The sequence below is a fragment of the Pseudoalteromonas sp. SCSIO 43088 genome, from assembly GCF_023650795.1.
Taxonomy (GTDB): Bacteria; Pseudomonadota; Gammaproteobacteria; order Enterobacterales; family Alteromonadaceae; genus Pseudoalteromonas; species Pseudoalteromonas shioyasakiensis.
This window is the reverse complement of the sequence record NZ_CP072675.1, coordinates 3,416,918-3,474,588: the sequence shown is the minus strand read 5'-3', so window position 1 is coordinate 3,474,588 and position 57,671 is coordinate 3,416,918. Positions and strand designations below refer to the sequence as shown.

At 42.7% G+C, this 57,671-nt stretch carries 39 protein-coding genes, 1 tRNA gene and 1 pseudogene (1 of these 41 cut by a window edge); 33 read left to right on the top strand and 8 right to left on the bottom strand.

Annotated features, from left to right (window positions below; genetic code table 11):
- Window positions 1–31: 31 nt before the first annotated feature.
- The 18 genes and pseudogenes from J8Z28_RS15985 to J8Z28_RS15900 all read left to right on the top strand — a co-directional run bounded on the left by J8Z28_RS15985 (window position 32) and on the right by J8Z28_RS15900 (window position 26,397).
- Window positions 32–108 (top strand) — tRNA-Trp (locus tag J8Z28_RS15985).
- A 132-nt stretch (window positions 109–240) separates the two neighbouring features.
- Window positions 241–618 (top strand): preprotein translocase subunit SecE, encoded by a 378-nt coding sequence (gene secE, locus J8Z28_RS15980; protein WP_036971579.1) that lies wholly within the window; start codon window positions 241–243, stop codon window positions 616–618.
- Between the two features lie 4 nt (window positions 619–622).
- Window positions 623–1,180 (top strand): transcription termination/antitermination protein NusG, encoded by a 558-nt coding sequence (nusG, locus tag J8Z28_RS15975; protein ID WP_054554826.1) that lies wholly within the window; start codon window positions 623–625, stop codon window positions 1,178–1,180.
- A gap of 214 nt (window positions 1,181–1,394) precedes the next feature.
- Window positions 1,395–1,823, top strand: a complete 429-nt coding sequence (gene rplK, locus J8Z28_RS15970) for a 50S ribosomal protein L11 (protein ID WP_054554827.1) — start codon at window positions 1,395–1,397, stop codon at window positions 1,821–1,823.
- A 4-nt stretch (window positions 1,824–1,827) separates the two neighbouring features.
- Window positions 1,828–2,532 carry a 50S ribosomal protein L1 gene (gene rplA, locus J8Z28_RS15965; RefSeq protein ID WP_054564002.1) on the top strand — a complete coding sequence of 235 codons (705 nt, stop codon included), beginning with the start codon at window positions 1,828–1,830 and terminating at the stop codon, window positions 2,530–2,532.
- Window positions 2,533–2,851: 319 nt separating this feature from the next.
- Window positions 2,852–3,346 (top strand): 50S ribosomal protein L10, encoded by a 495-nt coding sequence (rplJ, locus tag J8Z28_RS15960; RefSeq protein ID WP_054554829.1) that lies wholly within the window; start codon window positions 2,852–2,854, stop codon window positions 3,344–3,346.
- 81 nt (window positions 3,347–3,427) lie between these two features.
- The gene (gene rplL, locus J8Z28_RS15955) at window positions 3,428–3,790 is read left to right on the top strand and encodes a 50S ribosomal protein L7/L12 (protein ID WP_054554830.1); all 363 of its coding nucleotides are present in this window, start codon (window positions 3,428–3,430) and stop codon (window positions 3,788–3,790) included.
- Between the two features lie 272 nt (window positions 3,791–4,062).
- Window positions 4,063–8,088, top strand: a complete 4,026-nt coding sequence (gene rpoB, locus J8Z28_RS15950) for a DNA-directed RNA polymerase subunit beta (RefSeq protein ID WP_055022150.1) — start codon at window positions 4,063–4,065, stop codon at window positions 8,086–8,088.
- A 97-nt stretch (window positions 8,089–8,185) separates the two neighbouring features.
- The gene (rpoC, locus tag J8Z28_RS15945; protein ID WP_062564380.1) at window positions 8,186–12,358 is read left to right on the top strand and encodes a DNA-directed RNA polymerase subunit beta'; all 4,173 of its coding nucleotides are present in this window, start codon (window positions 8,186–8,188) and stop codon (window positions 12,356–12,358) included.
- Between the two features lie 192 nt (window positions 12,359–12,550).
- Window positions 12,551–12,925: a 30S ribosomal protein S12 gene (gene rpsL, locus J8Z28_RS15940; RefSeq protein WP_002958885.1), complete on the top strand. Its 375-nt coding sequence runs from the start codon at window positions 12,551–12,553 to the stop codon at window positions 12,923–12,925.
- A gap of 97 nt (window positions 12,926–13,022) precedes the next feature.
- Window positions 13,023–13,493, top strand: coding sequence for a 30S ribosomal protein S7 (gene rpsG / locus J8Z28_RS15935; RefSeq protein ID WP_054554834.1), 471 nt, complete (start codon window positions 13,023–13,025; stop codon window positions 13,491–13,493).
- Between the two features lie 27 nt (window positions 13,494–13,520).
- The gene (gene fusA, locus J8Z28_RS15930) at window positions 13,521–15,635 is read left to right on the top strand and encodes an elongation factor G (RefSeq protein ID WP_054563999.1); all 2,115 of its coding nucleotides are present in this window, start codon (window positions 13,521–13,523) and stop codon (window positions 15,633–15,635) included.
- Between the two features lie 60 nt (window positions 15,636–15,695).
- A complete protein-coding gene (gene tuf, locus J8Z28_RS15925) occupies window positions 15,696–16,880 on the top strand; it encodes an elongation factor Tu (protein WP_054564107.1) in 1,185 nt (394 codons plus the stop codon).
- A 121-nt stretch (window positions 16,881–17,001) separates the two neighbouring features.
- A pseudogene (locus J8Z28_RS15920) lies at window positions 17,002–17,088 on the top strand (EF-Tu C-terminal domain-related protein); the annotation flags it as partial.
- Window positions 17,089–18,265: 1,177 nt separating this feature from the next.
- Window positions 18,266–21,910 carry a cadherin-like domain-containing protein gene (locus J8Z28_RS15915; protein WP_062566593.1) on the top strand — a complete coding sequence of 1,215 codons (3,645 nt, stop codon included), beginning with the start codon at window positions 18,266–18,268 and terminating at the stop codon, window positions 21,908–21,910.
- 301 nt (window positions 21,911–22,211) lie between these two features.
- Window positions 22,212–23,801 (top strand): alkaline phosphatase, encoded by a 1,590-nt coding sequence (locus J8Z28_RS15910; protein WP_062566592.1) that lies wholly within the window; start codon window positions 22,212–22,214, stop codon window positions 23,799–23,801.
- Window positions 23,802–23,812: 11 nt separating this feature from the next.
- On the top strand, window positions 23,813–25,609 hold the full coding sequence (locus J8Z28_RS15905) for an alkaline phosphatase family protein (RefSeq protein WP_062566591.1): 1,797 nt from the start codon (window positions 23,813–23,815) through the stop codon (window positions 25,607–25,609).
- Window positions 25,610–25,680: 71 nt separating this feature from the next.
- Window positions 25,681–26,397: a hypothetical protein gene (locus J8Z28_RS15900; RefSeq protein WP_062566590.1), complete on the top strand. Its 717-nt coding sequence runs from the start codon at window positions 25,681–25,683 to the stop codon at window positions 26,395–26,397.
- Between the two features lie 65 nt (window positions 26,398–26,462).
- Here J8Z28_RS15900 and J8Z28_RS15895 read toward each other — a convergent pair whose 3' ends face one another.
- Window positions 26,463–28,535, bottom strand: a complete 2,073-nt coding sequence (locus tag J8Z28_RS15895; protein ID WP_244269413.1) for a TonB-dependent receptor — start codon at window positions 28,533–28,535, stop codon at window positions 26,463–26,465.
- Window positions 28,536–28,760: 225 nt separating this feature from the next.
- Between J8Z28_RS15895 and J8Z28_RS15890 the strand changes: the two genes are divergently transcribed.
- The 5 genes from J8Z28_RS15890 to J8Z28_RS15870 all read left to right on the top strand — a co-directional run bounded on the left by J8Z28_RS15890 (window position 28,761) and on the right by J8Z28_RS15870 (window position 35,030).
- Entirely contained in the window at window positions 28,761–29,555 is a 795-nt protein-coding gene (locus tag J8Z28_RS15890) for a VOC family protein (RefSeq protein ID WP_062566589.1), read from the top strand.
- Between the two features lie 113 nt (window positions 29,556–29,668).
- Window positions 29,669–30,334 (top strand): SDR family oxidoreductase, encoded by a 666-nt coding sequence (locus tag J8Z28_RS15885; protein WP_062566588.1) that lies wholly within the window; start codon window positions 29,669–29,671, stop codon window positions 30,332–30,334.
- 138 nt (window positions 30,335–30,472) lie between these two features.
- A complete protein-coding gene (locus tag J8Z28_RS15880; RefSeq protein ID WP_062566587.1) occupies window positions 30,473–30,853 on the top strand; it encodes a hypothetical protein in 381 nt (126 codons plus the stop codon).
- Complete coding sequence (locus J8Z28_RS15875) at window positions 30,850–33,186, top strand: fatty acid cis/trans isomerase (protein WP_062566586.1); 2,337 nt, start codon at window positions 30,850–30,852, stop codon at window positions 33,184–33,186. Before J8Z28_RS15880 ends, J8Z28_RS15875 begins: the two co-directional genes overlap by 4 nt.
- A 92-nt stretch (window positions 33,187–33,278) precedes the next feature.
- Window positions 33,279–35,030: a response regulator gene (locus tag J8Z28_RS15870; RefSeq protein ID WP_082710976.1), complete on the top strand. Its 1,752-nt coding sequence runs from the start codon at window positions 33,279–33,281 to the stop codon at window positions 35,028–35,030.
- A 13-nt stretch (window positions 35,031–35,043) separates the two neighbouring features.
- Here J8Z28_RS15870 and J8Z28_RS15865 read toward each other — a convergent pair whose 3' ends face one another.
- Window positions 35,044–35,667: a toast rack family protein gene (locus J8Z28_RS15865; RefSeq protein WP_062566584.1), complete on the bottom strand. Its 624-nt coding sequence runs from the start codon at window positions 35,665–35,667 to the stop codon at window positions 35,044–35,046.
- A gap of 129 nt (window positions 35,668–35,796) precedes the next feature.
- On the opposite strand from J8Z28_RS15865, the gene modF reads away from it, so the two are divergent.
- Window positions 35,797–37,254 carry a molybdate ABC transporter ATP-binding protein ModF gene (modF, locus tag J8Z28_RS15860; RefSeq protein ID WP_062566583.1) on the top strand — a complete coding sequence of 486 codons (1,458 nt, stop codon included), beginning with the start codon at window positions 35,797–35,799 and terminating at the stop codon, window positions 37,252–37,254.
- Between the two features lie 25 nt (window positions 37,255–37,279).
- On the opposite strand, the gene J8Z28_RS15855 is transcribed toward modF, so the two are convergent.
- Window positions 37,280–38,158, bottom strand: coding sequence for a TraB/GumN family protein (locus J8Z28_RS15855; protein ID WP_062566582.1), 879 nt, complete (start codon window positions 38,156–38,158; stop codon window positions 37,280–37,282).
- A 535-nt stretch (window positions 38,159–38,693) separates the two neighbouring features.
- On the opposite strand from J8Z28_RS15855, the gene ilvG reads away from it, so the two are divergent.
- The 7 genes from ilvG to can all read left to right on the top strand — a co-directional run bounded on the left by ilvG (window position 38,694) and on the right by can (window position 47,143).
- The gene (ilvG, locus tag J8Z28_RS15850) at window positions 38,694–40,343 is read left to right on the top strand and encodes an acetolactate synthase 2 catalytic subunit (RefSeq protein ID WP_062566581.1); all 1,650 of its coding nucleotides are present in this window, start codon (window positions 38,694–38,696) and stop codon (window positions 40,341–40,343) included.
- Complete coding sequence (gene ilvM, locus J8Z28_RS15845) at window positions 40,340–40,585, top strand: acetolactate synthase 2 small subunit (RefSeq protein ID WP_054554110.1); 246 nt, start codon at window positions 40,340–40,342, stop codon at window positions 40,583–40,585. The genes ilvG and ilvM overlap by 4 nt, the downstream gene beginning before the upstream one ends.
- 103 nt (window positions 40,586–40,688) lie before the next feature.
- Entirely contained in the window at window positions 40,689–42,545 is a 1,857-nt protein-coding gene (ilvD, locus tag J8Z28_RS15840; protein WP_062566580.1) for a dihydroxy-acid dehydratase, read from the top strand.
- A gap of 2 nt (window positions 42,546–42,547) precedes the next feature.
- Window positions 42,548–44,098, top strand: coding sequence for a threonine ammonia-lyase, biosynthetic (ilvA, locus tag J8Z28_RS15835; protein ID WP_062566579.1), 1,551 nt, complete (start codon window positions 42,548–42,550; stop codon window positions 44,096–44,098).
- Window positions 44,099–44,229: 131 nt separating this feature from the next.
- Window positions 44,230–45,234, top strand: a complete 1,005-nt coding sequence (locus tag J8Z28_RS15830; RefSeq protein WP_208855499.1) for an ABC transporter substrate-binding protein — start codon at window positions 44,230–44,232, stop codon at window positions 45,232–45,234.
- A 49-nt stretch (window positions 45,235–45,283) separates the two neighbouring features.
- Window positions 45,284–46,462 carry a methyltransferase gene (locus tag J8Z28_RS15825; RefSeq protein ID WP_062566578.1) on the top strand — a complete coding sequence of 393 codons (1,179 nt, stop codon included), beginning with the start codon at window positions 45,284–45,286 and terminating at the stop codon, window positions 46,460–46,462.
- 18 nt (window positions 46,463–46,480) lie between these two features.
- A complete protein-coding gene (gene can, locus J8Z28_RS15820) occupies window positions 46,481–47,143 on the top strand; it encodes a carbonate dehydratase (protein WP_054561164.1) in 663 nt (220 codons plus the stop codon).
- A 44-nt stretch (window positions 47,144–47,187) separates the two neighbouring features.
- On the opposite strand, the gene ubiK is transcribed toward can, so the two are convergent.
- Window positions 47,188–47,451: a ubiquinone biosynthesis accessory factor UbiK gene (gene ubiK, locus J8Z28_RS15815; protein WP_054561163.1), complete on the bottom strand. Its 264-nt coding sequence runs from the start codon at window positions 47,449–47,451 to the stop codon at window positions 47,188–47,190.
- Window positions 47,452–47,562: 111 nt separating this feature from the next.
- Between ubiK and rep the strand changes: the two genes are divergently transcribed.
- On the top strand, window positions 47,563–49,575 hold the full coding sequence (rep, locus tag J8Z28_RS15810) for a DNA helicase Rep (protein WP_054561162.1): 2,013 nt from the start codon (window positions 47,563–47,565) through the stop codon (window positions 49,573–49,575).
- On the opposite strand, the gene J8Z28_RS15805 is transcribed toward rep, so the two are convergent.
- The 3 genes from J8Z28_RS15805 to elbB form a co-directional block, all read right to left on the bottom strand.
- Entirely contained in the window at window positions 49,565–52,129 is a 2,565-nt protein-coding gene (locus J8Z28_RS15805; protein ID WP_250659676.1) for a bifunctional diguanylate cyclase/phosphodiesterase, read from the bottom strand. The genes rep and J8Z28_RS15805 overlap by 11 nt on opposite strands.
- Before the next feature lie 200 nt (window positions 52,130–52,329).
- Complete coding sequence (locus tag J8Z28_RS15800; RefSeq protein WP_054554118.1) at window positions 52,330–52,722, bottom strand: c-type cytochrome; 393 nt, start codon at window positions 52,720–52,722, stop codon at window positions 52,330–52,332.
- Window positions 52,723–52,904: 182 nt separating this feature from the next.
- Window positions 52,905–53,555 carry an isoprenoid biosynthesis glyoxalase ElbB gene (gene elbB / locus J8Z28_RS15795; protein WP_063527902.1) on the bottom strand — a complete coding sequence of 217 codons (651 nt, stop codon included), beginning with the start codon at window positions 53,553–53,555 and terminating at the stop codon, window positions 52,905–52,907.
- A 511-nt stretch (window positions 53,556–54,066) separates the two neighbouring features.
- Between elbB and polA the strand changes: the two genes are divergently transcribed.
- Complete coding sequence (gene polA, locus J8Z28_RS15790; protein WP_250659675.1) at window positions 54,067–56,802, top strand: DNA polymerase I; 2,736 nt, start codon at window positions 54,067–54,069, stop codon at window positions 56,800–56,802.
- A 370-nt stretch (window positions 56,803–57,172) separates the two neighbouring features.
- Here the strand turns inward: polA and J8Z28_RS15785 are convergent, their stop codons facing one another.
- Window positions 57,173–57,671: the 3' portion of a lipase family alpha/beta hydrolase gene (locus J8Z28_RS15785; RefSeq protein WP_062566573.1), read on the bottom strand. 422 nt of this gene lie beyond the right edge of the window; only the last 499 of its 921 coding nucleotides appear in the window; the start codon falls outside the window, past its right edge — the gene reads right to left on this strand; it ends in the stop codon at window positions 57,173–57,175.

Genomic DNA, 57,671 nt, shown 5'->3' with positions numbered 1-57,671 from the left:
ATTGCGTAAGTATAATAGGCATCCACTTTGCAGGGGCGTAGTTCCAATTGGTAGAACAGCGGTCTCCAAAACCGACGGTTGGGAGTTCGAATCTCTCCGCCCCTGCCACTTTTTACACAATGTGTGCTAAGTCTGAAATTAAAAATCGGTTTAAACAAGTCAGTTTTTAAGTTTAGATTTTAATGGATTAACCCTGCCAGAGCGCAGGGTTGTTGTGTCTGTAGTTAAGGTAAAAATATTATGAGCACGAATGTAGAAACACCATCAAGTGCGATGGATTCAGTAAAGTGGATTGTAGCAATTGCGCTACTAGCAGGCGCAGTCGTTGGTAACCACATGTATGCAGACCAATCTGTATTATTACGTGCTATTGGTGTAGTGGTTGCTGTTGCAGCTGGTTTAGGCATTGCCTCACTAACTGAAAAAGGTCGTACTTTTCTTGCGTTTGCAAAAGAAGCACGTATCGAAGTACGTAAAGTTGTGTGGCCAACTCGCCAAGAAACAACACATACGACATTAATTGTAATGGTTGCAACTGTGATTATGGCGCTTATCCTTTGGGGATTAGATGGCATTTTATTCCGCGCAGTAGGCTTTTTAACTGGATTGGAGATCTAATCCCATGTCGGATGAGAAGAACGAAAAGAAACTACGTTGGTACGTAGTACAAGCTTTCTCTGGTTACGAGAAGCGTGTAGCACAAACTATTCTTGAGCACATCAAGATCGAAGGTTTGGAAGATAGTTTTGGTGAAGTATTAGTACCAACTGAAGAAGTTGTTGAGATGCGCGCTGGCCAAAAGCGTAAATCTGAGCGTAAATTCTTCCCAGGTTACGTACTAGTTCAAATGGACATGAACGATGCAAGCTGGCACTTAGTGAACAGCACTGCACGTGTTATGGGCTTCATTGGTGGTACGTCTGATCGTCCAGCACCAATTAGCCAAAAAGAAGCTGATCGCATCTTAAACCGTCTTCAAGAGAACTCTGAAGCACCTAAGCCAGCTACATTATTCGAGCCAGGCGAAGTTGTTCGTGTTATCGATGGTCCATTTGCTGACTTCAGCGGTGTTGTTGAAGAAGTTGATTACGAGAAGAGCCGCGTGAAAGTGTCTGTTCTTATCTTCGGTCGTTCGACACCTGTTGACCTTGAATTTGGTCAAGTTGAGCAAGACAAGTAAGTAAAAAATTAAAGCTGCCAAAATCGTTTAATATTTTGGCAATACGCTTGAAAAAGGCCGCTGATTAACTTATAATCAGCGGCCTTTTTGTGTTAGGGCAAGTTACAACTTGTTTTATCACTAAAAAGTGAGAACCAATTTTTAAACTGGGAAGCCGTTAGAGTACGCGTCCTCGCGCGCACAAGGCTATGACCCACCAAATGAGGTATTTATTATGGCTAAAAAAGTTGAAGCTATTATCAAGCTACAAGTTGCCGCTGGTATGGCTAACCCTAGTCCTCCAGTAGGTCCAGCACTAGGTCAACACGGTGTAAACATCATGGAATTCTGTAAAGCGTTCAACGCACGTACAGAATCTATCGAAAAAGGCGCTCCAGTTCCTGTAGTGATCTCTGTTTACGGTGACCGTTCTTTCACGTTCGACATGAAAACTCCACCGGCTGCTTACTTACTTAAGAAAGCTGCAGGCATCAAATCAGGTTCTGGCCGTCCTAACACTGAAAAAGTGGGTACAGTAACTCGTGCTCAACTTGAAGAAATCGTTGAGACAAAACGACCTGACCTTACAGCGGCTGATATGGACGCTGCAGTTCGCACTATCGCAGGTTCTGCGCGTGCGATGGGCTTGAACGTAGAGGACTAAGATAATGGCAAAATTAACTAAACGTATGCGTACTATCCGCGAAAAAGTGGATGTAACTAAAGATTACGAAATCAACGAAGCAGTTGCTCTTTTAAAAGAGTTAGCGACAGCTAAATTCGTAGAAAGTGTTGACGTTGCTGTTAACCTTGGTATCGATGCTCGTAAATCTGACCAAAACGTTCGTGGTGCAACTGTACTACCTAACGGTACTGGTCGTGAAGTTCGTGTTGCTGTATTCACACAAGGCGCTAACGCAGATGCTGCGAAAGAAGCTGGTGCTGAATTAGTGGGCATGGAAGATCTTGCTGAACAAGTTAAGAAAGGCGAGATGAACTTTGACGTTGTTGTTGCATCTCCAGACGCTATGCGTGTTGTTGGTCAACTAGGTCAAATCTTAGGTCCACGTGGTCTAATGCCAAACCCTAAAACTGGTACTGTAACTCCTAACGTTGCAGAAGCAGTTAAAAACGCGAAAGCAGGTCAAGTTCGTTACCGTAACGACAAGAACGGTATCATCCATACTACTATCGGTAAGGTTGATTTCACTGCTGAGCAACTTCAACAAAACCTTGAAGCTCTTATTGTTGCGCTTAAGAAGGCTAAACCTTCTCAAGCAAAAGGTACTTACGTGAAGAAAGTAACTATCTCTACAACAATGGGCGCAGGTGTTGCTGTTGACCAAAACTCTCTAAGCACAGTTGTTGCTTAATTAAGAGTTTACATGGCGCGAAATTTGAACTATAATTTTGCGCCATTTTGTTGAGAAAGTTAATTTCGAAACAAGTAAAGAATTCGGGTTGAAGTCCATAATTTCGTAATGCCTTCGGGTAAAAACGATAAATTGGACTTCCGTCCAAGACCGTAGGCGGCTTCGGCCTTAATATTTTACCTACGTAGACGGTGTGAATCCCCAGATAGATTTTTCCTAATCTTCTGGCTCTCGCCGTAAAAAGCATCTCCATCTTTGATGGGGAAGAGTAGAACAGGGAAGCCAATTTCGGCAACCCATTAAACCAGGAGTAACACCCATGGCTTTAAATCTTCAAGGCAAAAAAGCAATTGTTGCTGAAGTCAACGAAGCAGCCACTGGTGCTCTTTCTGCAGTTGTTGCAGATTCTCGTGGTGTAACAGTTGGTGCTATCACTGCCCTTCGTAAAGAAGCTCGTGAAGCTGGTGTATGGATGAAAGTTGTTCGTAACACTTTAGCTAAACGTGCTGTTGAAGGTACAGATTTTGAGTGCCTTTCTGACTCACTTGTAGGTCCAAGCTTAATCGCTTTCTCTTCAGAGCACCCAGGTGCTGCTGCGCGTATCTTCAAAGATTTCGCGAAGAAGAACGAGAAATTCGAAGTTAAGACGGCTGCATTTGAAGGTAACGTAGTAGACGCAGCTATGCTAGCAACTCTACCTACTTACGACGAAGCTGTTGCACGCTTAATGAGCGCTATGAAAGAAGCGTCTGCAGGTAAATTGTGTAAAACAATTGAAGCAGTACGTGTACAGAAAGAAGAGCAAGCTGCTTAATTTTAAGCTGTTTTTTTGTTCACTTTCGGTGTAATATTTTTTTTGGGCTATATTTAGTCCGTAATAATTAGGAAATTTGTAATGTCTGTAACTAAAGACCAAATCCTTGATGCTATTGCTGAAATGTCAGTAATGGACGTTGTTGCTCTAGTTGAAGCAATGGAAGAAAAATTCGGCGTAACTGCAGCTGCTGCTGTTGTTGCTGGTCCTGCTGCTGAAGCAGCTGAAGAAAAGACTGAGTTCGACGTAATCCTTACTGGCGCTGGTGCTAACAAGGTTGCAGCTATCAAAGCTGTACGTGGTGCTACTGGTCTTGGCCTTAAAGAAGCTAAAGCACTTGTTGAAGCTGCTCCTGCACCTATCAAAGAAGGTGTATCTAAAGAAGAAGCTGAAGCACTTGCAAAAGACCTTACTGAAGCTGGTGCTGAAGTTGAGGTTAAGTAATCTAGCTTACGCTAGGTTCGCTGCCTGAGTAATCAGGCAAGGGCTGGTGATTATTTAATCACCGGCCTTTTTGCGCTATAGAGCGATGCAATCCTGTAACGCAAATAAAATCTAATTTTCTCTTTACTTTCAAGTTGTTACCTAGTTTGGTGTTGAAAGTGTCAGAGCAAAATAGAACAACAATTTAATGTTGTACATCTTGGCTTAGATGCCAGTTAAGTCTGTTCTTACAAGAACAGGTCGGGTCAAAGATCAGCAAGCTGAGGAACCCCATGGCTTACTCTTATTCTGAAAAGAAACGTATCCGTAAGGATTTTGGTAAACGTCCACAAGTTTTGGATATACCTTTCTTACTGTCGACGCAGTTAGAATCGTTTAAAAAATTCTTAGTCCCTGACGCTGATGGCGATCACGGTTTGGAAGCTGCTTTCCGTTCTGTGTTTCCTATCAAAAGCTACTCGGGAAATTCTGAGCTTCAATACGTAAGTTATCGTATTGGTGAGCCAGTATTCGATGTAAAAGAATGTCAAATTCGCGGTGTGACTTATTCTGCTCCACTTCGCGTAAAATTGCGTCTTGTGGTGATGGACAAAGAAGCACCAGGCACAGTTAAAGACATTAAAGAGCAAGAAGTTTACATGGGCGAAATTCCGCTCATGACTGATACCGGTACCTTTGTTATCAATGGTACAGAGCGTGTTATCGTTTCTCAGCTACACCGTAGCCCTGGTGTATTCTTTGATAACGACCGCGGTAAAACTCACTCGTCAGGTAAAGTACTTTATAACGCGCGTGTAATTCCTTACCGTGGTTCATGGTTAGACTTCGAGTTTGATGCAAAAGATAACCTTTATGTACGTATTGACCGTCGTCGTAAATTACCGGCGTCAATCATCTTACGTGCACTTGAGTACTCAACGGATGAAATCCTAGAGATATTCTTCGATACAACTGCGTTTGAAGTTGCTGACGGTAAAGTTCTTATGGAACTTGTTCCTTCACGCTTACGTGGTGAAACTGCCGCTTTTGATATCAAAGGCGAAGACGGTGAAGTCCTTGTTGAAGCGGGTCGTCGTATTACTGCGCGTCACATCAAGAACATCGAGAAAAAAGGTATTAACCAATTAGAAGTACCGCATGAGTACATCATTGGTCGTGTTGTAGCTAGAAACTATGTTGATGAGTCAACTGGTGAGATCATCGCAAACGCGAATGACGAGCTATCACTTGAGCTAATGGCTGAATTGGTTAAAGCAGGTCACACTAAGATTGATACACTATATATCAACGAAGTGGACAGCGGCGCCTACATGTCAGATACATTACGTATCGACACAACAAGCAACCGTTTAGAAGCATTAGTAGAAATTTATCGCATGATGCGCCCAGGCGAGCCACCGACGAAAGACGCGGCTGAAGCCTTATTTGATAACTTGTTCTTCTCTGACGAGCGTTACGATTTATCAACAGTTGGTCGTATGAAGTTCAATAGCCGTGTAGGTTATGACTCAGATACTGGCCCTGGCACATTATCGAAAGAAGACATCGTAGCTGTTATGAAAGTGCTTATCGCTATTCGTAACGGTGTTGGCGATGTTGATGATATCGACCACTTAGGCAACCGTCGTATCCGTAGTGTTGGCGAAATGGCTGAGAACCAATTCCGCGTTGGTCTAGTACGTGTTGAGCGTGCTGTACGTGAGCGTTTAAGCTTAGGTGACCTTGACGCTGTAATGCCACAAGATCTTATTAATGCTAAGCCTATTTCGGCTGCGGTTAAAGAGTTCTTTGGTTCATCTCAGTTATCACAGTTCATGGACCAAAATAACCCGCTTTCAGAAGTAACGCACAAGCGTCGTATTTCTGCATTAGGCCCGGGTGGTTTAACACGTGAACGCGCTGGCTTCGAGGTTCGAGACGTTCACGTAACTCACTATGGTCGTGTATGTCCAATCGAAACGCCTGAGGGTCCAAACATCGGTCTAATTAACTCATTGTCTACGTACGCACGTACGAATGACTATGGTTTCTTAGAAACACCTTACCGTAAAGTGGTAAACGGTGTAGTTACTGATGAAGTAGATTACTTATCAGCCATTGAAGAAGGTCAGTTTGTTATCGCTCAGGCGAACTCAAACTTGAACGAAAACAATGAGTTTGTTGATGAACTAATTCCATGTCGTCACAAAGGTGAATCAACCTTTATGGGCAAAATGGATCAGCAATATATGGACGTATCACCACAACAGGTGATCTCTGTAGCGGCAGCACTTATCCCGTTCCTAGAACACGATGATGCTAACCGTGCATTGATGGGTTCAAACATGCAACGTCAAGCTGTACCAACACTTATCGCGGACAAACCGCTGGTAGGTACAGGTATCGAGCTTACACTAGCGAAAGATTCTGGTGTAACTATCGTTGCTAAGCGTGGTGGTGAAGTAATGTATGCGGATGCAAGCCGCATCGTTGTAAATGTACATGAAGATGAGCGTATTCCAGGTGAAGCGGGCATCGATATTTACAACCTTACTAAATACACTCGCTCAAACCAAAATACATGTATTAACCAAAAACCAACTTGTATGGTTGGTGAGCCGGTAACACGTGGTGACGTATTAGCAGATGGTCCTTCGACTGACTTAGGTGACTTAGCACTTGGTCAAAACCTTCGCGTGGCATTCATGCCATGGAACGGTTATAACTTCGAGGATTCAATCCTACTATCTGAGCGTGTAGTTCAAGAAGATCGTCTAACGACTATCCACATTCAAGAACTACAATGTATCGCACGTGATACTAAATTAGGTCCTGAAGAGATCACAGCAGATATCCCTAACGTAGGTGAGTCTGCACTAGGCAAGCTTGATGAATCAGGCGTTGTTTATATCGGTGCTGAAGTTAAAGGCGGCGATATCCTAGTAGGTAAAGTGACTCCGAAAGGCGAAACGCAATTAACACCAGAAGAAAAGCTACTACGTGCTATCTTCGGTGAGAAAGCGTCAGACGTTAAAGACAGCTCTTTACGCGTACCAAACTCTGTAACTGGTACCGTAATCGACGTACAAGTTTTCACCCGTGACGGTGTTGAAAAAGATAAGCGTGCGTTAGAAGTTGAAGACATGCAGCTTCGCGAAGCGAAGAAAGACTTCAACGAAGAGTTCCGTATCTTAGAAGCCGGTGTATTAGACCGTGCTCGTAAGCTACTTGTTGACGCAGGTCTGAACGCAGATTCAATTGCATCACTAAATGCTGAAAAGCTGCTTACTCAAAGCCTTGCTGAAGAAGACAAGCAAGCTGAACTTGAGCAACTAGCTGCCCAGTACGATGAGCTTAAAGCTGAATACGATAAGAAGTTTGAAAACAAACGTCGTAAGATCACTCAAGGTGATGACCTAGCACCAGGCGTACTTAAGATTGTTAAAGTATACCTAGCTGTTAAACGTCGTATCCAACCGGGTGATAAGATGGCGGGTCGTCACGGTAACAAAGGTGTTATCTCGACTATCGTACCAGTAGAAGATATGCCATACGATGACAAAGGTCGTACGGTAGACATCGTTCTGAACCCGCTAGGTGTACCATCACGTATGAACATCGGTCAGATCCTAGAAACACACATGGGTCTTGCTGCACGTGGTGTGGGTGAGCGCTTAGAAGAAATGATGAAAGAGCAGCGTGAACTGCACGAAATCCGTAGCTTCGTTAAGAAAGTTTACGAATTAGGTGATTGTCGTCAGAAAGTTGATATCGACTCGTTCTCTGATGATGAAGTTCGTCGCTTAGCTGATAACTTGAAAGGTGGTTTACCGATCGCAACTCCAGCCTTTGATGGTGCTCGTGAAAGCGAAATCAAAGACTTACTAGAGCTTGGTGGTTATCCAAGAAGCGGTCAAGTTACACTTTATGATGGCCGTACTGGCGATCAGTTCGAACGTCAAGTAACTGTTGGTTACATGTACATGCTGAAACTTAACCACTTGGTTGATGACAAGATGCACGCACGTTCAACTGGTTCTTACAGCCTTGTTACTCAGCAGCCGCTGGGTGGTAAAGCTCAGTTCGGTGGCCAGCGTTTCGGTGAGATGGAGGTGTGGGCACTAGAAGCTTACGGTGCTGCATATACTCTACAAGAAATGCTAACAGTGAAATCGGATGACGTGAACGGTCGTACTAAGATGTATAAGAACATCGTAGATGGTAACCATAAGATGGAACCAGGTATGCCAGAATCGTTCAACGTATTGTTGAAAGAAATCCGCTCACTGGGTATCAACATCGAGCTGGAAGAAAATTAAGCCATTTAGGTGCGGCGTAAGCCGCACCTGTTAGGCCGAATAGAATGTAGGGGCGATTGGTTCGCCCTCAAGATTAACCTCCGACAGGAGAGCTAAGGTGAAAGACTTACTTAAGTTTCTGAAGCAACAAAATAAGACCGAAGAATTCGATGCAATTCGCATTGGTCTTGCTTCGCCAGATATGGTTCGTTCATGGTCATACGGTGAAGTAAAGAAACCTGAGACAATCAACTACCGTACTTTCAAGCCTGAGCGCGACGGCTTATTCTGTGCCCGTATTTTCGGCCCAGTGAAAGATTATGAGTGTTTATGTGGTAAATATAAGCGCCTTAAGCACCGTGGTGTTATTTGTGAAAAGTGTGGCGTTGAAGTAACGCTTACTAAAGTGCGTCGTGACCGTATGGGTCACATTGAGCTTGCGAGCCCAGTTGCGCACATTTGGTTCTTAAAATCATTACCGTCACGTATCGGCTTAATGCTAGACATGACACTTCGTGACATCGAGCGCGTACTTTACTTCGAATCATTCGTAGTAACTGAGCCGGGTATGACAACGCTTGAGCGTGGTCAGCTTTTAGGTGAAGAAGAGTACCTAGATGCACTTGAAGAGCACGGTGATGAGTTTGAAGCGAAGATGGGTGCAGAAGCAGTATTAGACTTGCTTCGTGAACTTGATCTTGGCCAATTAATTGCTGAAATGCGTGAAGAGTTACCAACAATTAACTCTGAAACTAAGCGTAAGAAGATCACTAAACGTCTTAAATTAATGGAATCTTTCCACCAATCAGGTAACAACCCTGAGTGGATGATCATGACAGTACTTCCAGTACTTCCGCCTGATCTACGTCCATTAGTACCACTAGACGGTGGTCGTTTTGCGACTTCTGATCTGAATGACCTTTACCGTCGTGTTATTAACCGTAATAACCGTCTTAAGCGTCTATTAGATCTAGCGGCACCAGACATTATCGTACGCAACGAAAAACGTATGTTACAAGAAGCGGTAGATGCGCTACTTGATAACGGTCGTCGCGGTCGTGCGATTACAGGTTCTAACAAACGTCCTCTTAAATCGCTTGCTGATATGATCAAAGGTAAGCAAGGTCGTTTCCGTCAGAACTTACTTGGTAAACGTGTAGATTACTCTGGCCGTTCTGTAATCACAGTAGGTCCTACGCTTAAACTACACCAGTGTGGTCTTCCTAAGAAGATGGCACTTGAGCTATTCAAACCATTTATCTACGGCAAACTAGAGCGTCGCGGCATGGCTACGACTATCAAAGCTGCTAAGAAGATGGTTGAGCGTGAAGTGGCAGAAGTATGGGATGTATTAGACGAAGTAATTCGTGAACATCCAGTATTACTTAACCGTGCACCAACACTTCACCGTTTGGGTATCCAAGCGTTCGAACCTGTGCTTATCGAAGGTAAAGCGATCCATTTACACCCATTAGTTTGTGCGGCGTACAACGCTGACTTCGATGGTGACCAAATGGCGGTACACGTACCGTTAACGCTTGAAGCACAGTTAGAAGCACGTGCTCTAATGATGTCTACAAACAACATCCTATCTCCAGCGAATGGTGAGCCAATCATCGTTCCTTCACAGGACGTTGTATTAGGTCTTTACTACATGACTCGTGATCGCATCAATGCGAAAGGCGAAGGTACTGTATTTAAAGATCCTAAAGAAGCTGAAAAAGCATACCGCAGTGGTAATGCTGAGCTACATGCGCGCGTAAAAGTACGTATTAGCGAAACAGTTAACAATGAAGAAGGTGAAGCAGTTGAGCAAGTATCTATTGTTGAAACAACAGTAGGTCGTGCAATTCTTTCACTTATCCTACCTAAAGGCATGCCGTTTGAGTTAATCAACCAAGCCCTAGGTAAGAAACAAATTTCTGGCTTATTAAACGAGTGTTACCGTCGTCTAGGTCTTAAAGATACAGTTATCTTTGCTGACCAAGTAATGTACACAGGTTTCCACTACGCGATGAAGTCAGGTGTTTCAATCGGTATCGATGACTTAGTTATCCCACCGGTTAAAGCAGAAATCATTGAATCAGCGGAAGCTGAAGTAACTGAAATCAACCAACAATTCCAATCAGGTCTTGTAACGGCTGGTGAAAAGTACAACAAAGTTATCGATATCTGGTCACGTGTAAATGAAAACTTATCACGTGAGATGATGGCGAACTTATCAAAAGACACTGTAATCAACGCTAAAGGCGAAGAAGAAGAGCAATCTTCATTTAACTCAGTGTTTATGATGGCAGACTCAGGTGCACGTGGTAGCGCCGCTCAGATCCGTCAGTTAGCGGGTATGCGTGGTCTAATGGCACGTCCAGATGGTTCAATCATCGAGACACCAATCACGGCGAACTTCCGTGAAGGTCTAAACGTACTACAGTACTTCATCTCAACGCACGGTGCGCGTAAAGGTCTTGCCGATACAGCACTTAAAACAGCAAACTCGGGTTACTTAACGCGTCGTCTAGTAGACGTTGCACAAGACTTAGTAATCAATGAAGACGACTGTGGCACAGAAGATGGCTTAACAATGAAACCGCTTATCGAAGGTGGTGACGTTGTAGAAGCACTTCGTGAACGTGTACTAGGTCGTGTTGTTGCTGAAGATGTATTAATTCCAAATACTAACGAAGTACTTGTTGAGCGTAACGTTATGCTTGACGAAAAACTGTGTGACCTTTTAGAAGAGCACTCAGTGGATGAAGTACGCGTTCGTTCAGTAATCACGTGTGATAATGACTTTGGTGTATGTGCTAAGTGTTACGGTCGTGACCTTGCGCGTGGCCACATCATCAATCCAGGTGAGTCAGTAGGTGTTATCGCGGCACAATCAATCGGTGAGCCGGGTACACAGCTTACGATGCGTACCTTCCACATCGGTGGTGCGGCATCTCGAGCGTCTGCTGAAAACAGTGTACAAGTTAAAACTAACGGTACATTGAAGTTACACAATGCGAAGTACGTATTAAACACAGACGGTAAGATTGTTATCACGTCTCGTTCAACAGAGATCACTATCATCGATAGCTTTGGTCGTGAGAAAGAGCGTTATAAAGTTCCTTACGGTGCGGTGTTAGCAGTACAAGATAATGCAGAAGTTCAAGGTAACGATATCGTTGCTACTTGGGATCCGCATAGTCACCCAATCGTTCTTGAGCACAAGTCAAAAATCTCGTTCAGCGACATTGATGACTCAAATACCGAAGCACAAACAGACGAGTTAACTGGTTTAACACGTGTGGTTGTTAAAGACTTAGGTAAAGCGAATGCGAAAGAACCTAAACTAATCATCGAAAGCGATGAGCGTGGTCTGCAAGAAACACGTCTTCCTTCATTCACAACGATTGAAGTAACAGACGGTGCAACTGCAAACCCAGGTGACGTACTTGCACGTATTCCGCAAGAAGGTTCGAAGACTCGTGATATCACGGGTGGTCTACCTCGCGTAGCTGACTTATTCGAAGCACGTAAGCCGAAAGATCCTGCAATCCTTGCAGAAATCACAGGTACTATCAGCTTCGGTAAAGAAACAAAAGGTAAGAAGCGTCTTGTAATCACTCCAGCTGAGGGTGACGCATACGAAGAGATGATCCCTAAATGGCGTCAACTTAACGTGTTCGAAGGTGAGCAAGTGTCTAAAGGTGAGGTTATCGCCGATGGTCCAGAATCACCACATGACATCTTACGCCTACGTGGTGTAACTCATGTAGCTAACTACATCGTTAACGAAGTGCAAGAGGTTTACCGCTTGCAAGGCGTTAAGATCAATGACAAGCACATTGAGACAATTATTCGTCAGATGCTACGTAAATGTATCATCCTTGACGGCGGTGACACTGAGTTCTTAGCCGGTGAACAAGTTGAAGTGGCACGCGTTAATATCGCGAACCGTGAACTTGAGAAGCAAGGCAAGATCCCAGCGAAGTTTGAAATCCAGTTAATGGGTATCACTAAAGCGTCACTTGCAACAGAATCTTTCATTTCTGCAGCATCGTTCCAGGAGACAACTCGTGTCCTAACTGAAGCCGCTGTAAATGGTAAGAGCGATGAGCTTCGTGGTCTGAAAGAAAACGTAATCGTGGGTCGTCTGATCCCAGCTGGTACAGGCTTTGCGTATCACCAAGACCGTTTAAACCGTCGCAAGCAAGGTGAAATCGTTGAAGAGCAAACAGTAAGCGCTGAAGAGGCAACTCAAGCACTAACTGACGCACTAAACGCAGATATCTCTGGAAACCAATAATCTCAACTTAATCAATAGATTAAGAAATCGTAAGGCAGTTATCTTCTGCCTTACGATGAGTTAAGGTTGACAGGTTAAACTTTGCTCATTAAAATTCCGCCACCCATTTGCCTGCACGTTTTGTAACGAGCATGTAAACAGGGCGGATTTTTTATTTTTTCAGTAGTAATTTTAATTTCAGGAGCTATTTAAATGGCAACTATTAACCAGCTAGTGCGTAAGCCACGTCGTAGCAAAGTTACTAAAAGTAACTCAGCTGCACTTAAAGCTTGTCCGCAAAAGCGTGGTGTATGTACTCGTGTATATACAACTACACCTAAGAAACCAAACTCTGCATTACGTAAAGTAGCGCGTGTTCGTTTAACTAACGGTTTCGAAGTAACATCTTACATTGGTGGTGAAGGCCACAACTTACAAGAGCACAGTGTAATCCTAATCCGTGGTGGTCGTGTTAAAGACTTACCAGGTGTGCGTTTCCACACTGTACGTGGTGCACTTGACTGTGCAGGCGTTAGCGACCGTCGTCAAGCTCGTTCTAAATACGGTGCTAAACGCCCTAAGGGCTAATGGTTCTCCGTTAGTAAGGCCAAGCACTAAATTTTTAAATTAATTGTTTTGGGTATTGACTCTAAAAGAGCAAACCTGAAGATACCGGAGATACAAAATGCCTAGAAGACGCGTAATAGGTCAACGTAAAATTCTTCCAGATCCTAAGTTCGGATCGGAACTTCTTGCTAAATTCGTTAACGTAGTAATGTTAGACGGCAAGAAATCTACTGCTGAAAAAATCGTTTATGGTGCGTTAGACGTGGCTGCTGAGAAATCAGGCAAGTCGCACCTTGAAATCTTTGAAGCTGCACTTGAAAACGTTCGCCCACAGGTAGAGGTTAAATCTCGCCGTGTTGGTGGTTCAACGTACCAAGTACCAGTTGAAGTACGTCCAGTACGTCGCAACGCATTAGGTATGCGTTGGTTAGTAGACGCTGCACGTAAGCGTGGCGAAAAATCTATGGGCTTACGTTTAGCTCAAGAAATCGTTGACGCTGCTGACAACAAAGGCACTGCGGTTAAGAAACGTGAAGACGTTCACCGTATGGCTGAAGCGAATAAAGCATTCGCTCATTACCGTTGGTAATCTGCCCTTAACCTTTAAGAGGATCATATGGCACGTACAACTCCACTTGAGCGCTATCGCAATATCGGTATTTGCGCTCACGTAGATGCAGGTAAAACCACCACAACAGAACGTGTTCTGTTCTACACAGGTCTTTCTCATAAGATCGGTGAAGTACATGATGGTGCTGCAACTATGGATTGGATGGAGCAGGAACAAGAGCGTGGTATCACAATCACTTCTGCTGCAACAACGTGTTTCTGGAAAGGGATGGACGCTCAATTTGACGACCACCGCATCAATATCATTGATACGCCAGGACACGTAGATTTCACTATCGAAGTAGAGCGTTCTTTACGCGTACTAGATGGTGCGGTAGTTGTTCTTTGTGCTTCATCTGGTGTACAGCCGCAAACTGAGACAGTTTGGCGTCAAGCGAACAAATACGAAGTTCCTCGCATGATCTTCGTAAACAAAATGGATCGCACTGGCGCTGACTTCTTAACAGTTGTGGACCAGGTGAAATCTCGTCTTGGAGCAACGCCTGTTCCAATTCAGCTACCAATTGGTGCTGAAGACGACTTTAAAGGTGTTATTGACCTTATTAAGATGAAAGCCATTAACTGGAATGCCGAAGATCAAGGCATGACTTTCACTTATGAGGACATTCCGGCAGAGCTTCTGGAGCTTGCAGAAGAATGGCGTTCTCACATGGTTGAGAGCGCTGCTGAAGCATCAGAAGAACTAATGGACAAATATCTAGAAGGTGAAGACCTGACCGAAGCTGAAATTAAAGCAGCTTTACGTCAGCGCACATTAGCAAACGAAATTGTTCCAATGACGTGTGGTAGTGCATTTAAGAATAAGGGTGTTCAAGCTGTGCTTGATGCTGTTATCGAATATATGCCTGCGCCAACACAAGTGAAACAAATCCAAGGTATCGTTGAAGATGGTACTGAGGAAGAACGTCCTGCTGATGACAACGCACCGTTTGCCGCACTTGCTTTTAAGATTGCGACAGATCCGTTCGTTGGCACCTTGACCTTCTTCCGTGTTTACTCTGGTACTGTTAAACAGGGTGATGCGGTATACAATCCAGTTAAAAGTAAGCGTGAGCGACTTGGTCGTATCGTTCAGATGCATTCAAACTCACGTGAAGAGATCAAAGTAGTCTACGCAGGCGACATCGCAGCGGCTATTGGTCTTAAAGACGTAACAACAGGTGAGACACTGTGTGATCCGAACTCAATTATTACGCTTGAGCGTATGGAGTTCCCAGAGCCAGTTATCTCTGTTGCGGTTGAGCCTCGCACAGTAGCTGACCAAGATAAGATGGGAATCGCGTTAGGTAAACTAGCGGCAGAAGATCCATCTTTCAGAGTACAAACTGACGAAGAATCAGGCCAGACTATTATTTCTGGCATGGGTGAACTTCACCTTGATATCATTGTCGACCGTATGAAACGTGAATTCAGTGTTGAATGTAACGTTGGTAAGCCGCAGGTAGCATACCGTGAAGCTATCCGTTCAGCTGTTGAAGTTGAAGGGAAGTTCGTACGTCAATCAGGTGGTCGTGGTCAATATGGTCACGTCTGGCTTAAACTTGAACCGATGGATATTTCGGATGATGAAGCGCCAACTTACGAGTTCGTTAACGAAATCGTTGGTGGTGCCGTTCCTAAAGAATACATCCCTGCGGTAGACAAAGGCATCCAAGAGCAAATGTCTCAAGGTGTGCTTGCTGGCTACCCATTACTTGGCGTTAAAGCGACTCTATATGATGGTTCATTCCATGATGTAGACTCGAATGAAATGGCATTTAAGATTGCAGGTTCAATGGCGATGAAGAAAGGTGCGCTTGAAGCAAACCCAGCTCTTCTAGAACCAGTAATGAAGGTTGAAGTTATCACTCCTGAAGAAAACATGGGTGATGTAGTTGGTGACTTAAACCGTCGCCGCGGCATGATCGAAGGCATGGAAGAAGCATTCGGTGGTCTTAAGCAAATTAATGCGCAAGTACCACTTTCTGAAATGTTTGGTTATGCAACTGATCTGCGATCTGCAACACAAGGCCGTGCATCTTACTCTATGGAGTTTTTGAAGTATGCAGAAGCCGCTAAAAACGTTGCAGATGCAATAATTGCAGCTCGCGCTGTTATATGATTTAGCTTGTCTGGCCCAATAGTGGGTCAGGCGTTAATTTCTTTATAGGAATTTTTTAAGATGGCAAAAGAAAAGTTTGAACGCGTAAAACCGCACGTAAACGTTGGTACAATCGGCCACGTTGACCACGGTAAAACAACTCTAACAGCAGCAATCACTAACGTACTTGCAAAAGTATACGGTGGTGTAGCTAAAGACTTCGCATCAATCGATAACGCTCCAGAAGAGCGTGAGCGTGGTATCACAATCTCAACTTCACACGTTGAGTACGATACTCCAACTCGTCACTACGCACACGTAGACTGTCCAGGACACGCCGATTATGTTAAAAACATGATCACTGGTGCTGCTCAAATGGACGGCGCAATCCTAGTAGTTGCTGCGACTGACGGTCCTATGCCACAAACTCGTGAGCACATCCTACTTTCTCGTCAGGTTGGTGTACCTTACATCATCGTATTCATGAACAAATGTGACATGGTTGACGACGAAGAGCTACTTGAGCTAGTTGAGATGGAAGTTCGTGAACTTCTTTCTGAGTACGACTTCCCAGGTGATGACTTACCACTAATCCAAGGTTCAGCGCTTAAAGCGTTAGAAGGCGAGAAAGAGTGGGAAGACAAAATCGTTGAGCTTGCAGAAGCACTAGATTCTTACATCCCAGAGCCAGAGCGTGACATCGATAAGCCATTCATCATGCCTATCGAAGACGTATTCTCAATCCAAGGTCGTGGTACTGTTGTAACTGGCCGTGTTGAAGCTGGTATCATCAACGTGAATGACGAAGTTGAAATCGTAGGTATCAAAGAAACTACGAAGACAACTTGTACAGGTGTTGAGATGTTCCGTAAGCTTCTAGACGAAGGTCGTGCGGGTGAGAACATCGGTGCACTTCTACGTGGTACTAAGCGTGAAGACGTTGAGCGTGGTCAAGTACTAGCTAAGCCTGGTTCAATCACTCCACACACGAAGTTCACTTCAGAAGTATACGTACTTTCTAAAGATGAAGGTGGTCGTCACACTCCATTCTTCAAAGGTTACCGTCCACAGTTCTACTTCCGTACAACTGACGTAACAGGTGACGTACAGTTACCAGACGGCGTTGAAATGGTAATGCCTGGTGATAACATCAAGATGACTGTAGAACTAATCTGCCCAATCGCGATGGACGAAGGTTTACGCTTCGCTATCCGTGAAGGTGGCCGTACAGTTGGTGCTGGTGTTGTTGCAACTATCGTTGAGTAATATCAACAGATAGAGCTTCACTGCTTATAAAAAGGTCGCCTAGGCGACCTTTTTTAATGCCTGTAAGAAAGCTGGAAGCTTTTAGTAGCTTAGAGTGAAAGGCTAATCTGCCGCCTTTAAACTCCCAATGGACGAAGGTTTACGCTTCGCTATCCGTGAAGGTGGCCGTACAGTTGGTGCTGGTGTTGTTGCAACTATCGTTGAGTAATATCAACAGATAGAGCTTCACAGCTTATAAAAAGGTCGCCCAGGCGGCCTTTTTTAATGTCTGTAGAAAAGCTATCAGCTGTCAGCTTTCAGACGTCAGATTCGATCGGTGGGGTTGTTTAGTGTGGTGTCTCGCTCAGCATTCGGCCTGTTCATTCTTCGGGTAGGTTAGTTTGAACGCAGCGAAACCCAACGTAAATAGAGTTATTAGCTTTAAGACGTCAGATTAGATTGGTGGGGTTGGTTTGTGTGGTATCTCACTCAGCATTCGTCCTGTTCATTCTTCGGGTAGGTTGGTTTGAGCGCAGCGAAACCCAACACAACCATGTAAACCTTTTCTTTTATGACCCCCATTACCATAAACCATGCCTCCTAATGGCTTTACCTAGACCCTTTGAACTTTACCCTCGTTAACCACTGTATAAAAATCACCATTACGCTATTGTTTTATCGTTTTATTCATTAATAACGTCATTTTAATGTGAATATTTCACTAAATTTTTATTGTTAATATAGTTTCTGTATTGGGGATGTTAGATTCTTTATGTGAAATTAGCTTAAATTGCTCAAGTATCAGTTAGATGTCAGTTAAATATTATAAGAGTTGGGTAAATCTCGCTTAATGTATTGTTCCTAAACAGGAAATCGAAAATCAATCTTATAGTAGTATTTTGTTAATGGATTTTGTTAGAATCACTGCCGTCATGTAAATGGAATGGTTTTATCAGGGATGGCTAATGACTAGCTTAAGTGCTACTTGTCAAAAAATAGCTTTGCTATTTGCAGTATATTTTTAATTCCCCTTTAGATGCTCAGTATCTTTATAGCTTGTACTTTGATGGTTTGATCTAAATTGCTCATAAGTAGCAGTAGGTTTTCTCTTTCTATCTTCAAAAGCTCTGAAATACTGAAGACATACATAAAATTCACACCTCGGTGGGGATTGTTGTGTTAATTATTTGCCAACAATCGGTATGAATAACTATGTATATATCAATCTAATTAATGTTAATTCCTTTCCTGTAACAGGCACTTCCTTCTGTAGTGGTCGAAAACTTTTAAAGTATAGACCACATTTAAGTAAGGAGTTATCGCCCAATATTTTTAGTTATTAAATCGAATAGTAGCTTTAAAACAGTAGGTGAAATTTAAGTTGTTAATATAAAAAGGAATTATTAGTGTATAAAAATAAACTTACGCAAACTGCTTTATGCGTTGCCGCTGCACTTGCCTCAACATCAACAATTGCTGCCAATAGTTGGTTATCTAGAGTCAGTACCGTCGATCAGCATCAGCAAAAGAAAGTATTTGCAGCTAACAGTATGCAAAGCCTTTCAGCTGTCAGTACTGATTCGTCAACTGCAATTTTTGATATAACAGTGTCGTTATACAATAATCCAGAAGGTGCAGAGCAGAATGCCTATGAAGAAATTTTTAAAAATTTCGCAGATGCTATTTGTGAGCAAACAAATGGTGAGCATAAGCTTGGCACAGTGAGTGTATTTAGAGAAAATAAACATCGCTCTAAATCAGATATTATTTGGGGGTCAAGAGAATGGCCTAGAGCTAATGCGTCAGGTTTTGGTGCGAATGGCATGCATATTTGGTTTGGTGATGTTTTCCCGAACGGTGCAGGTGCTGGCAAAGACCATGATATGCTTCAAGATCCTAAAGGTGCTGGTTATACACTTGCCCATGAATGGGGGCACTATGCTTATGGCCTTTTTGACGAGTATCAAGGCGTAGCTGAAAGCGCAGATGCAAATAGCCCTATAAAAACTGATTTAGCTACTAACTCTATTATGAGTAATCAGTGGAAAGCTCTACAAGGTGATATGCTTTGGCTTAATCACTCTACTGCAACAAATATTGGTAATGTTGATAGAACAGCTCAAGGTCGAGTATACGGAAAAAGTGCATGGGAAGTGCTATTACAAGATGCCAAAGATGATCCTAAGTTAGGAAGAAAAACGGCTCAACCAGAGCGTACTCGCTTTCTTACTCTGGCTAACAATGCTCCAGATGATGTAACACCAGTAAAGATTGAACTACCTTCAGCTCAAGCATCATGCCGAGATCAGCTTGATGTAGTTTGGGTTGAAGGTGATATTGATATGCAAGTGGTTATTGACCGTTCAGGTAGTATGGGCGGTGCGGCAATCAATAATGCCAAACAAGCAGCTAAAATTCTTGTTGATGCTACAGCAGAAGGCACTACATCAATGGGGTTAGTTAGCTTCTCTAGCTACTATAATGTGATACAAGATTTTCCTGTAACTAAAATTGAAAGCCCAGATGTTTCAGTAAAAACTGAACTAAAAGCAGCAATTGATTCAATCAGAGCTGGAGGGTCAACAGCCCTTTACGATGGTTCACAATTAGCGCTTGATAACTTAGAACAATATCAACAAACTCAAGCAAGCGGTGCTCCAGGTGTTGTTTTTGTCCTAGCCGACGGTGATGACAATGATTCTCGCTTGTCACAGGCGTCGGTTATCAGTAATTATCAACAAGCCAATATGCCAATTTTCAGTTTTGGCTATGGTAGTGCATCACCAACTGGCCCACTTCTCACTTTAGCTAATGCTACTGGTGGTAAGTACTTTTCTTCACCAACATCATTGGCTGAAATTGTTGATGCTTTCTTGCAAGCTAATGCGATTGCGACAGATAATCAGAACCTTGCATCTACAACATACTCAATTGATAGTACTCAAAGCGCCAGTCAGCCAATTTATGTTGATTCTGGACTAGATAACATAAATGTTTTTGTAAATCACAATGCAGATCTTGCAGATCTTGAGTTAGCGCTATTTGATGGTGCTGGTACACTCGTTACCGATATAGATTTCAACTGTATAGATACTGCTAGCACTCAATCATGTAGTGCTAATATTTCTAACCAGAAACTATCTGCACATGGTGCAGGGCAGTGGCAGTTACAATTAACGAATCTAAATCAAAGTACTAGCCTTACTGCTGCGGTAAATGTGAGTGCTGAACCAAGCTTATCAGGTACATACTCTGTCAACGTTGAAGGAGTTGATGGGAACGCAGTTACTTATCCAGCCCCTATGATCCTGACTACGGCAATCACCAAAGATAAACTAATTACAGGCGCTAATGTTAAGGCAACTATTACAGATCCAAACCAAGTTAAAAGCGAACTTGAAATGTTTGATAATGGCATTGGTGGAGATGCTGTTTCAGGGGACGGAATTTACTCAGTAATTGCACCTTATAATCAAAATGGTATTTATCAAGTTGAAGTGCATGTAGACAATAATGACAGCAATGCAGTGTACACCACAACAGGGTTATTAACGCCAACTATTGATGGCTCAGTACCAGAAACTGAGACGTTGCCAAGTATCGATGAGAATTTTGTTCGTATAGCTAAAACTTCACTAGTAGTCAGTGATGTCCCATACAGTGATAGTAATGACAGTTATTATCTGAGTGATGATCTTACTCCAAGTAATGCTGGAATCGAGGGGATGGTTGACTCTCAGGGAGACCTAGACTTTTATCAAATCGAAAACATTGATACCACAAGTGAGTTTGTTGTTCGTGTATCTGACTTAAGCTTGGGGATGAAACCTAGCCTTACATTATATAAGTCAGATGGCATAACTGTAATTGATCAAGATATTACGTTAGATACAAACCCTTCTAAAACAGGCTATGTGTTCTATAAAGTTGCTACTACGGACTTAGAGTCAACTCTCTACGCCGTAGTGCAGCATGAAGATACGACCGCAACTACTGGTGGATACCAAATTAGTGCGGGTGCTCCACTAAATACTGATACGCCTCCAAATAACGCACCTGTAGCAGCTGAAGATGTTGCATCAATTTGGTCAGGTCAAACAACAGTTATCAATGTTTTAGAAAATGATACAGATTTAGATGGTGATACTCTATCAATTGATAGTGTACAAAATAATGGAACCTTGGGTGTTGTAAGTTTAGTTGATGGTCAGATTACATACGATGCATCAACCGCGTTTGATGATGAAGTTCCTGGAACAGTTATTTCCGATTCCTTTAAGTATATTGTGACTGATAATAATGGTGCATTTGTTGAGGGGCAGGTAACCATATCTGTATCTATCAACACGCCTCCAACAGCTGAAGCCGATATTGTTTATGTTGACGAAAATGGAACTGTAAATATTTCACCATTACAAAATGATAGTGATGCTGATGGTCATTCAATAACATTAATTGATTACTTGGATACTCTAACAGGTGAATTAACAGATAATAATGATGGTACTTGGACATATTCTACAAATGGTCAATTTGATTCATTGACAAAAGGTGAACAAGTAACAGATGCATTGACTTATACGATAGCTGATGAAGTGGGTTCAGAGTCTATGGCTCAGGTTTCTGTGATTATTACGGGTATCAATACTATACCTTCAGCTGAAGCTGACGAGGTTTCAACATCTAAATCATCAACAGTACTCATAGATGCTTTAGGGAATGATAGTGATGAAGATGGCGATGCTCTATCTGTGGTCTCGTTAGATGTGGAAGGTATTAAAGGAACTGTTACTGATAATGGGGATGGTACATTCACATATGACCCAGCTGGGAAGTTTGCTGATTTATATGCTGGCAGCTCAGCGACAGAAACATTTAGCTATGCTGTATCTGATGGCTCAGAACAAGTTTCAACAACCGTTACTGTGACTGTAAACGGTGAAGGTAGCAAACCTGAAGTTGAAAAATCATCTTCAAGCAGCGGTGGTAGTTTATTTTGGCTAACTTTACTTCTAGCGCCATTTAGCTTGCTAAGACGTCGCAAAAAGTAAGTAAATTAAATAACAATGCAACTATAAGCCTTTGAGTAATATGCTCAAGGGCTTTTTATTCATGTTGATTACATTGAAGTTATTTAAAAGGAAGCTTGAATTACTCTTAAACCACTAACCCTATTATTTCCTCTAAAACTAATTACTTACCTTCTTGAGCTACTTTTTTGGGTTTCATCATTTCGTCATGAAAACTCACTTTTTTAGTAACAATGCCTTCTTAGTATGGCTGCGCTAATTATCCAAGTGCAGTTTAGTTAGCACTCAAATTCTTAAAATAACGTACTAACGGAACGTAACGATGAAAATTAATAAAATTGCTACTGCAATTGGTTTAACGCTGGCGTTGTCAGCGACGGCCAATGCAGGTGTGTTACCAGACAGTCAAAAACAAAATGATTGGTATAGTGCCGCTGAAACAAAATTAACAGAAAAAGAGGCGGCGGCTCAGGCTGAGCAAACGTTTAAAGCTAAAAATGTCATTTTATTTGTTGGCGATGGTATGGGTATCTCAACGCTGACTGCATCTCGTATCATGGCGGGACAAATGGAAGGCAAGTCAGGCGAAGAAGGCTTACTAAGCTTTGAAGAATTCCCTTACTCTGCGCAAATCAAAACCTACAACGTTGATGCGCAAACACCTGACTCTGCAGGCACAATGACAGCAATTATTTCAGGCGTTAAAACCGATGTAGGTGTTATTGGTGTTAACGAAAACATCGAGCGTGGCAAGTGTGCAACCGTTGCCGGTAATGAGTTAATTACCGCTACAGAACTAGCAGAAATCAAAGGCCTAGCAACAGGTATTATCTCAACAGCGCGTATTACTCACGCAACGCCAGCTGCGACCTATGCAAAATCAGCTGACCGTAACTGGGAAGACGTATCAGATATGCCAGCTGATGCTGTGGAAGCCGGTTGTGAAGATATTGCCTCACAACTTGTTAATTTTGAGAAGAACCTAGAAGCACGCTTCGTAGGCACTGACGTAGATGGTCTTGAAGTTGTGATGGGCGGTGGACGTCGTCACTTCTTACCGAAAGATGCAACGTTCAATTCAGCTGATGCAGTTAGTGAAGTTGAAGGCGACCGTACTGATGAGCGTGACCTAACTGCTGAATGGCAAGAAATGTACCCTGATGGCAAGTATGTCATGGACCAAGCTGGCTTTGATACGCTAAATGCTGACAGCAAACGTGTATTTGCACTGTTTAATGAATCACACATGCAATACGAAGCAGATCGCGCTAACGATGTCGCGGGTGAGCCGTCATTATCTGAAATGACAGGTAAAGCGATCGACATCTTAAAGAGCAATGAAAAAGGCTTTTTCTTAACCGTTGAGTCTGGTCGTATCGACCATGGCCACCATGCGGGCAATGCTTATAACGCGTTAAACGATACCGTTGAATTTGCCAAAGCAGTGCAAACAGCAGTAGAGAACACCAACCCAGAAGAAACACTTATTCTTGTTACTGCTGACCACAGCCACGTATTTACTATCGCGGGTTATCCAAAGCGCGGTAATCCAATCTTAGGTCAAGTTGTGGCAATTGGTAGCGAAGAGCCAAGCCTTGCGGCAGATGGTATGCCGTACACCACAGTCGGTTATGCAAATGGTTTAGGTTTTCGCGATTTAGGTGATGAAACTGATGCAGATGCATCATATAGCGAAGCGGCATTTGCAGGTCGTGTTGATTTAACGGGTGTTGATACGACGATGCCTGGTTATCACCAAGAAGCTACCGTGCCATTAGGTTCTGAGACTCATGCGGGTGAAGATATTTCACTTCATGCAAAAGGTCCAGGTGCGCAACTAGCACAAGGCGTTGTGGAGCAAAACGTAATTTTCCACATCATTAACCAAGCTCTAGAACTAATTGAAGAATAATGGCGACGACGATGAAAAAACTAAATTTAATTTCTCTTGCTGTAGTAGTGGCATTAGCGGGTTGTTCTGATGACGATGACAACTCACCAAAAACATTAACCGTTGAAAACACATTAGCTGTTGGTTCTGAGCAGTGTGTAAACGGTGGTACAGAAACCCTAACCGGTGAAGATAGTAACGATAACGGTGAGCTAGAATCAGCAGAAGTAACGGATACAACCGTTGCATGTAATGCACCAGCAACGTCGTTAACGGCATCGCAATTAGCGCCGTTGACCGATAATGAATGGTTCAAGTCAGCACAAGTTAAAGTCGCTACTAGCGAAGAAAACATTGCTGCCGTTGTAAAAGAGTCTGGTAAAGCGAAAAACGTGATTCTGTTTGTTGGTGACGGCATGGGTATTTCAACCGTGACGGCAGCACGTATCATGGCCGGTCAGCTTGAAGGTAAGTTAGGTGAAGAGCACCAACTAAGCTTTGAAACACTACCTTTCTCAGGGTTTGCTAAAACCTATAACGTTGATGCGCAAACACCTGATTCTGCGGGGACGATGACAGCAATGGCATCGGGCGTAAAAACGGATGCTGGCGTTATCGGTGTTGATGAAGACATTGAGCGTGGTAACTGTGCAACGGTTGCAGGTAATGAGCTAGTGACAGCCACTGAGCTTGCTGAGATTGCCGGTAAGTCGACAGGTATTGTTTCGACAGCGCGTATCACTCACGCAACACCTGCAGCAACGTATGCAAAATCGGCCGACCGTAACTGGGAAGACGTATCAGATATGCCAGAAGCGGCAGTTACCGCTGGCTGTGAAGATATTGCATCGCAATTAGTTAACTTTGAAGCAAACCTAGAAGCACGCTACGAAGGCCTCGATGTTGATGGTTTAGAAGTTGTTATGGGCGGTGGTCGTCGTCATTTCTTACCGAAAGACGCAGCTTTTAACTCTGCTGATGCTGTGAGCTCAGTCGAAGGTGACCGTACAGATGGTCGCGACCTAACTGCTGAATGGAAAGCTAAATACCCAGCAGGTCAATATGTGATGGACCAAGCAGGTTTTGATGCAATCGATGCAGAGTCAACAGAGCGCGTATTTGGTTTATTTAATGAATCACATATGCAATACGAAGCAGATCGTGCAAACGATGTAGCGGGCGAGCCTTCACTTGCTGAAATGACAGCAAAAGCAATTGATGTGTTAGATAACAACGCCAATGGTTTCATGCTAACAGTTGAAGCTGGCCGTATTGACCACGGTCACCACGCTGGTAATGCTTACAATGCACTAAGCGATACAGTTGAGCTTTCAAAAGCAGTCCAAGTTGCTCTTGATAAAACCAGCATCGAAGACACGTTAATCATAGTAACAGCTGACCACAGCCACGTATTTACCATTGCAGGCTACCCAAAACGCGGTAACCCAATCTTAGGTAAAGTGGTACCTGTGGGTAGTGATGAACCATCACTTGCAGCAGATAACATGCCATACACAACGGTTGGTTATACCAATGGTGGCGGTTTCCGCGACTTAGGTGATGAGACTGATGCTGATGCAGGTTATAACTTTGCGCCAGTAACGGGTCGTGTTGATTTAACTGATGTTGACACAACAACACCTGGTTTCCACCAAGAAGCCGTTGTACCACTAGGCTCTGAAACACACGCAGCAGAAGATGTGGGTGTGTATGCAGTTGGCCCAGGTGCACATTTAGTAACAGGCACTAATGAGCAAAGCCTTATCTTCCATGTTATGGATTATGCCGCTGACCTTGTTAAACAAGCCGATGCTAAATTAGCACAGTAATGAGTTCTTGGGAGGCTCTGAGCCTCCCTTACTCAATTAGTTATAAAGTAAACCAGACAAAAGAGAATCCCGTGAAAGCAGCCATCTTACTTGCCTCATTACTTAGCCCACTAGCTGTTGCAGGGCAATGCGATATGAACACCGGTTTTACGCAAGCAGACTATACGGTCACAACAGATATAGTTGCTAATAAGCAGCATACTGAAAACACCTTTACCCTTTGGCGTACGCCTCACCAGGTGGCTAAGCAGAATCCACAGTTTATTGAATTATGGCAACACTTGCGCAATCAACAAATTCGCCCAATTCGTTATTTTCAGCATGCCCAGCGTGGTATTGAGTATCAACCATCGGAAGTGCAAGGTGAACAAGATTGGAGTAGCAAATATCAGCTAGTAAGCGATAAGTTTTTAGCCTCAATGACGCACCAAAAAAGCACCGGTGAAGGCTGTGAGTTAACAGAGTATTACACACAACAGCAGGGTGAGAGCAAAATAGAGCTAAGCTGGCTTGCCAATCAAAAGTTACTCAAAGCAATTCGTATTTCAACACCAACTTATAGCCGTGAAATTGCTTTAACAGCCAGTCATCACAACCAGCAAAAGATTCAGGCAGAATTTGCGAAATGGGATAACTATCAAACGACCGATTACGCAGATATCGGTGATAATGAAAGCGATCCGTTTTTAGCTAAAATGATCAACTTAGGGTTTGTTGAGCATGGCGCGAGCGGTTTTTATGATGCGCAAGGTAATCAGCTCAAAGGTGAGCATGGGCATCATCACTAATTAGTACCAACCACAAAAAAAGGCACCAAGGTGCCTTTTTTATTGTTTAATTACTTAGCTTAAACCTAAAATGCATAGTTCCAATTTAGGTTTACGGTACGACCTGTGCCCGCAAAATAGCGTGTTGCAGCTGGGCGTGTTTGACCGTAGTAAGTGATGTAATACTTATCTAGCAGGTTATCGATACCTAGGCTAAATGCACCGTACTCAGCACTTTGATATTGCACCGATAAATCAACGGTTGTGTAGCCGTCAAACTCTTCACCAGTATTAAAGTCGCGGTCAAATACTTTGTTAGCTTGTACGCGGCTAGATAGGTTTGCTGGCCACTGTTGCTGCCAGTAAAGGTTTAAACGTGTAGGTGAAATATTGCTGCCGCCTAAATCGCTCTCTACTTTATTGTCGCCATCACCATCATATTGACCTTCTGTATCAGCGTAACTTGCACCAAATGTTGTGCTGTTAGTTAGGTAATATTGAGCATTTGCTTCAAAACCTGAGATCTCAGTACGCTCACGTTGCACGCTGTAAATACCATCAGCATCAGCTTGTAAACGTGAACCTAAGTCTGAGTCAGACTCAAAGTAGCTGGCTTTAATATTGAAGCTATCGTTGGCAAATTCAAAACCTAATTCGCGGTTATCAGAAATAACTGGCTCTAGGTTTAAGAAACTCTCAACCGATAAACCTGCTTGATTAATGCCACGCAGCACACGACCAACATCAGCCATGCTAAAGCCTTCGCTGTAGCTTGCATATAGACGAAGTTCATCAGTTACTTGATAAACAACACCTAAGTTCTCTAATAATTCGTTAAAGCTTGGCTCACCGCCTTCTACAAAGCTGCTGTTGTAAGATGCTAGGGTAGTAAAATCATCCACTTTTAATTTGCCGTACTCGTAACGAACACCGGCATTGAACGTCCAATCCTCTAAGCCGTCATAACGTAGTTGAGCGAATGGCGCGATGTTATTAAACTTGGTTTTTGGCACCCAATGGCGACCTGTTTGCGCAAGCTCTTGGTATGTTTCGTCAGAAAGTAAATCAATACCGGTCGCAATATCAAACTGGCTGTTTAACAGGTTATCTTTATTGTAAGTAACGCGGCTACCAAACTTTTGTGATTTATTTTGAGACTGATCGAAAATAGTCTCACCATAGGCTGGATCTTGGAACGTAGCAAATGTGCCACCACCATACATGGCTGCAAAATCTTGCGTAAACAATTGAATAGCAAGGTTACCGCCAGCCACATTGCTGTGGTTATAATCTAGGGTAAAGGTTGTTACACGGTTACGTGGCGTGTCGCCTTCTACATCGCCTTTTTCAGCAGAGGTTGCAAGGCCTGTTGCTGGATCACCATTTACAGCTACAAAGTCACCATTACCTTCAATTTTGTAGTGATTCAGCATTGCTTGAATGCTTTGCTCGTTATCAAGCTGATATTTCACTTTTAAAAATAAGTCTAGACTGGTTGAATCTTGCGTGTCACCTTGTGTGCCATCTAAACCAACAAAGTCACCGTTACCATCGCGATACATTCCCGTACTACGAGCCGATACACCACCAATGAAGCTAATATCATCTAGTTGTTGGCTGAATAAGTAGCTGGCTTTATAGCTTTGGCTGTCGCTGCCACCGTCTGTTGGAGTGCTAAACCCCGCGCTCATTTGGTGATTAAAATCGCCAGCTGATTTTGTGATGATATTAATAATACCGCCACTTGCGCCCATGCCTTGAATTGCATTTGCGCCACTGATCACTTCGATGCGTTCGATCATTGCAGGGTCAATCGTATTCCCATCACGAGAACCGTTACGAAGCGGGTTTGACTGAGGAACACCATCAATCATGTATAGCGGCTCACGGCCACGGAGTGTTTCACCTGCACTGGTCATTTTTTGACGACTTGGTGAAAAGCTCGGTAATAAATTACCTAAAATTTGCGATAGATCTTGAGTATGAGCAAGTTGCTCAGCAATGTCTTCACTAGTAATAACGCTGATAGTTGCAGGTACAGTACTAACTGGTGCCGTACTACGAGTTGTAGAAACGGTAATACGTTCAATATCTTGGGCCTGATTTGCAAACGCAGCGATAGGAGTAAGTAAAAAAGGAAGCGCAAATTTCATTGTCATAGTTAAATCGCTATACAATTGTTATTAAAAATTGTTCGCATTTATACATGTGTTTGTTGTGACAATCAATATAATGTCATAACTGCAATTCTCTGTTTTAGCAGGGTTTAAACCTAAGTTATTGATTATGATTATTTAATTTTTCTAAACGTGAATTAAATAAATTTTAAAAATAATTGGCAAAAAAGCAGCTTGTTGATTACCGTTAATGAAGGAGGAACAGCCATGACAAAAATAAATACAAAACACCCTGCAGGTACTTTCTGCTGGGCCGAGTTATGCGCGAAAGACTGGCAAGCTGCAAAGCAATTTTATACGCAACTTTTTGACTGGGGTTTTGACGACCAGCCAATAGGCGAAGATATGTATTACACCATGCTGCAAAAGCAAGGTGATGATATTGCCGCTATGTATCAACTGCCAGCAAGTATGAGCGAGATGCCAACCCATTGGTTATTATATATTGCTGTTGATGATGTTGACCAAAGCACAGAGCTGGCAAAATCACTAGGTGCAACTGTATTGGCAGGGCCACATGATGTTATGACGGCAGGTCGCATGGTGATGCTTCAAGAACCAGGCGGTGCAACATTTGCCTTATGGCAAGCCGGTGAGCATATCGGGGCAAAACGAGTACAAGAGCTTAACCTGCCTTACTGGTTTGAGCTTGTGTCGAAAGACATGCAAAAAAGTCGCGACTTTTATTGTCAGTTATTCGGGTGGCAGTTTGAGGTGAAACCAATGGAGGGCATGGACTACACCTTATTTACCATCGATGAGCAACCGATTGCAGGCATGCTTGAAATGACCAATGAATGGCCCGATGATATTCCACCCCACTGGATGCCGTATTTTGCGGTAGCAGATTGCGATCAGGCAGTCGCTAAAGCAACGCAGCTTAATGGCGCTATTTGTGTGCCAGCAACAGATATTCCAGATGTTGGGCGCTTTAGTGTGATTACCGATCCACAAGGGGCCGTATTTTCTATACTTAAATCAACCATTGATGAATTAACTTAAGCCCTTGGTTTTTGCCAATCTGTCCCAAGGTATATATATCTAAGCCTCCTCAAAATGCACAAACTCGCACCTTGAGGTGGTTTGGTATAAAAAGCTAATTAAGGAGCAGATTAATGACTAAGCATGTGGTGGTTACGGGGGCCAATAAAGGTATTGGTCTTAATTTTTGTAAACAGTATTCAGCCCAAGGTTACCGTGTTACCGCAGTGGTTCGCACGCCAAGTGAGGAGCTTCAAGCACTCGATGTGAAAATTATTAGCGACATTGATGTATCTAACGCCGATGATGTTGCAACACTTGCCAATTACTTACACGGCGACAAGATTGATATTTTGGTTAACAACGCCGGCATTTTTCATAATGAAACATTAGCTGATATGGACTTTGTTGCCATCGAAAAACAAATCAGCGTGAACAGTATTGCACCTATTCGTATTACTCATGCATTACAGCAAAGCTTAGGCATTGATGCCAAAGTAGCGATGATCACATCGCGCATGGGCTCAATTGCTGATAATGGCTCGGGTGGTTACATTGGTTATCGTATGTCAAAAGCGGCGCTTAATGCCGCCAGTGTTAGTTTAGCCCATGAACTAAAAGATAAAAAAATTGCCGTAGGGTTATTTCATCCGGGCTTTGTACAAACGCAAATGGTTAATTATGCCGGCGATATCAGCCCTGAAACTGCCGCAGAGCGGCTCATCAAGCGGATTGACGAATTAAACCTTAGCAACACAGGTGGGTTTTGGCATTCAAACGGCGAAACGCTACCTTGGTGATGCATTGTTCACTGTTTTTATAATTCGGTTAGTTAGCAGCTAAAAAGCTGCTAACGGCTGATAAGTTTCGCTAATTATTGAACTTATAGTTTGCTATACTCGTACAATTAAAAGTCATTTTGATGTAGAGAGCAGCACATGGAATTAGAGCAAAATAGCGATTTAACCCTTCCTCTTTTTTATTTTGATGAGAACCTTCACAGCCGCGATATCGAATCTCCAGATTTACTATTACATGTAACGCTAAGCGAAGAGTTACTCGCGCAGCTTTGCCAAAACCCAGCTGTTGATAGCAGTGTCGCAATTGCCATTAATGAATATCGTCTTGAAGCGTTAAATGATGACTACCAAGTATTGATTGACGGTGAGCATGATGCGCAGCTGACACTCGTTCGTGGGCCGCTATTGAGCGCGGTGCTTAGTTGCGACAACGACCAAACCTTTGTGTCGCCGCAAGTCGATATGATGCCAACCTTCGATTTAGGTGATGACGTTGAAGATATCGAGGAGGAAGGATGAGAAAACTCCTCACCACCGTATTTGGCCTTATTCTATTAAGTGGCTGTGCATACTTAGGTGCCGCTCATTACGATGAACTGTTTGGTAAAGAACAACCACAACAGCGCGTGGTTGCAGCATCAACACTTGAAGGTGCTGAGTTTTTAAGTGATGTAAAGCCCGTACTTGATAGTCGCTGTGTGGTTTGTCATGGCTGCTATGATGCACCGTGTCAGCTTAAGTTATCTTCTGTGGAAGGTATTGACCGCGGCTTAAGTAAAGAGCGTGTTTATGACGGCACTCGCTTACTAGCGCAAGAGCCAAGTCGCTTGTTATTTGATGCGACAAGTACCGCCCAGTGGCGTGAAAAAGGCTTTACCCCAGTACTTAACGAGCGAGCTCAAACCGAAGAAGCTAACCTTGCCGGTAGTGTCCTTTATAATGCCTTAGTACTTAAGCAAAGCAGCCCACTGCCTAAACAAGCAATTTTAGGCGATGAGTTTGATTTTTCACTCGACCGTGAGCAAACATGTACCACAATGAATGAGTTTGACTCATTTGCTAAAGATAGCCCACACAGTGGTATGCCTTATGGTTTACCGGGTATCTCGAGTGAAGAGTTTCAGCATCTTGCTAAGTGGCTCCGAAAAGGCGGTTACCTTGCTCATATTGAGCCTCCTGAAGAAGGCGTTCTAAAACAAGTTGAACGTTGGGAAGCATTTTTAAATCAAGATGGTTTAAAGCATCAACTGGCTGCGCGCTATATTTATGAGCACTGGTATTTAGCGCATATTTACTTCCCAGAGCATGGCGATAAACATAGCTACTTCAAGCTGGTACGCTCTTCAACGCCGCCGGGTGAAGAGATCAAACACATTAGCACCCGTCGCCCTTATGAAGACCCTAAGGTTGAGCGTGTTTACTATCGTTTAATGCATGATCGTTCGACTATTTTAGCGAAAACACATTTACCTTTAGCATTAAATGACGAAAAGCTTGCACGCTTACATTCGCAATTTATTGAAGCTGATTATCAAGTAGATAAACTGCCAAGCTATAAGCCAGAAGTGGCATCAAACCCATTTAAGGTCTTTGCGGCAATACCAGTCAACTCACGTTATCAGTTTATGCTTGATGAAGCTGAGCTTATTATTATGGGCTTTATTAAAGGGCCGGTTTGTCGTGGTCAAATCGCGTTAAATGTAATTAACGACCAGTTCTGGGTGGGTTTTGCGAAGCCTGAAATGGCGGCGACACCTAAAGTCGGTGAAATGTTGTTACAACATGAAGATGCCTTAGCATTACCAGCTGAAGAAGAAAGCAATGCCTTGCCGATTTCTAGTTGGGTGAAGTATTCAAAACGGCAAAACAAATATTTGTCAGCCAAAGTTGCACTGGCTAATAAGATGTTTGAGAACGGTCAGCACCTAACAACCGATTTACTTTGGCAGGGTGATGGCCATAACCAAAATGCAGCACTCACAGTGTTCCGCCACTTTGATAGCGCAACAGTTGTAAAAGGCTGGATAGGCCAGCAACCAAAAACCGCCTGGATACTCGACTACGCACTATTTGAACGTATTCATTACTTGCTGGTGGCGGGTTTTGATGTGTATGGCAACATTGGTCATCAGTTATTAACTCGTTTGTATATGGACTTTTTACGCTTAGAAGGTGAAGCAAACTACCTTGCATTATTACCAGAAGCTAAGCGCAAAGAAATTAAAGCCCAGTGGTATCGTAAATCGCCACCTAGCTTAACGAGCTTCTTTGAAGATGAATTGTCATTTAGCCAACCTACGGGCATTGAATACAAAACAATGGATCCGCAGTCAGAGTTGTTCAATATGCTAAAAGAGAAGCTTAAGCCAATTTTAAGCACTCGTTACGACTATACGAAAGTACCTGAGCCGCTTGCAAAAATTAACGATCTTCCGGTTAAAGCAGTGAACTTGCTACCGCAAATTTCGTTTGTGTTAGTCAAAGATGGCGATGATAAGCACAGGGCCTATACCCTGATCCATCATAATGCTCATTACAATATTTCGAGCTTATTGAATGAAGAAGGGCAACGAGCTTATGACGAAGATACAGTGACGATTGTGCCTGGGTTCATAGGTGATTACCCAGAAGCCATTTGGTACTTACACAATGACCAGCAAATTGCAGCTTTTGCAGCTGGGCTTGCTAAAGCAACAGATGAAGCAGCTTACAGAGATCTGAAAAGTGAGTTCGCTATTCGCCGAACACATCCACAGTTTTGGCAATACAGCGATATTTTACACCGTGTAGCGAAAGAGTATCGCGGCGTTGAATTTGGGTTATTTGACTATAACCGACTCGAAAATCGATAAATTTCTGTTAACTATCATGTTTAAAGCCCACTTCAAGTGGGCTTTCTTGTATTCTATGAACTACAATTATTTTAAAAAATAATGAGTAAAGCATGTTGCAGCTAGTCACAGATATCCGAAGACGATATCGCTGGGGGTTATTGGCGATTGCCATATTGATCTCTGTATCAGCTATCTTGATACAGAGTCTTTTGTATATCCAAAAGGGTGACGCCAAAGTTATCAACATTGCCGGTAAGCAACGCATGCTGTCCCAAAAAATAGCCTTGTACGGCAATGCACTCATTTACCATGAATCCGATCATTTCCAACAGCAACACCGAAGACTACTGGAACAAGCCGTTGAGCAATTTATTGCAGGGCATCAATTTTTAATTCAGCAGGATGAGCAAGGTCACTATATTCATTTAAATGAGGCGCTTGAGGCCCATTACTTCTCGCCCCCTACCGCATTAGATGAGCACGTGAAGCGTTATGTGAGTAAAGCGCAGCAGCTATTAAACAATACCGATGATTTTGCCTATGTGGACCGCTCAACATTTGTTAGTAATCAGCTAGAGGCACTACTCACAAAACTAGACCAAGCGGTTAAGTTACTCGAGCAAAAATCAGTTCAAAAAGTCACATTTTTGGCGGTGCTAGAGTTATTGTTTTGGCTCATCGCCATGGTGTTATTAGCCATTGAGTTATTTTTCATTTTTAAACCCATGGAGAAACTGGTCACTAAAAATATTGCTAAGTACAAAGAACAAAAAGAGTTTGCTGAGCGTGTTAATAAAAATAAAGAGCGCTTTATTGCCCGTACCAGTCATGAATTTAGAACACCATTGCAAGGTTTAACCGCATCCATCGAAGCGCTTGATATCAGCGACAGTCAGCAACTGACTAAACAGCAGGCGCTTTATTGCGTTAACAGGCTGGTGGCTATGCTAGACGAATTAATGGACTTACAGCAGCTAACCTCGGGAGAATGGCAGTTAAGTTTCACTAGCAACAATTTGTTATCAACATTAAAGCAAGCTATCTCACCCTATGAATATGCCTGTAACGATAAAGGTATTACCTTGAGTGTGAACTTAGCTGAGTCACTCAATAAAGAGGTGAGCACTGACCATGCAAGGTTGACGCAAATTGTTGCTGAAATCATTAACAATGCCGTTAAATTTACTCCAAGCCAAGGCCGTATTGCCGTTACCGCTGCATGCCAAGGTGAGCAGCACTTTGTAATGGAAATACAAGATAACGGTAAAGGCTTTGAAAAGCCGCCGACAGATTTACTTAGCTACGAAAATGACTCAGAGCAACACTTTCAAGGCTTAAAAACGGGGCTGCTTAGGGTTATGCACATTGTTAAAGCATTAAAAGGAGAAATCCAATTTCTTAATGCTGAGCCACAAGGTGTGAAAGTGTTAATTAATTTAGAACTAGAAAGCACGCCTAAATCAGCAATGCCAGCGCCGCTGCCGCAAGCATTACATTGTTTAATTGTTGAAGATAACCCGCTAAACGCCACCATTTTAGGACGCATGGTTAGCCATTTAAATTACAGCTTTGATGTGGCGGAAAATGGTTTAATTGCCACAGATAAAGCCTCAGATAAGCATTACGATTTAATTTTTATGGATTTAAATATGCCCGTTATGGATGGCTTTAAAGCGATTGATATTATTCGTAATGAGCAGGGGCAACAGGTGCCAATTTTGGTGGTGACCGCCAATACATCGAATGAAGATTTGCAACGAGTATATGAGCTTGGAGCAAACTTGCACGTATATAAACCGATCACGCTGGATTCAGTGCAAAAAGCTCTCAGCATTTTATTTGCTGAGAGCTCACAGGGATAACCAAAGCGTTAAATTAGTTCGTTACTTTAATGTCACCAACACCCACTTCGACTTCGATATCGTATTGGCCATTGCCACGATAGCTTGAATGCGAGCTAACCACTTTACGGCTAGTGTTACCGTCATTTTTTAAGCCGCGAATTTTAGTATCGCCCACACCGGTATCAAGCTCGATACGTTTGTAGTCATCAAGCGCGCTATCAATTCTTACCGCGCCCACACCAAGCTCAATCTCAACTGAATTACTTGCGTCGTTAATTTCAATATCGCCAACACCAAGTTCAACATCAATTGCCATCGATTTAGGCATTTTTACATGCCAGTTTTGTTGAATGTCGTCATTATCTAGTTTTAAGCTAAGTGAGCTGGCACTTTGCGAGTGGCTTAATTCAATATCTGATAAATCGACATCAGAGCTGAACCAGCTATTGTCATTTTTTGGTTCAATGCGAACTGTAACGACGACTTCGCTACCGTCATAGCTTTCGACCTCTAAGCTGCCCACCGGAAAATCAATATCAAGCTGGCTTGCGCCACTCACAGCAAAGTTGTGATTTAGTTCACGTGAGTCTTTTGCCATTGCGTATGTTGTTGTTAGTGCTAAGCCTATAGCTGCTACACAAAGTAATTTTTTCATTGTCTGTTTCCTGTTGATGACCTTTTATACCTTAGTCGCAGCTGTGTTCAAAAAAGGTTTAAACGATTTTTAATTTTTTATCGAATACGGTAACGTCAAGCTAACGGTAACTTAGAATGAGGATTCAAAGTGCAACAAGTGCAGTTGGTTAATGTTAAAGCTAGCCTAAAGGGGCTGGGCAATGACGTTTATTATTTAGATGATCTCAATATCAATGTATCGCCATTGCAGCAATGGGTTTTACTTGGTGCGAATGGGGCGGGTAAATCGGCCGTGGCAGCTGCCATTGCCGGTTTTGCGAAAATAGAAAAAGGCCAGTATGAGAATAGCTTTGAGCGTATAGCATTGGTTTCGCCAGACAGCCAAAAGCAGCTCCTTGCGGCTGAGCTAACAAAAGATCAAGATGATATTATTGATGGCGTTACGCCTTCGAGTACGGTTTATGAGTTAATTATTGCAGGTCGAGACGAGCAACAGCTTGATAGTGATTTGCTACAGCAGTTAATAAGCCTATTTGATTTTAGTGACAAACTTAGCAAGGCATTTCGCGATTTATCGACCGGTGAAACCCGCAAACTGATGCTGATCCAAGCCATAATAGGTCGACCAGATTTACTTGTGCTTGATGAGCCTTTTGATGGCTTAGATGTCACGGCAATGGCTGGGCTTAATCAGCTACTCGCAGAGCTTAGCAAAACAACGACCCTTATTTTTGTGCTCAATCGCTTAACTGAGATCCCAGACTTTGTTGATCATTACGCCTACGTTAAAGAGGGTCATGTCACAGAGCAATTAGCAAAGCCTAGACCCGAGCAGCGCGATGATTTACTCAAGCTATTGCATCTCACGCATACTCAGTTACAAATACCTGAGGCAGATATTGACCATCAAGCACCTCCGCTCACTGATTCTATGCTGGTAAGATTAAACAACGCATCGGTAAGTTATGGCGGCGAGGCTATTTTTGAAAAACTCAACTGGCAAATTAACCAAGGCGAACATTGGCAGTTAACAGGTAAAAATGGCTCAGGTAAAACCTGTTTGCTGAACCTTATCACGGGTGATAACCCGCAGTGTTACAACAACGATATCAAGGTGTTTGGCTACCAACGCGGAAGCGGTGAGAGTATTTGGCAAATTAAACAGCACATTGGTTATATCTCTAACGCGCTTCATATGGATTATCGAGTGAGTATCACCGCACTCAATACGGTTGTTTCGGGCTTTTATGACAGCATTGGTCTTTACCAAAAAGCCACCGATAAGCAACTTGCCATAGCCAAACAATGGTTAGCGTTATTAGGGTTAAGTGACAAACAAAGTAGTTCATTTAGCCAGCTGTCTTTTGGTGATCAGCGTTTATTATTGATTGCTCGGGCTATGGTTAAACACCCTAATTTATTGATCCTTGATGAACCTTGCTTAGGCCTAGATGAAGCGAATAGGCAACGCGTGTTATTACTAATAGAAAAAATCTGTGCTGCAGGCACCAGCACCGTGGTGTATGTTAATCACCACGCGAGTGACAAAATAGCCGGTATCAACAACTATTTAGAGATGGCTGATTTCACAAAAAAAGCGCCATAAGGCGCTTTTAAACGATTGAAATCATTTAGATACGGGTAATGGTAAAACCTTTATCTGTTAATTGCTTCAATAAACCGTGTTGCTCTGGTAAGTGCAAAGCGCCCACTGCAATGAACAGCTTTTCTTTACCGATGCGAGTCGATAGTTGATTAACCCAATTGTTGTTACGGTCTATCAGCATCACTTGCTCGCTTAGTTGACCATATTGAGAGTCATCAAAGCTTTCATTGTAAAACTGCGTAAGTGTTTTCATATCACCCGATTTCCAAGCCTTGATAAGACCAAAAAAGTAGGTATCTACGTCTGCAAGTTGCTCGAATGTTTCTTCGATCATCTTGTCATTCATAATTGCTAAGTGCTCAAACATTTCCATTTGGCGTTCAAGAGTTTCGAGCTCACCAATAGATATTTTATGTTCTTGAGCGTAAGCAAGTACTTGCTTGTCGATGCCATATTGATCTGAAAAACCAACGTTTTGGAACTCCATTTGCATCATGGTGACCATCACCGCCCATGGTGCTAAATTCTTAAACATTGCAATATCAATTGATTTATCAGCAAAGTACTTTTGCAGTTTTGCATAGTTTTCTGGTGATAATTCTGATTGTAAGGTTTTGCCATTTTTCAGCATCATAAATGGTAATGAGCGACGCTGCATTTCCATTGGTGAAATGGCGCTGATATCCACCTCAACAATGACTTTATCTGAGTTATCGAGTGCTTTTGTTACCTTACTTGGCAAGCCTTTCATGCTGTTGTCACCCACATGCACGGTACCGAATAAATAAGAAGCAACGCCGTTTTTTTCTACTTTCCATAACCCCGGCTCTGCAAGTGTATATTGGCTAAAACCAAGCAGTAGCACCATAAAAAACAGGGCATTTATACGCTGGACGAATTTCATAACTTTCCTTTTCATAACGTGGTTTTTTCAATACTAAACTAATTTTTCTTTGAGGCGTTAAATTAAATCGGCTTTATGCAGAAAAATCACATCTAATTGCTAAAAATTAATCAATCATATAATGGCAAATAACGAGGTATGAAATTTCAATTTTCAATAAATAATGAAATATAAATCTTTATATGTGAAATTGTTGAATATTTATTTCTTTAATATTACTTTTCAGCCTGTTTTTTGAATTGATTTTTATGTTGACTTACAAGCCCCAGCGCGGTACTAATAGAAAAAGACAGCGGGATGGCTAGATTTCCGCTATAAATGAACAGAATTTGGTTACAGATAAATGCTTACAAACAAACTTTCTCTAATTCTAATTAACGTCGTGGTGATTATTATTACCGCGGGGGCTAGTTAGTGCTTAGAGAAAAGTGAAGCATTTAAAAAGCCCCCCGCACTTAACAGTCCGGGGGGCTTTTTCGTTTTAAGGTTTGAGTCGCAGCAAATACACAATGTCACTGAGGAATGAGGATTTACGATGACAGGCGCAGAGTTAACAATCGATTTATTAGCCAAACATGGCGTTAAGGATGTTTTTGGATACCCAGGTGGTGCCATCATGCCTATTTACGACGCTTTGTACGGTGCGCCAGTCAAACATTATTTGACGCGTCATGAACAAGGAGCGGGTTTTGCAGCTGTAGGTTTTGCCCGCAGCACAGGCAAGTTAGGTGTGTGCTTTGCAACATCAGGCCCAGGTGCGACTAACTTAATAACAGCCCTTGCTGATGCGATGATGGATTCAGTGCCGTTACTTGCAATCACAGGGCAAGTACCTACTGCAGCGATAGGCTCCGATGCCTTTCAAGAAGTAGATGTGTTAGGTATGTCGTTATCATGTACTAAACATAGTTACATGGTTGAAAGAGCTGAAGACTTAGCCGAAATACTACAAGAAGCCATCCACCTAGCGCAAAGCGGCCGCCCAGGCCCTGTATTAGTTGATATCCCAAAAGACATCCAAATGGCGCAAGTACCATTCCACCCTTGGTTAGCCGCCGAAGATCATTTACCTAAATTAGACGCAAACCAAGTTGCGATAGCTAACCAAATCTTAAGTGAAGCGCAGCGCCCTGTGGCGTATATCGGTGGTGGCGTACAGGCTGCGGATGCACAAAACGAGCTTATGCAGTTTTTAGAAAAAACTCACATGCCAGCAGTATCAACATTAAAAGCGCTAGGCAGCGTCTTACCTGATTATGAATATGACCTTGGCATGCTAGGTATGCATGGTGGTAAAGCGGCTAACTTAGCAGTGCAAGAGTGTGATGTTTTGGTTTGTATCGGTGCTCGTTTTGACGACCGTGTTACTGGCAATTTAAGCAAGTTTGCCGCAAAAGCAAAAGTGATACACCTTGATATCGACGCGGCAGAGGTTGGTAAGCGTAAGCCTGCAAAAGCATCATTAGTCGCAGATTTAAAAACCTCATTACCGCAACTTGATTGTTTTGTAACGTCTGATGAGTGGTTAACGCACATCGAAAGCATGATGAAAGAACATGCATGGCGTTATGACTATCCGGGCGAGAAAGTATTTGCCCCTTATTTATTAAACCAGCTAAGCCAAAAAATGCCATCAACGGGTGTTGTGTGCTGTGATGTGGGTCAGCACCAAATGTGGGTGGCACAACACATGAAGTTTAGCCACCCAAGTAATCACTTAAGTAGTGGTGGTGCGGGTACCATGGGCTTTGGTTTACCGGCCGCTATCGGCGCTCAAGTTGCTCGTCCAAATGATTTTGTGATCACAGTGTCGGGTGATGGCTCAATCATGATGAACATTCAAGAACTGGCAACAATTCGCCGTAACAATCTGCCAGTTAAAATTCTAATCCTAGATAACCAGCGCTTAGGCATGGTACGTCAATGGCAGCAGCTATTTTTTGAAGGTCGTTATTCTGAAACAAACCTTTCAGATAATCCTGATTTTGTGCAGTTAGCAGCGGTGTTTGGCATTCCAGGTCAAACCATCACTAAAGCAGATGAAGTCGATGCTGCAGTTGATGCGTTAGTAAATAGTGAAGGTCCATACATTCTGCATGCCTGTATAGATGATAAAGAAAATGTATGGCCGCTTGTACCACCCGGTGCTGCTAATGATGAAATGATGACGGAGACAGTAAAATGAAACACACCCTAACGATTGCGCTAAAGAATCAAAGTGTCGCTGTAGAGCGCTTTTTACGCGTTGCGCGCCATCGTGGCTTTGACCTAACAACCATGAATTTAGAAATGGCTGATGAAGCGTTTCACGTCACTATGACGGTAGACAGCGATAAGCCAATTTATCTACTAACATCACAATTGAATAAATTGGTTGATGTTAAACACGTTAATGTTGAAAACCAATTTCAACAACAAGCAATCTAGTAAAAATCAACAGGTAGCTAGAGCAATCAGATTGATGCTTTAGTGAGAAATAAATTAGGAATGAGGAAGTCAGTGGCATGCCACTGCAACAACTGAGGTAATTATGGCTAAATTAAGAAGTGCAACAACAACAGAAGGTCGCAAACGTGCAGGGGCGCGTGCTTTATGGCGTGCAACAGGGATGACAGATAAAGACTTCGGTAAGCCAATTATCGCTGTTGTTAACTCATATACTCAGTTTGTACCGGGTCATGTTCACCTTAACCAACTTAGTGAGCTAATGGCTGAAACCATCACCGAAGCCGGTGGTGTACCAAAAGAATTTAATACTATTGCGATCGACGATGGTATCGCAATGGGTCACGGCGGCATGCTGTATTCACTACCATCGCGTGACTTAATTGCTGACTCAGTGGAATACATGGTTAATGCGCACTGTGCTGATGCCATGATCTGTATTTCTAACTGCGACAAAATCACCCCTGGGATGATGCTCGCAGCACTGCGTTTAAATATTCCGGTTATTTTCGTATCAGGTGGTCCAATGGAAGCGGGTAAAACACGCCTTGCTGATATCGACATTAAACTTGATTTAGTGGATGCCATGGTAAAAGGCGCTGATACCACAGTAAGCGATGAAGACTCAGAAAAAGTAGAGCGCTCTGCGTGTCCTACTTGTGGTTCATGTTCGGGCATGTTTACTGCCAACTCAATGAACTGCTTATTAGAAGCGATTGGTTTAGCACTGCCGGGTAACGGTACCACACTTGCTACGCATAAAGACCGTAAACAGCTTTACGTTGAAGCGGGTGCGCGCATTGTTGATTTATGCCGTGAGTATTATCAAAAAGATAATGCAGCAGTATTACCACGTGCTATTGCTAATCGCACTGCCTTTATGAATGCAATGGTAGTTGATATTGCTATGGGTGGTTCATCAAATACGGTTTTACACTTATTAGCTGCAGCGCAAGAAGCGGGTGTTGATTTTGATATGTCGCACATCGATGAGCTTTCTCGTAAAACTCCTTTCCTTTGTAAGGTGGCGCCTGCAACCAATAAATATCATATTGAAGATGTGCACCGTGCTGGTGGCATGATGGCAATTATCCGTGAGTTAGGTAAGGCTGGCCTTGTCGATTTAACTGTTGATCACGTAGCAGGTCACACTATGGCCGAAATGGTGACTAAATGGGATGCCACCGATCCTAATAATGAAGTAGCGCAAAAATTCTATAAAGCAGGCCCTGCCGGTATCCGCACTACAAAAGCAATGAGCCAAGAGTGCCGCTGGCCAGAACTTGATAATGACCGTGAAAACGGCTGTATTCGCAGTGTTGAAAATGCCTTTCGTCAAGATGGTGGCTTAGCTGTACTTTCAGGTAACTTAGCCCTTGATGGCTGTATTGTTAAAAGTGCCGGTGTAGTTGAAGAAATGCTGCACTTTGAAGGCCCTGCGGTTGTATACGAATCACAAGATGATTCGGTAGAGGGTATTCTTAATGGCGAAGTGAAAGCGGGTGACGTTGTTGTTATTCGTTATGAAGGACCAAAAGGCGGCCCAGGCATGCAAGAAATGCTGTATCCAACGAGTTACTTAAAATCAATGGGCTTAGGTGAAAAGTGTGCGCTTATCACCGATGGTCGTTTCTCGGGTGGTACATCAGGTTTATCAATTGGTCACGTTTCACCAGAAGCAGCAAGCGGTGGTGCAATCGCTTATGTTGAAAATGGCGATAAAATAATCATTGATATCGCAACCCGTGAAATCACCCTAGCGTTGTCAGATGAAGAGCTTGAAGCACGTAAACAAAAGCAACTTGCACGCGGTAAAGATGCTTATAAACCACTTGATCGTGACCGCTATGTTTCATCTGCACTTAAAGCCTATGCATTACTTGCAACCAGTGCAGACAAAGGAGCTGTTCGCGATTTAGCAAAACTTGAGGAGCTTAGTTAATTATGGTTTCTCAAGAGCTCGATTATTTTCGCGCTATTATCCAAGCGAACATGGAGCCCCTTGCAAAAGTCACTGAGGTCAGCGAAATGGCTGATCTTAGTGCACGGCTAGGCAACCATGTGTGGTTAAAGCGTGAAGACCAACAACCGGTTTATTCATTTAAGCTTCGTGGTGCATTTCATAAACTGAGCAAGTTGCCAAAAGGTTCTGATGTGATCACAGCCTCAGCGGGTAACCATGCACAAGGCGTTGCACTCAGTGCTTCATTTTTAGGCCATAAAGCTACAATTGTGATGCCAGTCACAACTCCAGAAATTAAAGTGAATGCAGTACGTTCGCTCGGTGGTGAAGTGGTATTACACGGCCATCATTTTGATGCTGCAAAAGCCCATGCTTTAGAGCTGACAGAGCAGCGTAACGGGGTGTTTGTGCCACCGTTTGATGACGCCGATGTGATTGTTGGCCAAGGTACCGTTGCCCGTGAATTAATGCAGCAATTGAACGACCTTGATGCTGTGTTTATTCCTGTTGGCGGTGGTGGCTTGCTAGCAGGTATGGCGGTGTACATTAAGTCGTTACGCCCAGATATTAAAGTCATTGGTGTTGAAGCTGATGAGAGTGCTTGCCTAAAAGCAGCGCTTGAAGCAGGCAAGCCCGTTGAGCTTGACCGTGTTGGTAGCTTTGCAGATGGTGTAGCCGTAAAAGTTATCGGCACAGAAACATTTCGTTTAGCGCAAAAGTTTTGTGATGAAGTGGTCACTGTTACGGGCGACGAAATCTGCGCCGCAATGCAAGATATCTTTGTTTCGACTCGTGCTATAGCGGAGCCTTCAGGGGCGCTATCAACAGCGGGCCTTAAAAAGTGGTGCCAACAAAATGGTGTTAAAGGCTTAAACGTAGCTGCGATTTTATCGGGTGCAAACTTAAACTTTGACCGCTTACGTTATGTTGCAGAGCGAACGGCTCTCGGTGAAAAGAACGAAGCACTGCTTGCTGTGACTATTAAAGAAGAAAAGGGTAGCTTTAAGCAATTTTGTAACTCATTAGGTGGCAGAGCTATCACCGAGTTTAATTACCGTTATGCAGGCCCCGGCGAAGCACAAATTTTTGTTGGTATTGCCTTAAGACAAGGGCAGCAAGAGCTCGATGAGTTAAAAGCGGCACTGACAGAAAATGACTACACATTTTGCGATCTATCAGATAACGAGCTGGCTAAATTGCATATTCGTTATATGGTGGGTGGTAAAGCGCCAGCTCAGCTTCATGAGCGTTTACTGCGCTTTGAGTTTCCTGAATACCCAGGTGCACTGGCGCGATTCTTAGATACCCTTGGTAGTAATTGGAATATTACTTTATTCCATTACCGTAACCATGGTGGAGCTATTGGTAATGTGCTGGCGGCCTTTGCTATCGAACCGAGTGATTATGAGGTATTCAATGAGCATTTGAACCGTTTGGGATACAACGTTCAAGATGAAACAAACAACCCATGTTTCACCCAGTTCCTAACCAGCCAAGGTCAGGAGTTGAGCGCAGTGAAAGTGGCTAATTAGTTATAAAACCTGAATAAGGCTGCTAATTAGCAGCCTTGTTTTTTTCTCTATTTTTCCTATAGTTAATGCACGGTTTCAAGCAAGGATGATGCGTGCAAGGTATAAAAAGCCTACTAGGGTTAATCTGTTTAATGCTTTCTATGAGCGCACAGTGTGCTGATAAAGTTAGCTTACAGTTAAAATGGACTCACCAGTTTCAATTTGCAGGCTATTATATGGCTGCAGAAAAAGGCTTTTATAAGGAGGCAGGCCTAGATGTCTCTATTATTCCTGCTGATCCAAACCATCCAGATACCTTCCCTAAAGTACTAAGCGGTAAAGCCGACTTTGCCATTACTCACTCAGGAATATTACAAAAGCGTCAGCAAGGCGCTCCGGTTGTCGCCCTTGGAGCCATATTGCAGTTTTCGCCTTACTGCTGGATGGTAAAAAATAACTCAGATATTTTTCAGCCAAGAGACTTTGCTGGTAAGAAGCTAAGTAAAATCGGTTCAATAGAAAATGCTGAGTTACTGGTGATGTTACAGCGCGCTGGATTGAGCCTAGAAAGCTTGATGGCAGCTAGCCATGAAGGCGGTATTAAAGAGTGGCTTGCCGGTGATTTAGACGCGGTGCAAGTGTATGTCACCAATGAGCCTTATACAATGACACTACAAGGAGTCGGTCACCGACTCATTTGCCCGCAAAAGTTTGGTTTGAATGTGTATGGCGATATTTTATATACCTCAGAGCAGTTTTTAGCGAAAAAGCCAGAGGTTGTTGAGCGCTTTTATCGTGCCAGCTTAAAAGGGTGGCGGTATGCCTTATTACACTTAGAAGAAAGCATCGATGTAACCAAGCAGCATTATGCCATCCATAAAAGCGTACAAGAGCTGGCCTATGAAGCCCATGTGTTAGCAAGCTACATTCAACCACCGGGGATTAATTTAGGCAATATGTCGATGGCAAAGTGGCGCTTGATTGCAGATTTATATGGCTTAGATCAGGATGAGTTTGATCAGGCCTTTGATGGCTTTATGTATGATCAACAGCAAACAGAAGGTTTTGAGCTATCTTGGATGCTGATCCTAGCCATCATTCTAAGTATTGCATGTGTGCCATTGTACATTCGTTTGATCAGTAGTAACCGACGTTAAATAAGATAAATCTGTTATACTGCTTTTTATTTCTTGTCGCTAAGTAGTTATGACACTTGCCGAGCACTTTGCTGCCTTAGATGCACTGCTATTTTCAACCCGCCAATACTGGCAATGTACCGCATTTGATTTTGATGATCTTCCTTGGCCTGAATTAGCCAACTTATTATGGGCGCTTGATGACCAACAAGTGAGTGAACTTGATGCCGATCAGCAGGCTTTATATCGTTATTTTACTGATGAAATCGAACACATCGAAAAGCTGGCTGAATTGTGTGAGTTGCCAGCGATAAGTGCTGCCCGAAATGAATTTCCGTTTTGGATAAGTAATGGCATTAAAGGCCGTAAGTTTGAGCAACTACAAGACTTTGTCGCGGCGATCAGTCAGCAGCCATTAAACCAGCCTGTTTTAGAATGGTGTGCTGGTAAAGGGCATTTAGGTCGCATGTTGGCATTCAATGGAGCACCACGAGTACATAGCATTGAGCTACAACAACACTTGTGCGACCAAGGTCAACACAGTGCTAAGCAACAGCAATTGGCGATGCAGTTTTCACAAGCTGATGTATTAACCGATGACACTGATGGCTTTTTTAAAAGCCAGCAGCATGCAGTGGCTTTACATGCCTGTGGTCGTTTACATCAAACATTTATGCAGCAAGCAAGCAAAGCGAAAACTCAGCAAATCAGTTTTTCACCATGCTGTTATCATTTATTCACAGATAACGCCTACCAAGCAATGAGCGAGCCTGCCAAGCAAAGCCAACTAGCGCTTACTCATCGCGATTTAAAACTGGCGCTGCAAGAAACGGTAACGGCACCGAGTCGAGTTGATAAGGTCAGAAAAACAGAAGTTGAATGGCGTCTTGGGTTTGATGCGTTACGTAAAACATTGACCGGTGAAATGCACTATGTGAGTGTGCCATCAGTGAACAAAGCGATTTTCTCTGATTCGTTTAGCTCATTTTGTTTGTGGGCAGCTGAGAAAAAATCATTATATTTACCAGAAGGCATTGATTACAATAAATTTTTAGAGATAGGTAAAAAGCGCAAAAGGGTAACTGAGCGAGTTGAACTCGTCCGACATGTGTTCAGAAGGGCAATTGAAGTTTGGCTGGTGCTCGATCGTGCTTTATATTTGCAACAACAAGGGTATCAAGTAACAGTTAGTACGTTTTGCGAAAAGCAGCTGACACCAAGGAATATCTTGATCCAAGCTAATTATTAAATACCGTAAAGAGGCGCAATGAGAAAGTTAAAAAATTTATTCGAGAATAATAAACGTTGGGCAGCGCGTACGAGTGAAAATGATCCTGAGTTTTTCAAAATTCTATCAATGCAGCAAAATCCAGAGTATCTGTGGATCGGTTGTTCTGACTCGCGTGTACCTGCAAACGAAATCGTAGACTTATTACCGGGTGAGCTATTTGTTCACCGTAACGTGGCAAATGTTGTTGTGCATACCGACCATAACTGTCTTTCGGTAATGCAATACGCTGTTGAAGTACTGAAAGTGAAGCACATCATGGTCGTTGGTCACTATGGCTGTGGTGGTGTTCAAGCAGTATTAAACGAAGCACGTTTTGGTTTAATTGATAACTGGTTACGCCATGTAGGTGATGTAAAAGAAAAACACATCGAACAACTCAATGCATTACCTGAACAAGAGCGTTTAAATAGCTTAATTGAACTAAACGTTATCGAACAAGTACGTAACGTGTGCCGTACTAACATTGTGCAAGATGCTTGGGCGAAAGGCCAAGAGTTAACAATTCATGGTTGGGTTTATGGCTTAGCAAATGGTCATCTTAATGATCTAGAGTCGGTAGTGACCTGTGCTGAAGAAGCTAGTGATACTTACGGTATTGCCGTTAAGCGCGTATTTGAACGCGTGGCAGAAAAAAGCTAAAACTAGCTAGTTAGAAAAAAGGAGAGCTAATTCGCTCTCCTTTTTTATTGTTCGTCTTGTTTGCTAGCAAGTTGCTGCTCGAGTAATGCAACTTTCTCTTCAAGCTCAGTGAGTTTTTCACGAGTACGAATAAGTACTTGGCTTTGAATATCAAACTCATCACGGCTTACAAAGTCCATCTCAGCAAGTTTGTTTTGAATAGCTTGCTTTGTTTTGCCTTCAACTGTTTCGGCAAGGTTTTTCACGCCTTGCGGCATGTTATCAGTAATTTGCTTAGCGATTTCTTCAAGTTTTGCTGGGTTGATCATCTTCGTCCCTTGAGTCACGTAAAAAAACAATCTTACCTTATTGGCTAGGCGTAGTGTAGTGATTACGGTAAAATTGCCCGTCCTGTCTTTGGATAATTTCTTTAGGGGCTTATGAAACTCAACCCAAAACAAGATGAAGCGGTAAAGTATATCAGTGGACCGTGTCTGGTATTAGCCGGTGCGGGATCTGGTAAAACGCGTGTTATTACTAATAAAATCGCTTACTTGGTGCAAAAGTGTGAGTATCAAGCGCGCAATATTGCGGCGGTAACCTTTACCAATAAAGCCGCAAAAGAAATGCGTGAGCGTGTAACGCAAACACTGGGTAAACAAGAGTCGAAAGGCTTATGGGTTTCAACGTTTCACACCCTTGGCCTTGAGATCATCAAAAAAGAGTTAACGACGTTAGGTTTTAAACCTGGATTCTCACTATTTGATGATCAAGATACCAACCAGTTACTAGCTGAGCTGACCGAAGAAGAACTTAAAAAAGACAAAGATCTACTCAACCTACTGAAGATGCAAATAGGTAGTTGGAAGAACGAGTTGATTCTACCAGAGCGTGCCGTTCGCGAAGCCCGTGAGCCGCAAAAAGCCTTGTTTGCTCAGCTGTATGCGCGTTATCAAAATCAATTACGTGCTTACAACGCCCTAGATTTTGATGATCTGATCATGATCCCTACTTTATTGTTAGGCCAAAATGCCACTGCGCGTGAGCGTTGGCAGCAGCGTTTTCGTTACTTGCTGGTGGATGAGTATCAAGATACTAATACCAGCCAGTATCAGTTGGTTAAGCTACTGGTGGGTGAGCGAGCTCGTTTTACCGTGGTAGGCGATGACGACCAATCAATTTACTCATGGCGTGGTGCTAAGCCTCAAAACCTTGTGCTATTGAGTAAAGATTTTCCGGGCTTACGTTTAATTAAGCTCGAACAAAACTACCGAAGCGCAGGGCGAATTCTAAAAGCGGCGAATATTTTGATTGCCAATAACCCTCACGAGTTTGATAAAAAGCTATTCAGTGAGCTTGGCTATGGTGAGCCTATCAAAGTGATTGGTTGTCGTGATGAAGAGCATGAATCAGAGCGAGTAGTGGCAGAGATCATTTCTCATAAATTCATGAAACGCACCAGCTATAAAGATTACGCGATTTTATATCGTGGTAATCACCAAGCGCGAGTGTTTGAAAAAGCACTTATGAGCAACCGCATTCCTTATAAAATCAGCGGCGGCATGTCATTTTTCTCGCGTTCAGAAATTAAAGATATCATGGCGTATTTACGTTTACTGGTGAACCAAGATGATGACAATGCCTTTTTACGTATTGTGAATACGCCACGCCGTGAGATTGGTACGGTCACACTTGAAAAACTAGGCACCCTTGCTAATGAAAAGCATATCAGCTTATTTGCTGCCTGTTTTGAACCTGAGCTTGCGCACAGATTAAAAGGCCGTGGTTTTAATGCTTTAGCTGGTTTTGCCCGCTGGGTGGTTGAGCTTTCTGATAATGCAGTTCGGGGCGATACCCTTGAGGCTGTGAAAGAGTTAGTTAGGCAAATTAACTACGAAGCATACCTTTATGAGTCATCACCGAGTGCAAAAGCCGCTGAAATGCGTATGAAAAACGTTTCAGAGCTTTATCGTTGGATCACCGACATGCTAACAGGGGATGCAGACAATCCACCGCTAAACCTTGCTGAAGTGGTTAGTAAACTGACCCTGCGCGATATGCTTGAACGAAACGAAGAAGAAGACGAATCTGACGCGGTACAATTACTAACACTGCATGCTTCAAAAGGTTTGGAGTACCCGTATGTGTTCATGGTTGGCATGGAAGAGGGTTTGTTACCGCACCAAGTAAGTATCGATGAAGATAACGTTGAAGAAGAGCGTCGTCTTGCTTATGTAGGTATTACGCGTGCACAGCAAGAGCTGGTAATGACTTATGCTAAGTTACGTCGTCAATTTGGTGAAACCTCAGATACAGAGCTCAGTCGCTTTGTGCAGGAGTTACCACAAGATGATTTAGCCTTCGAAGCGAAAAAGCCACCGTCTTCACAGGCTGAGCGAATGGAAAAAGGCCAAGCTCGAGTAGCTAATCTAAGAGCAATGCTTAAGAAGTAATAAATTGTGCGCTCGGTGCTTCGTGTTCGAAGGGCGCCAGCGCATGTTGCTTACCAATAAACAATGACAATCCGTGCTTATCGAGTAACGTGCGGTAGTTAAAAATCGATGGCCCTTTCGCGATTACTTGGATATTTTGCAGCTTAGTAATCGCCAGCACACCTTGCAGTTGTAAGTGATAGTTTTCTTGCTGTAGTACTCGCTTACTGAACGTTGAACTTAATAACAAGTAATCGAATTGGAACTCAGTCAGTAAGTTTAATTCACAGCGATCTTTAGCAAATTCATTCAAACCAATCGAAAATCCTTGTGCAACCAAGTTTTTTAGATTTTCAATTTGTACTGCCGATGCATAACGAATTTCTTGTTCGTTGAATAATAAACACATTCTATTCGCATCGTGAGCTTTTAGTAGCTTACACAGTGCTTGAAAATTAATACGTTCAAGAACTAAACCAGAGCAAGGGAATAATACTTTTTCTAGATTACTGTCACTTACTAAGCTGAAGGCTTGTTTTAATAAATTAAGTTCAACCTCAAAGTGCTGAACTCTATCGGTTGCAAACTTCTTAAGTACTTCAAAGCTGGTGCTACCAAGTACTGGGTGTTCACCAAATGCTTCGAGTAAAGACTCTGCACGAGTTTGCTCATCCAAGGTAATGATTTCGGCACTTCTAAAGTGCATAGGCAAATCATCTAAGTGATGCATATTGTCAGCATCATGTTGCACATTGCTGGCATTAAGCAGCGGATGGAAGCATTCAAAGCGATTACGGCCTGCATTTTTCGCGTAATACATGGCTGCATCCGCATCACGTATAATTTCATCGGTGTGCTTGTAGCTTGGTTTTGAGTAAGTAATACCAATACTGGCACCACTTTGAATACACTGACCCTTCATACAGAAAGGTTTTCTCATAATTTCGATAATACGTTTGGCGACATCTTGGGCTTGCTGTTGCTCTGTTAAGTGAGTGAGCAATATCACAAACTCATCACCACCTAAACGTGCAAGCAAATCATGCTCACGAATACAATGCGAGAAAGACTCAGCAACACCAATTAAAAATTGATCGCCTGCTTGGTGACCAAGGTGATCGTTAATGTCTTTAAATTTATCAAGGTCAATAAATAGCACTGCAAACTGCTGCTCTGGGTAGCGCTGGTAGTGCTGCAATGTTTTTTCAAGCTGAGTTAAGAATAAACTGCGATTCGGTAAACTGGTTAGTGAGTCATGGTGTGCATCGTGATACAGCTGTTGTTCTATTTTTTTACGCTCTTCAATTTGCATTTGCAGGTGCATATTGGCTTGGCGAAGTTCTTTGGTTTTTTCAGTGACCCGGTGCTCAAGCTTTTGGTGACTAAGCTTTAACTCTTGGTTTGCTAGGTGAGTTTGAATAACATTAGCAATTTGATGCGATACAAAGGTGATTAGCTCACAATCATCCTGACTAAATTCATGCTTATTATTGTAAGCTTGGCAAACAATGAGGCCTATAACGCCTTGCGAGGTTTTCAGCGGAGCACCTAACCAACTCGTCGCGGTGCGCTCAGGTGGTACATTAACCGGTCTTTCTATAACGCCTAGCTTGATAAGCTCCTTTGCTCTTTCACTGTCTATGACTTGGCACTTTTCAGTGCTGAGCACCAGTTCACTGTAGCCTTTAGCAAATGGCCGTGGTTTACCATTATCGTTAAACTCATCGACGCAGTAAGGGAAACTTAACCAATGTGACTTTTGGTCATACAATGCGATGTATAAGTTATCTGCATAGGTAATGGTTTTGATAATGTTATGTACATGCAGATATACATCGTCGAGGTTTTTACTTTGTGTTGCCAGCTCTGATATTTTAAATAAGATCTGTTGACGTTCTAGCGCACTTTTACGTTGTTGAATTTCGTCGTTCAGTGCTTGGTTACTTTGTGTCAGTGCACGGGTGCGAATTTTTACTTCAGATTCGAGCAGCTCACGTTTTTTTACTCGTTCAATTGCTGTCGCCAAATATAATGACATCGCTTCGAGCAACTCAATTTGCTGCTCCGAATAGCCTTGTTTATTGTCATAGCTTTGCGCGACCATGACTCCAATAATGACTTTATCGCGATAGACGGGCACTCCAACCCAATGCTCAGCTGGCGTACCAAAGCACTTAAGTAAGCCTTGTTCAACCGCTTGCTCTGTTTGTTGTTTGGTAAAGTAACAGGTTTTACCTTGTTTAAATACGTAACCTGTGAGGCCTTCTTTAAAGTACTGCTCATATTTTAACGGTACTGAAAGACCATCTTTTTCATCGGCGAAATAAGATAGCTCAAGGTTATCGTAAACCGGGTTATGCAACACAACGAAAAAGTTTTTACTTGGGATATAGTCTTGCAGAATGTTGTGGATAGCAGGGTAGAGCAGGGTTAATTCGGCAACAGTGCTTGCTTGCTCTGATAATTGTAAAAGAGCATGTTGCAAGTGATGTGATTGCTTATACTTTTGTAAAAGCGATTTTAAGCGAGCATTTTTTCGGCCTAGCTTATCAATGTGTGTTGCTGAATCTTCCAATGATTTAGAACCAGATCTTATTGTTGTTTAAATTTCGTCCTTTATAGTTCCACTTTTTTATTAGATCGTCAAGTAACAGGTGTTAACAAAATAGTAATTTATGATGGGGCGTATTTGGCTACAGCATTAGTCTAGCGGCTAAAAGCAGGCACAAAAAAAGGGCTTAATAAAATTAAGCCCTTAGTATTAGTTTTAAACTGTTACTTGCTAGTCATGAAATCGATAGCAGCGCTGATCTCTTCATCAGAACAGTCCATACACGTACCTTTAGGAGGCATCGCGTTGAAACCGTTGATTGCATGGTCAAGTAGAGTGTCCATGCCTTTAGCAATACGAGGAGCCCAATCATCAGCTGATTTAGGTGCACCTAGTGCGCCAGTACCATGACAAGCAAAACATGCTGCTTGGTAAACTTGTTCACCAGAACGAGGACCTGTAGGTTCAGCAGCGACCGCAGCTTTATCACCTTCTAGATATACAGAACCAATTGGCGCTAGACGCTTTTTAATTGCATCTTCAGTCAAAGAGTTGTCATACGCTTGTGCATATGCCGTTGTTGCTAGCAGTAATAATGCAGCTGATAGTTTTTTCATTTTGCCTTGCTCACTTCGATTTGAACGTGATCAATCACGATATCTGACGGAAATTAGAACGATTATAACGCTAAGCCACAATTTATAAAATGATCTAAAAGGCTTTTTCTTGAGAAAAACCGTCATTTTTTTGCGTTAGCGCAAGAAAAGCCAGCATTAAATACTGGCTCCTAGCTTGATGTTTAAGCAAGCTCTAATACTTTGTTAACCAATTTTTCGATACCCGCATCAGCATCTAAAATGCTTTGGGCCAACATATAGGCTGGGGTTGTGACCACTTTATGCTGAGGATCGACAACGATATCATCCACAGCACAGCTTTGGTGCGCTCCGCCAAGTTGCTCGATTGCTGCTGCGGTGTCTGCATCGTTACCAATGGTTGTTTTTACACCTTTACCATAAATAAGTGGCAGCATGGCAGGAGCAATACATATATAACCCGCTGCTTTGTTGGCATCGACAAAGGCCTTCGCAGTTGTCAGTACATCACCTTGAACTTGGGCATCTGCTCCTTTAACAGCAAAGTCAGATAGGTTTTTCGCGGCCCCAAAGCCACCTGGTACGATCAAGGCATCGAATTCATCTACATTTAGCTCAGTCAGCGCTTTAATTTCACCACGGGCAATACGCGCAGCTTCAACTAACACATTACGGTTAGGAGTCATTTCTTCACCGGTTAGGTGATTAATGGTGTGCATTTGGTCGATATTGGGTGCGAAGCATTGATAGCTCGCGCCTGCTTTTGCGATATGTAATAAGGTTAATACGGCTTCATTGATTTCTGCGCCGTCGTAAACACCGCAACCAGCTAAAATTACAGCAACTTTTTTCATTTTTGAACTCTCCTTAATGCGACTAGCTTTAGTTTAACAAGGATACGAGCATGGCGACAAAATAAAAAATTTTTGTCGCTTGATAACTCGCAAAGCATGATGAATAGCCGTTTATGCCTTTTTATAAATTACTAACGAAAAAAAAAGTATAAAGGATCGCTATGATCTTTGATCCATTATGCTAGAATACTCCTCCGGTTATGAAAAGGGATGTTAATTCGGTATCGAATAAGCAAAAGGTTATCGCTACTAAAACCGTTTTCCACATCGGACAAAAATAATAAAAAAAGAACGCCGTAATATCTTTTTTAAATCAAAACATGAACTTATAAAATTTTCCTTAATGTTTTTTCATTTCGGGAGAACTAGCTCTGTCTGTTATCTACAAAGTTATCCACAGCTTGCTCTGTCATAAACCTTTATTGGTTAATAATTCACAGTCGTTTTCTTCATGGCCTTATGGCATGCTTACAAACAATTTAATGTTATTCAATTAGGATCCAATTTCACCATGGCTCAGATCCCTGAAAATCCACTTATTCTTGTAGATGGTTCTTCTTATTTATTCCGTGCATACCATTCGCCGCCGCACCTTACTAACTCAAAAGGTGAAGCGACAGGCGCAATCTATGGCGTAGTTAATATGCTTAAGAGTTTGATCAAGCAATATGATCCGTCGCACATGGTGGTGGTATTTGATGCCAAGGGTAAAACCTTCAGAAATGACATGTACAGCGAGTACAAAGCGAATCGTCCGCCAATGCCGGATGACTTACGCACACAGATCGCACCACTACACAACATTATTAAAGCAATGGGTTTCCCACTGATTAGTATTGAAGGTGTTGAGGCTGACGATGTTATTGGTACCTTTGCGCGCATAGCGTCAGAGCAGCAGCGTCATGTACTGATCTCAACAGGCGATAAAGATATGGCGCAGCTTGTTAATGAGCATGTAACGCTGATCAATACCATGACAGATAGCATTTCAGATCCAGATACTGTGGTTGAAAAGTTTGGCGTTGGTCCTGAGTTGATCATTGATTACCTTGCTTTAATGGGTGATAAGGTCGATAACATCCCAGGTGTTGATGGCTGTGGTCCAAAAACCGCAGTGAAATGGTTACAAAAATATGGATCATTGCAAGGTGTCATTGATCATGCTGGTGAAATTAAAGGCAAGATTGGTGAAAAACTTGCTGCAGCACTTGATCATCTGCCACTTAGCTATGAATTAGCAACAATTAAGTGTGATGTTGAGGTTGAGTCAGATCTTGAAACTTTTAAGCTGCAAGAGCCTAATCGTGACGAATTGATTGCACTTTATGGTGAATGTGAGTTCCGCCGTTGGTTAGCTGAGCTACTTGATAACCCTAAAGACGCTGATACGCATTTAGATGTGCCAACTGAAGCTAACGAACTACCAAAAGTTGCTGATGCACACTACGAAACTATTTTAACTGAAGAGCAACTTGATACCTTAGTGGCGCAGTTAAATGACGCCGAATTGTTTGCTTTTGATACTGAAACAACCAGCCTTGATTATATGCAAGCTCAATTGGTTGGTATGAGCTTTGCGGTTAAGGCGGGTGAAGCGGCTTACCTTCCGGTTGCTCACGATTACCCTGATGCGCCAGAACAATTAAGCTTAGAAACCGTAATGGCAAAAATTGGCCCAATCTTAGCTGACGAAAACAAAGCGAAAGTGGGGCAAAACCTTAAGTACGATAAAAGCGTGTTAGCGAATGCGGGCTTCGAGTTAAAGGGTATTAAATACGACACTATGTTGGAGTCGTATGTCTTTAATAGTGTAGGTAGCCGCCATGATATGGACTCGTTGGCACTGAAATACCTAGGCCACAAAAATATCAGCTTTGAAGATATTGCCGGTAAAGGTAAAAAGCAGTTAACGTTTAATCAAATTGAGCTAGAAAAAGCGGCGCCTTATGCTGCTGAAGATGCCGATATAACGCTACGTCTTCACCAAGTGTTATGGCCAAAAATTGATGCTGATAGTCAGTTGAAGTCAGTATTCGAAGATATTGAGTTACCACTTGTCACAGTGCTTTCTGATATTGAGCGTACTGGTGTTGCAATTGATAGCAATATGCTGGCAGCTCATAGCCAACGTTTAGGCGAGCGCCTGTTAGAGCTTGAGCAAGAAGCTTATGATATTGCAGGTGAAAAATTTAACTTAGGCTCACCTAAACAACTGCAAGCTATTTTGTTTGAAAAACTTGAGCTGCCTGTTATCAAAAAAACACCTAAGGGTGCACCTTCGACAGCAGAAGAAGTATTGCAAGAACTTGCTCATGATTATCCATTACCAAAAGTGATTATTGAGCACCGTGGTTTATCTAAACTTAAATCAACCTACACAGATAAACTTCCGCTAATGGTTGATGAGCGCACTAAGCGAGTGCATACCTCTTACCATCAAGCTGTAACAGCAACAGGGCGTTTAAGCTCAACGGATCCTAACTTACAGAATATTCCAATTCGTTCAGAAGAGGGGCGCCGTATTCGTGAAGCCTTTATTGCTGCACCTGGGCATAAAATTGTGGCTGCCGATTACAGCCAAATTGAATTACGTATCATGGCGCATTTATCACAAGATAAAGGCCTATTAACTGCGTTTGCGAATGGTTTAGATGTACACAGTGCTACGGCGGCAGAAGTCTTTGGGGTTAGCCTTGAAGAGGTTACCAGCGATATGCGTCGTAAAGCCAAAGCGGTTAACTTCGGTTTAATTTATGGCATGTCGGCGTTTGGTTTATCACGTCAGTTAGATGTACCACGCCATGAAGCACAGCATTATATTGATAAATACTTCGAGCGTTTCCCTGGCGTACTTGAGTACATGGAAACAACTCGTGAAAAAGCTGCTGATAAAGGGTATGTAGAAACGATTTTTGGTCGCCGCTTACATTTACCAGAAATCAATGCCCGTAACGGTGCTCGTCGTAAAGCCGCTGAACGTGCTGCGATCAACGCACCAATGCAAGGTACTGCTGCTGATATCATCAAAAAAGCGATGCTTAAAGTTCATCAGTGGGTGAACGAGCAAGCTGAAGGTTCAGTGAAGCTGCTAATGCAGGTGCACGATGAATTAGTGTTCGAAATTAAAGAAGAGTGTGTTGACGACTATAAAGCTGAAATTTGTAAGCTAATGTCAGAAGCCGCGACTCTTGATGTGCCTCTGATTGTTGAAGCCGACAGCGGTGACAACTGGCAACAGGCTCACTAATAGTCTCGAAAAAATGAAAGCTATCAGCTAGAAAGTTAGCGAGTTTCTAGGGGAAAGAGTAAAGTTAGCGAGTTGCTTGACACGTAAGCTAAGTCATTTAGGCTTGCTAACTTGCTAACTTGCTAACTTGCTAACTTGCTAACTTGCTAACTTGCTAACTTGCTAACTTGCTAACTTGCTAACTTGCTAACTTGCTAACTTGCTAACTTGCTAACTTGCTAACTTGCTAACTTGCTAACTTGCTAACTTGCTAACTTGCTAACTTGCTAACTTGCTAACTTGCTAACTTGCTAACTTGCTAACTTGCTAACTTGCTAACTTGCTAACTTGCTAACTTGCTAACTTGCTAACTTGCTAACTTGCTAACTTGCTAAAACCCCAACTCTTGCAATCTCTTTACGTGTTGACGATAAAGCTCAATAGGGTCAATTTCCCGAAAGTTGTGTAAACCAATAAACTGATTAATCTCATCTAAGTGGTTCATTTCATAATCATCTTTGATGACATGTCCTAAATGGCTGCTGCAGCGCGATACAAGGCCATCATCTTTACCTAAAATAAGTAACGAACCAAGCAGCATGGGCAAGTCGGTTGGGTCCAGTATATTGGTGAGTGCTGCTGTACCACTCCACGAAAAATAATACACCCCATTTTCGGCAACTAGCTGACCTTGCTCGCATTTATTTTCTGGTAAACCTTCAGGGTATTTTTGATTAAATGCATGAGCACCCTGTGTACTTAAGCTATTTAATGCACCCAGTGTGTTTTGTGGTAAGTCACTGTTACCTGATAGTAGTGAAATAACACCACCAAATGCATTAAATACTAATTGAGCAGCATGTTCTGCTTGAGAGTTTGCAGGTAGTTTT

Bases quoted from the DNA above. Each gene is read 5' to 3' on its own strand.
- fusA (WP_054563999.1), top strand. From the start codon at position 13,521: ATGGCACGTACAACTCCACTTGAGCGCTATCGCAATATCGGTATTTGC.
- rplK (WP_054554827.1), top strand. From the start codon at position 1,395: ATGGCTAAAAAAGTTGAAGCTATTATCAAGCTACAAGTTGCCGCTGGT.
- rep (WP_054561162.1), top strand. From the start codon at position 47,563: ATGAAACTCAACCCAAAACAAGATGAAGCGGTAAAGTATATCAGTGGA.
- rplL (WP_054554830.1), top strand. From the start codon at position 3,428: ATGTCTGTAACTAAAGACCAAATCCTTGATGCTATTGCTGAAATGTCA.
- rplJ (WP_054554829.1), top strand. From the start codon at position 2,852: ATGGCTTTAAATCTTCAAGGCAAAAAAGCAATTGTTGCTGAAGTCAAC.
- nusG (WP_054554826.1), top strand. From the start codon at position 623: ATGTCGGATGAGAAGAACGAAAAGAAACTACGTTGGTACGTAGTACAA.
- J8Z28_RS15905 (WP_062566591.1), top strand. From the start codon at position 23,813: ATGAAAAAACTAAATTTAATTTCTCTTGCTGTAGTAGTGGCATTAGCG.
- J8Z28_RS15870 (WP_082710976.1), top strand. From the start codon at position 33,279: ATGTTGCAGCTAGTCACAGATATCCGAAGACGATATCGCTGGGGGTTA.
- ilvD (WP_062566580.1), top strand. From the start codon at position 40,689: ATGGCTAAATTAAGAAGTGCAACAACAACAGAAGGTCGCAAACGTGCA.
- elbB (WP_063527902.1), bottom strand. From the start codon at position 53,555: ATGAAAAAAGTTGCTGTAATTTTAGCTGGTTGCGGTGTTTACGACGGC.
- ubiK (WP_054561163.1), bottom strand. From the start codon at position 47,451: ATGATCAACCCAGCAAAACTTGAAGAAATCGCTAAGCAAATTACTGAT.
- J8Z28_RS15855 (WP_062566582.1), bottom strand. From the start codon at position 38,158: ATGAAATTCGTCCAGCGTATAAATGCCCTGTTTTTTATGGTGCTACTG.
- rpsG (WP_054554834.1), top strand. From the start codon at position 13,023: ATGCCTAGAAGACGCGTAATAGGTCAACGTAAAATTCTTCCAGATCCT.
- J8Z28_RS15885 (WP_062566588.1), top strand. From the start codon at position 29,669: ATGACTAAGCATGTGGTGGTTACGGGGGCCAATAAAGGTATTGGTCTT.
- ilvM (WP_054554110.1), top strand. From the start codon at position 40,340: ATGAAACACACCCTAACGATTGCGCTAAAGAATCAAAGTGTCGCTGTA.
- ilvA (WP_062566579.1), top strand. From the start codon at position 42,548: ATGGTTTCTCAAGAGCTCGATTATTTTCGCGCTATTATCCAAGCGAAC.
- rpoB (WP_055022150.1), top strand. From the start codon at position 4,063: ATGGCTTACTCTTATTCTGAAAAGAAACGTATCCGTAAGGATTTTGGT.
- J8Z28_RS15895 (WP_244269413.1), bottom strand. From the start codon at position 28,535: ATGACAATGAAATTTGCGCTTCCTTTTTTACTTACTCCTATCGCTGCG.
- J8Z28_RS15910 (WP_062566592.1), top strand. From the start codon at position 22,212: ATGAAAATTAATAAAATTGCTACTGCAATTGGTTTAACGCTGGCGTTG.
- J8Z28_RS15890 (WP_062566589.1), top strand. From the start codon at position 28,761: ATGACAAAAATAAATACAAAACACCCTGCAGGTACTTTCTGCTGGGCC.
- J8Z28_RS15875 (WP_062566586.1), top strand. From the start codon at position 30,850: ATGAGAAAACTCCTCACCACCGTATTTGGCCTTATTCTATTAAGTGGC.
- J8Z28_RS15865 (WP_062566584.1), bottom strand. From the start codon at position 35,667: ATGAAAAAATTACTTTGTGTAGCAGCTATAGGCTTAGCACTAACAACA.
- J8Z28_RS15800 (WP_054554118.1), bottom strand. From the start codon at position 52,722: ATGAAAAAACTATCAGCTGCATTATTACTGCTAGCAACAACGGCATAT.
- polA (WP_250659675.1), top strand. From the start codon at position 54,067: ATGGCTCAGATCCCTGAAAATCCACTTATTCTTGTAGATGGTTCTTCT.
- ilvG (WP_062566581.1), top strand. From the start codon at position 38,694: ATGACAGGCGCAGAGTTAACAATCGATTTATTAGCCAAACATGGCGTT.
- tuf (WP_054564107.1), top strand. From the start codon at position 15,696: ATGGCAAAAGAAAAGTTTGAACGCGTAAAACCGCACGTAAACGTTGGT.
- J8Z28_RS15830 (WP_208855499.1), top strand. From the start codon at position 44,230: ATGCTTTCTATGAGCGCACAGTGTGCTGATAAAGTTAGCTTACAGTTA.
- rpsL (WP_002958885.1), top strand. From the start codon at position 12,551: ATGGCAACTATTAACCAGCTAGTGCGTAAGCCACGTCGTAGCAAAGTT.
- J8Z28_RS15825 (WP_062566578.1), top strand. From the start codon at position 45,284: ATGACACTTGCCGAGCACTTTGCTGCCTTAGATGCACTGCTATTTTCA.
- rplA (WP_054564002.1), top strand. From the start codon at position 1,828: ATGGCAAAATTAACTAAACGTATGCGTACTATCCGCGAAAAAGTGGAT.
- J8Z28_RS15880 (WP_062566587.1), top strand. From the start codon at position 30,473: ATGGAATTAGAGCAAAATAGCGATTTAACCCTTCCTCTTTTTTATTTT.
- secE (WP_036971579.1), top strand. From the start codon at position 241: ATGAGCACGAATGTAGAAACACCATCAAGTGCGATGGATTCAGTAAAG.
- can (WP_054561164.1), top strand. From the start codon at position 46,481: ATGAGAAAGTTAAAAAATTTATTCGAGAATAATAAACGTTGGGCAGCG.